Annotated in this window: 44 protein-coding genes (1 of these 44 running past the window's edge); 6 read left to right on the top strand and 38 right to left on the bottom strand. The window is 55.8% G+C overall.

Annotation, left to right across the window (positions count from 1 at the left end; genetic code table 11):
* From HNQ92_RS26420 to HNQ92_RS26325, 20 genes are all read right to left on the bottom strand, one after another.
* A protein-coding gene (locus HNQ92_RS26420) for a zinc-dependent alcohol dehydrogenase (protein ID WP_184179162.1) crosses the window boundary here: on the bottom strand, nucleotides 1-493 show its 5' portion. Its footprint begins 521 nt before the window's first position; the window shows 493 of its 1,014 coding nt (coding positions 1-493); the start codon lies at nucleotides 491-493; its stop codon lies beyond the left edge, outside the window.
* Between the two features lie 116 nt (nucleotides 494-609).
* Nucleotides 610-1,011 (bottom strand): VOC family protein, encoded by a 402-nt coding sequence (locus HNQ92_RS26415; protein ID WP_184179266.1) that lies wholly within the window; start codon nucleotides 1,009-1,011, stop codon nucleotides 610-612.
* A complete protein-coding gene (locus HNQ92_RS26410) occupies nucleotides 1,008-1,802 on the bottom strand; it encodes a sialate O-acetylesterase (protein WP_184179160.1) in 795 nt (264 codons plus the stop codon). Before HNQ92_RS26410 ends, HNQ92_RS26415 begins: the two co-directional genes overlap by 4 nt.
* The gene (locus HNQ92_RS26405) at nucleotides 1,789-3,930 is read right to left on the bottom strand and encodes a heparinase II/III domain-containing protein (protein WP_221307550.1); all 2,142 of its coding nucleotides are present in this window, start codon (nucleotides 3,928-3,930) and stop codon (nucleotides 1,789-1,791) included. Before HNQ92_RS26405 ends, HNQ92_RS26410 begins: the two co-directional genes overlap by 14 nt.
* Nucleotides 3,927-4,616 (bottom strand): RraA family protein, encoded by a 690-nt coding sequence (locus HNQ92_RS26400; protein ID WP_184179158.1) that lies wholly within the window; start codon nucleotides 4,614-4,616, stop codon nucleotides 3,927-3,929. The genes HNQ92_RS26405 and HNQ92_RS26400 overlap by 4 nt, the downstream gene beginning before the upstream one ends.
* Before the next feature lie 50 nt (nucleotides 4,617-4,666).
* On the bottom strand, nucleotides 4,667-5,368 hold the full coding sequence (locus HNQ92_RS26395; protein WP_184179156.1) for an SDR family oxidoreductase: 702 nt from the start codon (nucleotides 5,366-5,368) through the stop codon (nucleotides 4,667-4,669).
* A gap of 8 nt (nucleotides 5,369-5,376) precedes the next feature.
* On the bottom strand, nucleotides 5,377-7,107 hold the full coding sequence (locus tag HNQ92_RS26390) for a sodium:solute symporter family transporter (RefSeq protein ID WP_184179154.1): 1,731 nt from the start codon (nucleotides 7,105-7,107) through the stop codon (nucleotides 5,377-5,379).
* A gap of 30 nt (nucleotides 7,108-7,137) precedes the next feature.
* Nucleotides 7,138-7,869 carry an SGNH/GDSL hydrolase family protein gene (locus tag HNQ92_RS26385; RefSeq protein ID WP_221307549.1) on the bottom strand — a complete coding sequence of 244 codons (732 nt, stop codon included), beginning with the start codon at nucleotides 7,867-7,869 and terminating at the stop codon, nucleotides 7,138-7,140.
* A 131-nt stretch (nucleotides 7,870-8,000) separates the two neighbouring features.
* Nucleotides 8,001-9,665, bottom strand: coding sequence for a glycoside hydrolase family 28 protein (locus HNQ92_RS26380; RefSeq protein WP_184179150.1), 1,665 nt, complete (start codon nucleotides 9,663-9,665; stop codon nucleotides 8,001-8,003).
* A 22-nt stretch (nucleotides 9,666-9,687) separates the two neighbouring features.
* On the bottom strand, nucleotides 9,688-11,304 hold the full coding sequence (locus tag HNQ92_RS26375; RefSeq protein WP_184179148.1) for a glycoside hydrolase family 28 protein: 1,617 nt from the start codon (nucleotides 11,302-11,304) through the stop codon (nucleotides 9,688-9,690).
* 80 nt (nucleotides 11,305-11,384) lie between these two features.
* Nucleotides 11,385-12,881, bottom strand: a complete 1,497-nt coding sequence (locus tag HNQ92_RS26370; protein WP_184179146.1) for a GH39 family glycosyl hydrolase — start codon at nucleotides 12,879-12,881, stop codon at nucleotides 11,385-11,387.
* Between the two features lie 24 nt (nucleotides 12,882-12,905).
* Nucleotides 12,906-14,057 carry a hypothetical protein gene (locus tag HNQ92_RS26365; RefSeq protein ID WP_184179144.1) on the bottom strand — a complete coding sequence of 384 codons (1,152 nt, stop codon included), beginning with the start codon at nucleotides 14,055-14,057 and terminating at the stop codon, nucleotides 12,906-12,908.
* Nucleotides 14,058-14,065: 8 nt separating this feature from the next.
* Nucleotides 14,066-15,520 carry a GH39 family glycosyl hydrolase gene (locus HNQ92_RS26360; protein ID WP_184179142.1) on the bottom strand — a complete coding sequence of 485 codons (1,455 nt, stop codon included), beginning with the start codon at nucleotides 15,518-15,520 and terminating at the stop codon, nucleotides 14,066-14,068.
* A 27-nt stretch (nucleotides 15,521-15,547) separates the two neighbouring features.
* Entirely contained in the window at nucleotides 15,548-17,686 is a 2,139-nt protein-coding gene (locus HNQ92_RS26355; protein ID WP_184179140.1) for a glycosyl hydrolase 115 family protein, read from the bottom strand.
* A 13-nt stretch (nucleotides 17,687-17,699) separates the two neighbouring features.
* Entirely contained in the window at nucleotides 17,700-19,247 is a 1,548-nt protein-coding gene (locus HNQ92_RS26350; protein WP_184179138.1) for a glycoside hydrolase family 28 protein, read from the bottom strand.
* Nucleotides 19,244-20,767 carry a glycoside hydrolase family 88 protein gene (locus tag HNQ92_RS26345; RefSeq protein WP_184179136.1) on the bottom strand — a complete coding sequence of 508 codons (1,524 nt, stop codon included), beginning with the start codon at nucleotides 20,765-20,767 and terminating at the stop codon, nucleotides 19,244-19,246. The genes HNQ92_RS26350 and HNQ92_RS26345 overlap by 4 nt, the downstream gene beginning before the upstream one ends.
* A gap of 54 nt (nucleotides 20,768-20,821) precedes the next feature.
* Nucleotides 20,822-21,484: a hypothetical protein gene (locus HNQ92_RS26340; RefSeq protein WP_184179134.1), complete on the bottom strand. Its 663-nt coding sequence runs from the start codon at nucleotides 21,482-21,484 to the stop codon at nucleotides 20,822-20,824.
* A gap of 37 nt (nucleotides 21,485-21,521) precedes the next feature.
* Nucleotides 21,522-23,093 (bottom strand): glycoside hydrolase family 28 protein, encoded by a 1,572-nt coding sequence (locus tag HNQ92_RS26335; protein WP_184179132.1) that lies wholly within the window; start codon nucleotides 23,091-23,093, stop codon nucleotides 21,522-21,524.
* 24 nt (nucleotides 23,094-23,117) lie between these two features.
* Nucleotides 23,118-24,551 (bottom strand): RagB/SusD family nutrient uptake outer membrane protein, encoded by a 1,434-nt coding sequence (locus tag HNQ92_RS26330; RefSeq protein ID WP_184179130.1) that lies wholly within the window; start codon nucleotides 24,549-24,551, stop codon nucleotides 23,118-23,120.
* A 13-nt stretch (nucleotides 24,552-24,564) separates the two neighbouring features.
* Entirely contained in the window at nucleotides 24,565-27,696 is a 3,132-nt protein-coding gene (locus HNQ92_RS26325) for a SusC/RagA family TonB-linked outer membrane protein (protein ID WP_184179128.1), read from the bottom strand.
* A gap of 294 nt (nucleotides 27,697-27,990) precedes the next feature.
* Between HNQ92_RS26325 and HNQ92_RS26320 the strand changes: the two genes are divergently transcribed.
* On the top strand, nucleotides 27,991-28,755 hold the full coding sequence (locus tag HNQ92_RS26320; RefSeq protein ID WP_184179262.1) for an SDR family oxidoreductase: 765 nt from the start codon (nucleotides 27,991-27,993) through the stop codon (nucleotides 28,753-28,755).
* Between the two features lie 153 nt (nucleotides 28,756-28,908).
* A complete protein-coding gene (locus HNQ92_RS26315; RefSeq protein ID WP_184179126.1) occupies nucleotides 28,909-29,652 on the top strand; it encodes an IclR family transcriptional regulator in 744 nt (247 codons plus the stop codon).
* Between the two features lie 73 nt (nucleotides 29,653-29,725).
* On the opposite strand, the gene HNQ92_RS26310 is transcribed toward HNQ92_RS26315, so the two are convergent.
* The 14 genes from HNQ92_RS26310 to HNQ92_RS26245 all read right to left on the bottom strand — a co-directional run bounded on the left by HNQ92_RS26310 (nucleotide 29,726) and on the right by HNQ92_RS26245 (nucleotide 46,100).
* Nucleotides 29,726-31,048, bottom strand: coding sequence for an enolase C-terminal domain-like protein (locus tag HNQ92_RS26310; protein ID WP_184179124.1), 1,323 nt, complete (start codon nucleotides 31,046-31,048; stop codon nucleotides 29,726-29,728).
* 56 nt (nucleotides 31,049-31,104) lie between these two features.
* Nucleotides 31,105-32,217, bottom strand: a complete 1,113-nt coding sequence (locus HNQ92_RS26305; RefSeq protein WP_184179122.1) for a mannonate dehydratase — start codon at nucleotides 32,215-32,217, stop codon at nucleotides 31,105-31,107.
* Nucleotides 32,218-32,239: 22 nt separating this feature from the next.
* Entirely contained in the window at nucleotides 32,240-33,124 is an 885-nt protein-coding gene (locus HNQ92_RS26300) for a 2-hydroxy-3-oxopropionate reductase (RefSeq protein WP_343063050.1), read from the bottom strand.
* Between the two features lie 13 nt (nucleotides 33,125-33,137).
* On the bottom strand, nucleotides 33,138-34,598 hold the full coding sequence (locus tag HNQ92_RS26295) for a GntP family permease (protein ID WP_184179118.1): 1,461 nt from the start codon (nucleotides 34,596-34,598) through the stop codon (nucleotides 33,138-33,140).
* Nucleotides 34,595-35,380 (bottom strand): HpcH/HpaI aldolase family protein, encoded by a 786-nt coding sequence (locus tag HNQ92_RS26290; RefSeq protein WP_184179116.1) that lies wholly within the window; start codon nucleotides 35,378-35,380, stop codon nucleotides 34,595-34,597. The genes HNQ92_RS26295 and HNQ92_RS26290 overlap by 4 nt, the downstream gene beginning before the upstream one ends.
* Before the next feature lie 3 nt (nucleotides 35,381-35,383).
* Nucleotides 35,384-36,916 carry a SusD/RagB family nutrient-binding outer membrane lipoprotein gene (locus tag HNQ92_RS26285; protein WP_184179114.1) on the bottom strand — a complete coding sequence of 511 codons (1,533 nt, stop codon included), beginning with the start codon at nucleotides 36,914-36,916 and terminating at the stop codon, nucleotides 35,384-35,386.
* Nucleotides 36,917-36,934: 18 nt separating this feature from the next.
* Nucleotides 36,935-40,393, bottom strand: a complete 3,459-nt coding sequence (locus HNQ92_RS26280; protein ID WP_246440890.1) for a SusC/RagA family TonB-linked outer membrane protein — start codon at nucleotides 40,391-40,393, stop codon at nucleotides 36,935-36,937.
* A gap of 228 nt (nucleotides 40,394-40,621) precedes the next feature.
* Nucleotides 40,622-41,692 carry a FecR family protein gene (locus HNQ92_RS26275; protein WP_184179110.1) on the bottom strand — a complete coding sequence of 357 codons (1,071 nt, stop codon included), beginning with the start codon at nucleotides 41,690-41,692 and terminating at the stop codon, nucleotides 40,622-40,624.
* 5 nt (nucleotides 41,693-41,697) lie between these two features.
* Nucleotides 41,698-42,285, bottom strand: a complete 588-nt coding sequence (locus tag HNQ92_RS26270; RefSeq protein ID WP_184179108.1) for a sigma-70 family RNA polymerase sigma factor — start codon at nucleotides 42,283-42,285, stop codon at nucleotides 41,698-41,700.
* Between the two features lie 320 nt (nucleotides 42,286-42,605).
* Nucleotides 42,606-43,070, bottom strand: a complete 465-nt coding sequence (locus tag HNQ92_RS26265; RefSeq protein ID WP_184179106.1) for an RES family NAD+ phosphorylase — start codon at nucleotides 43,068-43,070, stop codon at nucleotides 42,606-42,608.
* A gap of 6 nt (nucleotides 43,071-43,076) precedes the next feature.
* Nucleotides 43,077-43,478 (bottom strand): type II RES/Xre toxin-antitoxin system antitoxin, encoded by a 402-nt coding sequence (gene parS, locus HNQ92_RS26260; protein ID WP_184179104.1) that lies wholly within the window; start codon nucleotides 43,476-43,478, stop codon nucleotides 43,077-43,079.
* Nucleotides 43,479-43,562: 84 nt separating this feature from the next.
* Nucleotides 43,563-44,339 carry a 23S rRNA pseudouridine(2604) synthase RluF gene (rluF, locus tag HNQ92_RS26255; protein WP_184179102.1) on the bottom strand — a complete coding sequence of 259 codons (777 nt, stop codon included), beginning with the start codon at nucleotides 44,337-44,339 and terminating at the stop codon, nucleotides 43,563-43,565.
* A 106-nt stretch (nucleotides 44,340-44,445) separates the two neighbouring features.
* Nucleotides 44,446-45,249, bottom strand: a complete 804-nt coding sequence (locus tag HNQ92_RS26250) for a glycoside hydrolase family 25 protein (RefSeq protein WP_184179100.1) — start codon at nucleotides 45,247-45,249, stop codon at nucleotides 44,446-44,448.
* Between the two features lie 215 nt (nucleotides 45,250-45,464).
* On the bottom strand, nucleotides 45,465-46,100 hold the full coding sequence (locus HNQ92_RS26245; protein ID WP_184179098.1) for a peroxiredoxin: 636 nt from the start codon (nucleotides 46,098-46,100) through the stop codon (nucleotides 45,465-45,467).
* 423 nt (nucleotides 46,101-46,523) lie between these two features.
* Between HNQ92_RS26245 and HNQ92_RS26240 the strand changes: the two genes are divergently transcribed.
* The 4 genes from HNQ92_RS26240 (at nucleotide 46,524) to HNQ92_RS26225 (ending at nucleotide 53,910) form a co-directional block, all read left to right on the top strand.
* Nucleotides 46,524-47,111: an RNA polymerase sigma factor gene (locus HNQ92_RS26240; protein WP_184179096.1), complete on the top strand. Its 588-nt coding sequence runs from the start codon at nucleotides 46,524-46,526 to the stop codon at nucleotides 47,109-47,111.
* 83 nt (nucleotides 47,112-47,194) lie between these two features.
* Entirely contained in the window at nucleotides 47,195-48,289 is a 1,095-nt protein-coding gene (locus HNQ92_RS26235; RefSeq protein WP_184179094.1) for a FecR family protein, read from the top strand.
* A 266-nt stretch (nucleotides 48,290-48,555) separates the two neighbouring features.
* Nucleotides 48,556-51,897, top strand: a complete 3,342-nt coding sequence (locus tag HNQ92_RS26230) for a TonB-dependent receptor (RefSeq protein WP_221307547.1) — start codon at nucleotides 48,556-48,558, stop codon at nucleotides 51,895-51,897.
* A gap of 39 nt (nucleotides 51,898-51,936) precedes the next feature.
* The gene (locus tag HNQ92_RS26225; protein WP_184179092.1) at nucleotides 51,937-53,910 is read left to right on the top strand and encodes a RagB/SusD family nutrient uptake outer membrane protein; all 1,974 of its coding nucleotides are present in this window, start codon (nucleotides 51,937-51,939) and stop codon (nucleotides 53,908-53,910) included.
* Between the two features lie 179 nt (nucleotides 53,911-54,089).
* On the opposite strand, the gene HNQ92_RS26220 is transcribed toward HNQ92_RS26225, so the two are convergent.
* The 4 genes from HNQ92_RS26220 to HNQ92_RS26205 all read right to left on the bottom strand — a co-directional run bounded on the left by HNQ92_RS26220 (nucleotide 54,090) and on the right by HNQ92_RS26205 (nucleotide 57,398).
* On the bottom strand, nucleotides 54,090-54,242 hold the full coding sequence (locus tag HNQ92_RS26220) for a hypothetical protein (protein WP_184179090.1): 153 nt from the start codon (nucleotides 54,240-54,242) through the stop codon (nucleotides 54,090-54,092).
* 25 nt (nucleotides 54,243-54,267) lie between these two features.
* On the bottom strand, nucleotides 54,268-56,091 hold the full coding sequence (locus HNQ92_RS26215; RefSeq protein WP_184179088.1) for a T9SS type A sorting domain-containing protein: 1,824 nt from the start codon (nucleotides 56,089-56,091) through the stop codon (nucleotides 54,268-54,270).
* 104 nt (nucleotides 56,092-56,195) lie between these two features.
* Nucleotides 56,196-56,333 carry a hypothetical protein gene (locus HNQ92_RS26210; RefSeq protein WP_184179086.1) on the bottom strand — a complete coding sequence of 46 codons (138 nt, stop codon included), beginning with the start codon at nucleotides 56,331-56,333 and terminating at the stop codon, nucleotides 56,196-56,198.
* An 18-nt stretch (nucleotides 56,334-56,351) separates the two neighbouring features.
* Nucleotides 56,352-57,398, bottom strand: coding sequence for a T9SS type A sorting domain-containing protein (locus HNQ92_RS26205; RefSeq protein WP_184179084.1), 1,047 nt, complete (start codon nucleotides 57,396-57,398; stop codon nucleotides 56,352-56,354).
* Between the last annotated feature and the right edge of the window lie 273 nt (nucleotides 57,399-57,671).

Raw genomic sequence — 57,671 nt, 5'->3', positions numbered from 1 at the left:
CCACCTGCTCGTCCTTCCGCAACTCGGCCAGGCGTATATCATGACAGGCCACGGCCAACGGCTCGATCAACGCGCCCAGCTTCAGGGATAAATTTTCGGGTAAGCGGTGGAGCGTATAGGCGGGTACGTTCCAGAACTGCTGCATGCCACCGGAGGTATCGATACCAATGAACTTCAGGTTTTTGCCAATGTGGTTTTGTCCAAAATCCGAAGGGTGCTCGGCACCGGGCTGGAGGGGACGCACGGCCACGCGGTCACCAACCTGCCAGCCCGTCACGCCCTCGCCGAGTTCGGCAATTTCGGCCGATACCTCGTGGCCGATCACCTGCGGAATCTGCACGCGCTTGTCCATGTTGCCGTGGTAAATGTGGACGTCGGTACCACACACACCACAGTAGGCTACCTTCAGCCGTACTTCGCCCGGTTGTAGGGGCGCAGGGGTACTTTCCTGGATTTCAAACGTTTTATTGCCGGTATAAAACAGCGCTTTCATTCTTGACCTAATTAAGGGTTACTTGACTCATTGATTGGGAGGCACTCAGGTACCTTTACGCAAAGTACCTCTGGCACGGCCTTCGGATCTATCGTTGCCTCGGGATGACAAAGTACCTAGTTCAGGCCCGCTCGTTCCAGGATCTGGATCATGTTGCCGTCCGGGTCGAGGGCGTTGCGTACCTTGCCGCCACCGATGGCGTTGATGATTTCGCTGGTCCAGTTGATACCGTGGGTGTCGAGGTACCTGATGGCGGCGTCCATATCAGCCACCCGAAAAGCCACGTGCGACCAACCCGGCGTCCAGGTGGTGCGCTCGGGGCGCGGCGTGGCGTCTTTGGGCATGATTTCCAGCAAAGTACCATCGGGCGCTTTGAGCATCCAGACGGGCTTGCCCTGGGGACTGCCCGTGGGGTGGTGAAACCATTTTTCGTAGCCAAGTACCTCACAGTACCAGGTGGCGAGCTGCTCTACGTCGTTGGCCGCCAGGGCGGGATGATCTACGCCTAAGAATCTCATTTTTTCAGAATGCTCCATAGTTTTTCGGCGTACCGTTTCCCGAGCTCACGCGCCGAAGCGGCATCGAAGTGCGTGGTATCGCCCTTGTCGGTCAGGCCGGCGGCTGATACCACGTACACGTTGGGATTTTTCTCGGGAAATTCGGTGAGTATTTTATTGATCAATAAAGCGTTGGGATTTTTTTGGGTATAAAAATCGCCCAAAGTACCCATAATAAAGGGTACCTTGGGAGCATTTATATCTTTCCGTAGGCGCTGGATAAAGGCCTCCAGCTTTTGCTCGTACACCTGCGCTTTCTCGGGGTTACTGTCGTTCTCGCCCTGGTGCCACAAAATGGCCTTGATCCGTCCCCGTTTCTGGGCTTCTTTGACCCGGCTCAGCATGGCGTCGTAGGCGAAGATACCCGTTTGCTCGTGCTTTTGGCCGGGTTGCCAGTCGTCGATCCCGCTCCCTCCTACCGCACAGGGAATTAAACCAATCGGTCGTTTAGATTTTTGACGCTGCATCTCCTGGGCAAAGGCCAGCCCTGGTCCCACGCCTACCACCGACGGCTTGTCGTAATGCAGCGGGTCGGCGGCTTCTACCCACTGGTTCTGGGCGTTGATGACCCAGATTTTGGGATTCGTGGCCTGAGTACCTTTCTCCACCTCACCCCTACCGGCCATGTTGGACTGCCCGATGAGTAGGTACAAATCCAGCCGCTTGGGTGGCTTGGAAGCAGAAAGGCCAAGGACCGCCGTGAGGATCAGAACAAAGTACCTAAGCCGGGAAACTACCTTACGAGGGGTCATGGGGAGCAATGCGTTGGAGCGTGTACGTATCGTTTCCTTTGATGACGTCCCAACGCCGCCTGTGCCCCGACACCAGCGACAAATGTTCCGCCTGGCCGTCGTGCAGCGTCAGCGTCCAGGTGCGTTGGCCGTTGGTGAGCGTGTGGCTATTTTCGTCCGAGTGCAGCGCCCAGGTACCCAGGTACGCAGCCTCATCCAGCGCAATGGCGTGTACCACCGTGCGGCTCAGGGTACTTTGTTTTTCGGTAAATCGGTAGAGCAAGCCGCTGCCGGGCTGGCCCTCGCCGCGCTGGTTGGGCTCGACGTGGTAGGCATCGTGTACGTAGCCGTAGACGGGATGGCTCAGGGTACTTTCGCCCGCGTGAAAGAGCTTCATGCCCGCACGGTTTCTTCTCACTTCTAATGCATTATCGTTTGAAAGTACCTCCGCCTTGCCGTCGCGGTTGTTGACGAGCCAGTTCCAAATAGTGGTAACGGGCCGCTCGGCCACGATGGTATCCACCACAAACAGTATATGGCTCCCGGCCAATAGCCACAGGCGCGTAAACTCCCGGATGGGCGTTCCGTAGGTACTTCCGGCCTCCGCTCCCACGACGGAGACACAGTCGTCGCGCTCGGCAATGAGGCGACGATTGCCCCGGCGGATCGGCGCGCTGAGGCCGTCGGGCGTGATTTGGCGGCGGGCCAGTACGCTTTTTTGTTCCAGCAAGGCCATTTTGGCCAGGTCTTCCTGCAAACCCAGCTCGTCTTTATCGACTAAAAAAGTACAGGTATTGTGCGTTTGTGAGGCGCTTTCCAGGCCGTGAATAAGGTTGCGGTAGCAACTATGGCCCGGATCGACCAGCAAGCGCTCTTTTTTATGCACCAGAATAAAACTATTCAAATCGCCGTGCAAATGACCCGGACCGCAGAGGTCATCGCCACCGCCGTTGATGGCCAGGATGGTTTGGCCGTCCCAGGCGTCGCGCACGAAAGCGTGGCCGTTGCTGAAGGTATTGACCAGCGGCAGGGGTACTTCGGCGGGGCTTAGCCCAGGTACCTCGTGGGTGAGCAACGGGAGCGTCAGGAAGCCCCAGTCGTTCACCATGCCAAACGTAGCCAGGTCGTGCGGGCCCTGGTAAGGTACGGGTTCGTAGTAGGTTTGGAACAACCCGCGCGCCAGGCCCGCCTGCGAAGTACCTTGCTGCCGCGTCGCTACGTGCAGCAGCAGATCGCCCGAGGAGCGGAACAGCGCGGCGCTGTCGTTGAAGTTGGCGGCGCGGGCGCGCGGCTCGTCGCCCCAGCTCGCCATCGGCTTGGCGTAAAACAGGCTGCTGGCGATCCAATCGAGGCCTTTCGCGTAGGTACTTACATCCAGTTGGCGGGCGCGCTGGGGGTACTTGCGCGCCAGCGCCTCGTAGGCCAGCATGAGCGCAAAGGCCAGGTAGTTTCCGTACTGCAGCGACTCGCCGTAGGAGCCGTCGGGCTGGAAAGCCTGGGTGCAGCGCTGCCACTCGGGCAGGTACTTGTCCAGAAGTACTTCGTCGCCCAGGGCCGCCGCCGCGACCAGCAGACCGGAGGTCATGATGCCGCGCCAGTTGGCCAGGTGGGTATTTTTTTCGAGCCAGCGCTGGCAAAGTACCAGGCCCTTTTCGCGGAGCGCGGTTTTTACTTCCGTTAATTCTTCTTTTGGAAAAACCTCCGGAGCCAGATCCAGCACCGCCGCCATGGCCCAGCACAGGTGGGCGGTTTCGAGGTGGCCGGTATAGGGCTCGGCGTGGCTCCGAAAAGCCGGGCCTACCCAGTCGTAGGTGGCGCTGCGGGCTACGTCCAGCGTGACGGAGCGCAGCCAGGTACCCAGCACCGGCTCCGGTTGGAGTGCGTACAACATGGCGGCGTCAGAAAGGTACTCGGCCGCCGGGTAGTACCAGGCGGTGGCGTCGCCCAGTTCGTGCAGGCTCTTGCGCTGCACGCGGCGGTATACCCGCTGCCGCAGGGCGTCGAAGAAAGTACCTATCAGCGGATCACGGACTTGGATTTTTGCCAAAATCCGCTCCCGCTCGGCGTCGGTCAGGAAAAGGTACCGGGAGGTACTTTGGGGTACCCCGTCTGCCGTTTTCTCGGATCGTATGGTGGAAAAATGGCTCAAAAGTACCCCCCGTTTTTAACGACTTCGGTGGGCGTCATGCCGCTTTCTACCATGTCCTTAATGCCCGATTCCTTGTGCAGGATGGCCTCCGCCGCCAAAAGTACCTCGTAGGCGATGTCGCGCGGGATGGCAATGACGCCGTCGATGTCGCCAAAAATCCAGTCGCCGGGGTTGACGATCACCTCCCCCATCAGGATGGGTTTTTGGTAGTAGTACATTTTAAAGCGGCCCAGCATACCCGTGTTGGATTTGTACTTATGAAATACCGGAAAACGCTGCTCCAGAATGGACTGCGTATCCCGAATGCCGTTGACGATAGCTCCGCGGCAGCCCGCCCGGATGGCGGCCATAGTCATTACTTCGCCCCACTGGGAGGTCACGGTGTCGCCGGTGCAGTCCCACACCACCACGGAGTCGTGGGTGAGGTCTTCGAGCATCTGAGCCCGAAGCTCCATTTCGCCGTCGGTGGTGATGTCGGGCGCACCCTTGATGGTGAAGGCCTGTCCGGCCATCTTCATTTCTTCCCGCAGCGGCGCAAAGGCCGACGGCAGGCTGGTGGCGTGCATGTTGTACGTGAAGCGAAGTACGTCGTTGACCGCCCCGGTGTAGAGCCGCAGGTACCTTTCCCGCATTTCCGAAGTCGGAATCGGGAAGGATAGTTCTTTTATTGTTCCGTTTGCTTTCATAAGTCCCATTGTATTGCGTGGTTGATCCAGCGGCTCCTGGTAGCCTGGGGCTAGCCCGCTAAAAATTTCATGTTGTCAAAATTGATTTCCCGAATAAGTACCTCGGCGGGCTGGTTGAGCACAAACACAATGACCCGCGCCACATCGTCTACTTTCAGGAATTTTTGGCGGGGAACGGGGCGGTCGCCCCAGTAGTCGCTGTCGGTGGGGCCGGGGTTTACGTCCGTCACCTTAATACCCAGCTTGATGGCCTGGTCGGCCAGGCCGCTGCTGAGCCCGCGCGCGCCAAATTTGGACGCGCAGTACACGGGGGCGTTGGCGTTGGTGCGTTGCCCGCCCATCGAGATCACCGTCACGATGTGGCCCTCTTGCCTGGGTTTCATGATCTTAAGCGCTTCGCGGTTGCACAGAAACACGCCGCGCATGTTCACGTTCACCATTTGCTCGTAGGTATCCAAATCCGTTTCGGAAAGATCGGTGGTCAGGAAGCCCAGCCCGGCGTTGTTGAGCAGTACATCCACCGTTCCGAAGGCCTCCACGCAGGCCGCAAAGCCCGCGGCTACGTCGGCCTCCACGCTCACGTCGCCCCGAAACGAGCGAAGGTTTTCGTGAGGTACTTCCTCGGCGAGTTGGTTGGTACGGCTAAAGTCGAACACCTTGGCGCCTAGCTCGAGCAGTTGCAGGGCCGTCGCTTTTCCGATTCCTTTGGAGGCACCGGTGATGAATACAGTTTTGTTGTTGAGGTTATTCATGTTGGAATTTACATTTTAATATTTGTCTCGTCAGGTACCTTCACGGGGCGCGATTCTCCTTCTTTGGGCAGCATAGTGTCCGGCGGAGGCATAACGGTGTTCTTCATGGCCCACCAAACTACCAGGCCGATAAATAAACAAACCATACCCGAGGCAATGGACAGGCCGCCACTGAGCTGATTGCGGTAGGGCAAGCCCATGCCGATGAATAGTACCGAAGAGAATAAAAGTGAGATGGCATAGAGGTACTTCAAGGCTTTCTCGAAGTTCCGGTCTACCGAGGGTTTGTCCACGATGGGCGTATCCAGCTTTTTGAAAAATTCGCGTACCCGTTCGAGGTAGGCCGCATGGCCCGGCCGCTGCAAGCCCGAAGCGTAGAAAATGACCAGACAAACAATGACTTCGAGGGTCGTGGCCATTTCCCAGGAAAAATACTGGGGTAACGCATTGAGTACGACGCCCGTAATCGAACCGACTACTACTGTAAGCATGGCTCCGCGCGGCGTCGCTTTCCGGTTCACGATACCCAGCACCAGCGGAATCCCGATCGGGATGGCCAATATGCCCGTAAACAGCTTGTTGGCTTCAAAAGCGCCGCCAAAGTCCTGAATAAACAAGGCCCCCAGCATGACCAACAGACCCACCAGCACGGAAGCGATTTTGGCGACGAGAAATAACTGCTTGTCGGTTGCTTTCTTGTTGATCAGCCGCTGGTAGACATCCTTTGACAGTACGCTGGCGATGACGTTATATTCCGAGTTGAGGGACGACATGGTGGCCGCAAACATGGAGGCGATCATCACGCCCATGAGTCCGGGCGGGAGCAGCAGGCTCGAGATGGCGACGTACGCCATTTCTTTGTCGGGTAGTTCGGGCATCAGAATCCGGCTGACGATCGGGGGCACCAGGAAAATAATGGGAGTGACCAGGAACAGAGCGGCGCTGAGGTACCCTACTTTTTGCGCTTCTTTTTCGTCCCGCACCGAGTAGAAGCGCTGGATGAAAGTCCAATTCTCGTTGTACTTGATGATGACCATCAGGTAGTATACGCCCAGCCAGAAAAACTGCCCCTTGGGTCCGTTGAACCAGCGCAGGTGGTCGGGTATTTTCTCAGCAATAGCCGAAAAACCGCCAACCTGGTCGAGGGAAAGCCAAAATAGGATGATGGAGGTAAAAAGCAGAATGATGAACTGCACGGTACCCATGATCGACACGGCCCACAAGCCGCCGTAGAGCGTGAATGCAATCACGATGATGGAGGAAAGTATCATTGACATCGGGAGCGATAGGGGCGTAACGGCCGTTAGGAAAATGCCGATCGCGTACAGCCGTACCGTATTGTCCAAAATACGCATCAGGATACCTACCCACCCGACGGTTTGGCGCAAGGACGAATTGAAACGCGTTTCGAGGTACTCCACGGGCGTCGAGACGTTGGACCGCCGCCACTTCTTGGCAAAAACCGCCGCCGCAATCACACAAGCCGGCACGGTGCTGGTGAGGACCGTTACCGATACCAGGCCGTATTCGTAGGAAATACCCGCGTAAGCCACAAAGATGAAGGTACTAAACAGTGCCATAAAATTGCTAATACCCGCCGCCACCCACGGCAGGGCTCCGGAGCCTTTGGTGTACGCGTTAATATCCTTCACGTACCATTTAAAAAACAAGCCGATCCCCGCCATCAGTACCAGGTACAGCACAATGGACACATAATCGAGCGTTACGAGCGAAGTCATACATTTATTTTTTTAGCTCCTGAAAGTCAATTACTTACTAACAACTCTTTTTTTGTGCACATGAGCTTGCAAGTACCCCGCCAGGTAAGCAGCCTGCAAAGCCCGCGCGGGCTCTTTGTAGTGCACATGGTCCGTAAACTGCTCGATACCCAGCTGCTGGGTGAACTGGTAGAGGTCGATGCTCGCTACCTGCTGGGCCGCCATGACCTGGTCGGCGATCTGGTTGTACTTCTGCAAGTCAGCGTCGTAGCGTTTGAAGGCTTTCGAGCGCGGATTATGAATGGTGTCCACCACGGGGGTAGTTCGCACCCAGATGAGCTCGATGTTGCGCTGGCGCAGCAGCTGTGCTATGGCCGTGAGGTTCTCGCGGTACTCCTTTTCACTCACCTGAATGGTCCCTTCGGGCTGGTTGTGCTTGATGTCGTGCAGGCCGCAGTTGAGCAGCAAGTAGTCGGGCCGGAAAGCCTGGTCTTTGAGCTTGGTGCGTAGGTAAGAAAGTACCATGCGCGAGTCGCCGCCGTTGGCCCCCACGGGTACGTCCAGGTTTTTCTCGGCCTGGCCGTCGTCCTGTTTGCGGCTGAAGGTCACGATGCCTTCCAGGTACTTTTCCAGGTACGGCCCGTACTGGATGGAGATGCTGTCGCCAATCAAAAATAAGCTCGGTACGGGTTTTTGCCAGGCCACCAACCCAATCGCTAGCACCAATCCAACCCCCAGATGGGCTTTCACTCTCGACAAGTACCTTCGGTTACTACCACGCATCTTATTTATTTTAATTTATTATAGATAAATAATAATTTCATTATGCAATAATATAAAATATCTGTTGGAAGAAAAACTCCTGCGTTGATTTTTATTTGAGGTATTTAAATGACGCAGAGTAGTCTTGTCATTTATAGCTCCACCACAACCGATTTCTGAGCACCTTTCTCAGCCACAACCTTTTGCTTCGCGTTTTTCAAAACATTATTCTGCAAAACAATCCCCTTCGATTCCTTTCCCTGCACCGACAGGAAAAGAGGCACTTCGAAGATCGGGCGGCTGCCGGAAATCACCGCATTCTGCACATTTACGAGGCGCAGCAGGGCGGGCGTGGCGGAGGTACCTTGCGCTTGGAGACCACTTAGCTCCAGACCTTCGACATCGTCACAGATTAGCGCCGGTCGGTGATCGTCTTGGGCAAAGCGTAGCTGTACCTGATCTAACGTGATGTTTTTGACATGCCGGATGTAGAAGCCGTAGGCCGGCAAGCGACCAAACATTTCGCCGCGCGGGTAGGCCTTGACGTTCTCGGGTACTTCGCGGTTTATTTCTTGCAAAATAGCCGCCTGGGTCAGCGGTGCTGAGGTACTTGCTACGGTACTTTTGTCGACATCAAGTGGGAAGTTTCCGCCGGTAAATTCCAGATTGATCCGACTAAGTACCACGTTTTCTACCTTCATGCCCGGCAGGCCCGTAACGGAGCAGCCAAAGCCCCCGATCCGGGTACCTTGCACGTTGTCCACGCGTACATCTCGGAGGATCGGAGCATTGATTTTTGCGTCTTTCCGGTAGGGCCGGTTGCGGGCGCCCAACCGAATAAAAATAGCTGCCCCTTTGATATTCCGGACCGTAATATTCGACACGTTGATGCGCTCCACCCGCGCGCCATCCACGGTCATGATGCTGATGGCATCCACGCGGGTGTCGTACACGACGCAGTTTTGAATGGTAATATCCTCAAAAGCGCCGCTCGTCTCGGTACCTATCTTGATGCCCGACGCGTTGGAACTCACGATGCAATTGGTAATGGTAATGTCCCGGCAGGCTTCCCCGGGCGAAAAACTTTTGAGGCAAATGGCGTCGTCGCCGCTGTTGATGAAGCAATTGGAGATCCGGACGCGCTCGCAATCCACCAGATCCAGGCCGTCAGTATTGCGGCCACGAACCGTGGCGTAACGGGGTTTTTCGATGTCCTTGTTTTCCCGACTGTCGACCGTAATCCCGTCGATGAGCATGTTTTTGCAGGATTGGTAGGACTGTACCCACGAGCCCGAGTTGTACAGCGTCACGTCACGTACCTGTACGTTTTCGCAGTTTCGGAAATGAATAATCCGCGGCCGCCCGCTGAACGACGGCGAGAGGTAGGGCCCGTCGAAATCGTCGCCCCGGCCGTCGATGGTACCTCGGCCCTGGATGGAAATGGCGCGGGCGTCTTCGGCGTAGATCAGCATCTTGTTGGTAACCAGCTCACCGGTATACGAGGGGTACTTGGAGGGAATGATCGGGTAATCGTCCACGTTGGCGCTTCCCAGCAGCGTAGCGCCCGCCTCCACGTAGAGCGTCACGTTGCTTTTCAGGTAAATAGTACCCGACAGAAACGTGCCGTTGTGCAGGTACACCTTGCCGCCTCCGGCCTGGTGGCACTGGTCTATAGCCGACTGGATGGCTTGGGTGTCCATCGTTTTTCCGTCGCCCTTGGCGCCTAGTTGGTATACGTCCCAGACGCCGGTAGTATGTTGCGCCCTGGCGACTACTCCGGACAACATCAGAAAAAAAAGGAATAGGTACTTGTACATCGTCATTGGCTTCGGTTGGTACTTATTGCTCTAGGATCAGCTTTGTGTGCGCAGGACTTTCCAGCAGGTACTTTTGGGCAGTTTCATTGAGCCGGGTATGGCGCAATAGTACCTCTCCGGCCTGCGCCCCCGATAGCGCTAGAAATGGGATTCCCGCGTGCCTGACACCGGAGATGGTAGTTTGATGGCAGTCGGCCAAGCGGATTAGTGAAGTTCCACCGGAGGCACTTTGTGCTTTGAAACCGCTAATTTCCAGCTCGGTCACGTCGTCACACACCAGGGCGGGTCGGTGGTCGTCCTTCACAAAGCGCAGCTGTACCTGATCCAGCGTGAGGTTTTTGACGTGCCGAACAAAAAAGCCGTAGGCGGGCAGGTACTTTCCAAACATCCCCCCTACCGGATAGGCGTCGGGTTTGTCGGGTACTTCCTGGCTCGGGTCCAGGTCCGTTACGCCTCCTTCAAACTCAAGATCCAGATTACGCAACACGATGTTTTCCAGGGGGTAATCCGCCAGGCTGGTGATGGAGCAGCCCAACGGCGACAGCCGGTACCCCTTGATATTTTGAATGGTGATGTCTTTTAAAACCGGTGAATTGGTGGTGGTATGCGTACCAAACTTTTTATTCCTCCGGCTCAACCGGATGAAAATAGCCTGGCGCTTAATATTGCGCAAAGAGATGTTGGAAATATGTACCCTCTGGATGCTGGCACCATCGGCCGTCATGATAGCAATCCCCTCTCCCCAGGTATCGTATACCACACAATTCTGCACGGTGATGTCCTCAAAACGACCGGCTGTTTCGGTTCCGATTTTTATAGCGTTGGCCGCTGAGCTCACCACACAGTTGGTAATGGTAATATCCCGGCAAGCCTTATCGGGTGAAAAACTTTTGAGGCAAATACCGTCGTCGCCGGAGTTGATGTAGCAATTGGAAATCCGAACCAGCTCACAATCCACAATATCCAGCCCATCCGTATTGCGATGCTTTACCGCATGTTCTCGATTGGTTTGCTCTACGTCCTTGTTCTCCCGACTGTCCACCGTGATGCCGTCGATCACCATGTTTTTGCATTGCTGGTAGGTTTGTACCCAGGACGCCGAATTGGTGAGCGTAATGTTTTTGATATGAACATTTTCGCACCCTCTCAAATGAATGATCCGGGGCCGGTACTGGAAGGAAGGGTACTGATACGCATCCGTAAGCTTTCGGTTGTCAATGACCTGCCCATTTCCGTTAATAGTACCGCGGCCGTCGATGGTAACGTTCTTTGCATCCTCGGCGTAGATAAGCGCTTTACTGGTATAGTCGCCGTCGTAGGTGGGGTAGGTAGAGGCCGTGTTGGGGTAGTGGTCGGCATTTCCGCTTCCCAGCAGCGTAGCGCCCGCTTCTACGTAGAGCGTCACGTTGCTTTTCAGGTAAATAGTACCCGACAAAAACGTGCCGTTGTGCAGGTACACCTTGCCGCCTCCCGCCTGATGGCACTGGTCAACAGCTGACTGGATGGCTTTGGTGTCCATCGTTTTTCCGTCGCCTTTGGCACCCGTGGCAAATACATCCCAGACGCCGCTGGCGGGCTGAGCCAAGATACCTGCCGTTAGGCATAGGCTGGCAATAAGTACGCTGATCCAATTTTTCATCGTTTCAAGTTCATTCAGCGCTCAGGGCGTCTGATGTTGGAATATTCATTTTTTCAATGGGGTCATACGTACCCCTACTCTCAAAGTACCTGGCTTTTCTCCATGATCAGCAAGGGATAATCTTGCAGGGGTACCTGCCGAAATAGCTGCGCCTCCTGGCTGATGCGGTACTTGTCGTTGTCGTAGAAGCGCTCGTGATCGGGCAGTTCAAGGATGCTTCCCGTCAGCGGATCAACCAGCACCGGCTCCCGAAAACCGCTTCCCTCCCAGTCCCACAGGAAGAGATGTACCCGCCGGTTCAGAGGCGCGTCGGCAGCCTTTTCCGTTGACCAGTACGCCAGTACCGGGCCGCTGGCGGTGGAGAGGGTGGTCGTTTGCACATTGGTCAGGCTTGGCTTGAGTCCGTTCCCCAACTCGTTATACTGTGCCTCACCCACCGGCTGGGTACCTTCCAACGCATGTACCAGGGTATTGGTGGTACGTACCTCGCCGTGCACCAGGCTACCCAGATTTTGCAACGCCTTGAAAGCTACCTTGGGCGCTATTTCGGGCTTGGTGCGTAGAATCCCCTTGTAGTTGACCTTGCCGGAGCCTTTGGGGTAGTCGTGCAGGTCCACGATCAGGAACCAGAGTGTCATGGGTAGATCCAGGGAGCAGTCGATCAGCAGGCGACGCAGCATGATCTTGGCCTGGATGTTTTCGGTCCAGGGGCCTTCGCCCGGAAAGCCGGTAGAGTTAGGCTCGGAAGCAAAGCCGTTTTCCCCCTGCCAGATCTGGATCGCGGGGTTGTACTGATGCACCAGTCGCCGCAGGGCCACGATGCGCTCGGTATAGCTTTCGGGGATGGTGGTGTAGGGATGGAAGGAAAAAATGTCAATTTCTTTACCCAGGCCTTCCTCAAAAAGCGCTTTGATAAACGTGAAAGGCAGGCGCGAAACTACCCCACCGACGATCACGGCGTCCGGGCAATGCTGGCGGATGAGCGGGGCCGTTTCGCGAACCAGCTGCACGTACTTCTTCGGGTCGATTTTACCCGGTTTCCAGAAGCCTCCCAGGTTGGGTTCGTTCCAGATTTCGAAGTACTTGATTTTGCCCCGGTAGCGGGTTGCCAGGGCTACCACAAATTTTTTCCAGGCCTGCATGGCCTCCTCGCTCACCAGCGGGTGGTAGCCCATGTCGCCTTCGGTGTAGTGGGTGTTGCCGTAGCCCACGTTAAAAAACGGCTGAAAACCCCGCTCGATCAGCCCGTCGACGCTTTCGTCCAGCCACTGCCAGTCGTAGGTACCTTTCTGGCTTTCGACGCGCGTCCAGCCGGTTTGCAGCCGGGCCCATTTCACCGGCAGGTTATCCATCCAGGGGTACACTTCCTTGGGGTCCCAGAGGGCACGGTCCAGCGTTTCGCAGCCAATCCCGAACGGCGATTGCTTGATTTCGGTCGGCTTTTTCAAGCGTACCTGCCCAATGACTTTCAGCGAAGTACCTCCGGCAGGGTTAGCCCGCGGGAGCTGTTCTTTGGGAAGCGAAGCCGTCAGCGGAAGTACCGTCAGGGCCTTGAGAAATGTTCTTCGATTTTCCATTTTCCAAAAATTAACGCAGGTACCTTACACGGCTTCGTTGAAGACGTTACAGACGTGCAACGAGTGGGAATTGAAATGATACGGCCCTTCATAGCCCGTATCGCCCAGAAAATGGCTGATCAGGGCGATGGAGAGCGGGTAAAACCACGAGCCCAGCATGATGTGCGTGCGGTTGGGATCTTCGTCGCGGAGCTCGGCAATGGCGGTGGTAGCACCTTCCTGCCAGATCCAGTGCGGACGGGGTACCCAGTCGGCGGGTACGCTGTCGCGGCGGTGGAGGAGCCAACCATTGCCGGTGGGATCTTCGTGCATCAGGGCGTGCTCCAGGTATCGGCGGCTGGCGGCCACCAGGTCGTCGCGGCGGTAGTCGGTCAGGGCGGCCAGGTTGGCCATCATGTAGGCACCGTCGAAGTCGGGGCAGTCGGAGCCGCCGGGCCAAAAGGAGCCGTCGGGTAGCTGGCAGGCCAGCGTCGAGTCCACGTTGCGCTCCAGACCGCGCAGCTCCCAGCCCTGCGCAAAGTAGATGGGCGTAATGTGGATGGTACCAAAGAGGCCATTGGGCAGATCGGCGCCGTACTGGGTACCCCAGAAGCCCGTTTTTTCGTCCATCAGTTCTTCCAGCGCGGGGTACATGCCTTCCTCAAGTACCTTATCTACCTCCGAGACACCGTACCAGTCGCGCAGGGCAAAAAGTACCGTCGCCGCCGCCAGTACCTGGTTTCCGGCAGCCCACGCATTGCTCCAGTCGTAGTGTTTCACCCATTGGTACAATTTGCGGGCGTCGAGCAGCGGCTCCACAAAGGCCAGCTCGCGCTCCGGCTTACAGCCCAGTACCCGCAGCGCCCAGATATTGCCGCGGGTGTAGTGCCAGACGGGCTCGAGCTCCTCGATGGTCCGGATGCGCTTCTGGTCGGAGACGTGCTTGGAAAAGTACCCCTGCTCGGTCTGGCGCTGCCGGAATTGCTCGGCCCACTCCTCGCGGTAGGTTTGCGGGTAGGTACTTAGTTCGCCAAATAAATCCAGCACGTGTGCCGCGTGGTAGGAGCCGTAAAAGCTTTCTCCTTCACCCGCTTCTTTTTGGTAAATGCCCGGCTTATCGCCCATCTTCATGGCGTTGACAAAGTTCAGGGACGTTTGTTTGATACGTTGGTAGCCGGGGGTAGGTAGGTAGTTCATGCGAAAATTTATTTTTGAGTAAGATAAACCAAAGACTCATCGGCCAGCAGCACGGGGTAGTCGGCTACGGGAATGTTGGTAAAGGTGTAGCTGTTGCCGGATTTCTTCCAATTGGCTTTGGGTACTTCGTAGACTTTCCCCGAAATAAGATCCACGTAGACGGGCTTTTTAAACGACCCCTGCACCGTCACCTGGGTAGGTTGGGGCGTGAAGGTTTCGGCGGGGCGCGCTTCGTGGTTCCAGAGCGTGACGGCCGTCTGTCCGGATTTCTTGTGCTTGTAGGCAAAGGCCGACTGCTTCTCCTGGTTGGTGGTAGGTACCTGATCCAGCTGCGCTTCCAGGTCAGCATCGAAGATCGTGAATACGTGCTGCGCGGCTTTGTAGGCCAATTTGGGCCGCTCGATGGTTTTATCCGGGTTGGTTTTCAGGATTCCCTTGGTATTGACGCCCACCATGTGATCACCGGCGGCGTAGTGAATATCACTGATCGTGAATAAGTTCGTAGCAATGCCACGTCCGTGGTCGCCGAGCATCCGGCGCAGGTCCCACTTGGCCTGGCTCAGCTCCGACCAGTCGAATTGACGCAGCGCCCCGATCGTGACCGCGCTGGGCGTGGAGGGAGCGCCGTTCTCGCCCTGCATGAATTCAACTTTGGGATTGTACTTCCAAACAAACTGGCGCATTTCCTCAATTTTGGGGTAAGACGTATCCGGGTTGGGCGCGTAGCCGTGGTAGGTCAGGACATCGATGAAATCCAGCGCATTTTGTTCTTTGAGCCGCTCCAGGAAAGGCTCCAGGAATTCTAAACGAGGTACACCCGCTATTCCTAAGGCCAGCAACCGCGCTTTGGGCTGCACCGAGCGAATGATTTTGGCCGTACGGATGTAAAAATCCGCAAACTCCTGGCCCGTATTCTTGGGATTAAGATCCGGCTCGTTCCAGATTTCCCATTCGGTCACCTGACCCTGGTAACGCTCCACCATGGCGCGCACCCAATTGTCCCAGGCCGTAAGGGCTTCGGGCGAGGTGGGAATACGTCCCGCCAGCTTAGGCTCGCCGCCGCCTTCGTAGATTGGATTACCGTACGAAAGCTCCACCCAGGGCGCTACACCCCGTGCGTAGGCATCGGGAATCACGGCGTCTAGCCAGGCAAAGTCGTACTGGTCGGGGCGGCCCTCCGCTTTCACCTTCTCACACTTGGCCCAGCCGCCCTGCAACCGGATTCGCTTCGCACCCAGCGGCTCCAGGTAGTGTTTGTACGACTGGTAGTCGGTGTAGTCGCGGTCCATGGTTTCGCCGCCAATGGACCAGCTCGACGCTTTGATTTCTTTCGTGCTACGAGGCTTGACGGAGCCCAGTTCCCGGAGGCCTTCGGGCGCAGCGGGTAGTTGGGCCAAGGCGGAAGTACCCACCAGACCAAGTATCCCCCAAAGGGTACTTTTCAATCCTATTTTTGTACGCATGTTTTTCTTCATTAAGGATACATTTTGTTACTGTTGACTAATGAGTTGGTAGGTACTTTGGGTGAGTTGCTCGGCATTTTTCAGGTTCATTTTTTTCTCACCCCGGTACCAGTGCTGCCACTTCCCGTCCGTTACGTTGAGCGCCTGGCCGGTTTTCATCCGGGTAAAGGCGTCGGTGGCTTCTTTGAGGTACTTTTGGGCTTGCGCTTTGTGGCCTTCGTCCAGTCCCTTTTTGGCCCTCAGGATCGCCACGAGCCATTCTTCCAGCCCGAGCATGATCTGTATTTGCGAAATCAGATTGGTTTTTAGAAACGCCTGCTGCTTAGCCTCCAGCTTGGGCAGCAGCGCCTCGGCCTGCCGCAAGGCTTGCGTGTGTCCCTGATGCTGGCGAAGTACCTTTTCGAGCAGCTCCTGGTCATTAGCGGGTTTGGGGTGCGCGTCGCCCAGGGAGGTTTGGCCCCAGGTACTTTCGGTCGTGGCTTGCCGGGCTTTGGTTTCCGCTTCCTGGTACTTCACGGGATCGGTGAGTTGGAGGTCGATTTTCTTCAATAAACCCAGGGCAAAGCTGCGCGTCTGGCCGTCGAGGAGCATGGGAACCTGCTGGCGGTCGTGCAGCACGAAGCCCGCAAAGTACGTTTGGTAGGCCTGCCGGGCAGCAGCCGTCTGTGAGCCGTAGCGCTCCTGCATCCAGGTTTGGGTAAAGGTACCTGGTTCAAACTTTTCAAAGTCATAGAGCATCTCCCCGGAAGCTGCCAGCCCCAGCTGAAACTCCCGCACGTTGGAGACGTTCAGGATGGCGTAGTGGGTACTTTGCTTCTGGTGCGCCTGGCGAAAAACGGCGTAGGTATGCTGCGGCGGAATGCCCTGCGCCAGGTGCGGCCCCGCGCCCCACAGCTGGTGGTGGTAGTACACGCCGTAGGTGTGCTCAGGACGGCGGGGCGTTTCGTGGAAATCCTTTTGCCACTTCCAGCCGGGCGAATTGTCTGAAAAAACGACGGTGACATTTTTAGGTATGTCTAGGTACCCCGCCTGGTTGAGGGTGGAGCCTTCGGCCCAAAGCGTGGTAGTAATGGGTGGGTTGGGGCGCTGGTCTACTTCCTGGATCATGGCCCGCTGTACCCGCATGGCTTCCGAGATGAGCTTCCCCCGGTCGGCATCCGACTGCGATATGCCCGGATCAGCCATCCACATGGGGCGGTCGGCAATGCCGCGCAGGCCAATCTGCCAAATCACGTTGGGGTACTTGGCCCACTCCTGCGCGTAGACACGCCATACTTCCTCCAGCTTCTGGCGGCTGCTGTAAAAGGAGAAGAGCGGCTTTTCACCGGTTTTTTCCTGCCAATAGTTAAAAAACGTAAAGGCGCTCACACCCATGGGCTCCACATGGTGCATCGACAGGAATACCCCGCGCCGGGCAGCCTCCTGCACCAGAGCGGCCTCCGCCGGATTACGGATGTCGATGAAGCTGGCCGGGATGATCAGGTTCATGCGCAGCCGCACCAGGGCTTCTACCACCTGCTTCATGATGGCCGGATTCACCACCTGTCCGTAGTAGGGGTAGTCGAGGCGGCGCACGCCACCGCTTTCGTACCATTCGGTGAGCAAGTCTTCGTCGTTGATGAACCAACCCCGGTACCGGAAGCTGGGGGTACTTTGGGAAATGGCGACGTCGTCCCACTGAAGTATCTGGCGTGGTTCCGGCGCGCGGTCCGACCAAAAGTACAGCGGGTCCACGCCTAGGTACTTTTCCAGGAAATGATAAATCCCAAACATCGTGGCCCGCTCGTCGCTGCCCGCGATCAGTAGATTTTTATCCGACGAACGTACCTGGTAGGCCTCCCACTGGCCGCGCAGGGCGGCCGTTTCTTTTCCGTGTTTTTGAAGTACCGCATCCGACCGCCCCCAGGTACCTACCGTCAGCGTCGGCTGGCCCGACAGGTTTTTCTCATCCGGCACCACGCGTAGCGTCTTGCCCGTGATTTTGGCCACGTCGCTCACCAGGCCCTGCACCGCCAGGCGCACGCACGCGGGCTCGGTGGCCGGAAGTACCACCACGGCCTGCTGGGCAGTACCCACCAGCGTGAACGGACTTTTTGCCGCCGATTGAGCCCAAACAGGTACTTGTAGGGTAGTTAGGAAACCAATAAGTAGGTAAAGCGTACGCATCGTAATCCGTATTTTATTCAAGAGAAATAAATGTAACTACCTGCTTTTTGACCAACTCCTGATCCAGCACCACGGCGGGGCGCGGCCCCTGGTGCTGCACCACAATACCCCCCGTAGAAGTACCTCCCAGACTAAGGAAATTTTCGAGCTTTGATACCTTTTCTTTAAACTGTACCTCCTGGCAATCTTGCAGTCTAAACACCGGCCCCGTCAGTGGCTCGATGGTACTTTGCGCAAAGGAAATCTTGCTGGCCTGGGAAGCGACAACGCCTGTCGCAGCCTTGATCGTAAGGTACTTAAACGTTAAATCGGTAAGGTTCCTGCCGCCCGGAAGTCCCCGCAGGCTGACGACGGTCTGGGCGCTTTGGCACCGAATGTTTTCGATATGAATGTTCCGAAAAACCGGCGCGTGGGCCAGGTCTGCCGCCTGTTCGCTGTACTGAATGGACCGCTCGATGGGCTCGCTGTCGTAGAGCAGATCGAAGACCACGGCCTCGTGCTGGATGGTGTCCATGCTGATGTTTCGCACCCAGACGTTCTCCACCACGCCGCCCCTACCTACCCGCGACTTGAACCGCAGTCCGCGGTCGGTACCGGCGAAGTGGCAGTCTTCTACCAGCACATTTCGGACGCCCGCCGACATTTCGCTGCCGATCACGAAGCCGCCGTGCCCGGCCAGGGTACTGCAGCGCCGCACCACCACGTTTTCGCAGGGCCGTCCCAGCCGCCAGGCTTCTTCGTCGCGGCCCGACTTGAGGCAAATGTTGTCGTCTCCCACGTCGATAAGGCAATCTTCGATGAGTACATTTTTGCAGCCGTCGGGGTCGATGCCGTCGTTGTTGGGGCCGTGGGCCGTGATTTTGATGTTTCGAATAATCAGGTTTTCACAAAAAACCGGATGCACATTCCAGGACGGGCCATCGAGCAGCGTGACGCCTTCCAGCAGTACATTTTTGCATTCCAAAAACTGCACAAAAGGAGGCCGAACGCCCGCCGCCTCGGTACCAAACACGCGCTGCTCGACGGGTACCCCGCTTTTGCCCATGCGGAAAAGCGCTTCCATACCCGGTTGCCGCTTTTTCCAGGGCCACCACGCCTGTCCTTGTCCATTCAAAGTACCTGCGCCCGTAACGGCGATGTTCTCGCAATCTTTAGCATAGATCATCGGCGAATAGTTGTAGCAAAAGTACCCTCCGCGCTGGATCAGCACCACGGGTAGGTAGTCGGCAAAGCGTTGGCTGAAGCGCAGCTCCGCGCCTTGCTCCAGGTGCAGGTTCACGTGGCTTTTCAGGTGGACCGGCCCGGTGAGCCAGGTACCTTTGGGCACCAGTACCTTCCCGCCGCCCGCCCGGTGACACGCCTCAATGGCCTGCCGGATGGCCTCGGTTGCAGGTACTTCTGGCTGGGCTCCGTAGGCACGAATGTCGAAAGTACGGGCGGGAAAGGCAGGTACCTGCCAAACCGGAAAAGCAAAGGGCACGTCAAGTACCTGCGCCGACAGCCCTCCGCCCATACCGGACAGGAAGCAAAACCAAAGCAAGTAAGAAAGGTACTTTTTCATGCGGTAGCGGTGTAAAGATGCGCCATGAGGCCCATCACGTACTGAGAAATAACCCGGTAGTGGCTCTGCTGCAGGGCTTCACCCCCGCGGTTGATCTGGCAACTACCCGTCAGGAAGCCGTCGGGCGTGAGGCTTTTTTCCAGGCGTGAACGGATGTCGGTCAGGCGCTTTTCGGGGAAATCGGGCAGCCAGCCCGCGCGCTTTCCGTACAGCAGCGCCGCACCCAGGCCCGCCGTAGCGGAGGCGTCGTACGGGGTTTCGGGGCGGTCGAGGTACCCTCGCCAGCTGTGGTCGGGCTGCTGGTGCCGGAGCGCCAATTGCGCGTAGTAGACGTAGGCTTCCTGTATTTTTTTCAGGCGGGCATCCTGCGCAAAAGCCTTGTCTTCCCGAATGACCGTGGCCGTCCGGACCAACCCGAGCAAAAACCAGACGTAGCCTCTTCCCCAGTTTCGGAAACCCCGGGTACTTCCGTCTTTAGACGCCCGCTGGTACACGGCTTCGGCGTCGGTGAGGTACTTGATGCGCTCTTGCAGCTCAATCAAAGCGTATTCATACAAAGTCGGCTGCCCCGTGGCTCGGGCTACCACCGCCAGCGGATAGGCCAACGTATAGCATCCCTCGGTGGTAAGCGACTCGCCCTTGACCTTTCCGTTCTCGATTCGGTTTTTACAAAAATCCGTAAACAGCCGGATAGACGGATGCTGGGGGTACTTTTCGGCAATGACTACAAAAGGCAGTCCGGCTTCGACGTTATTGAACTGGTTGTCGGAAGGCTGCGTATTCGGGTTTTCGTAAATAAGATTTTCGCCATCGGGTACAAAAAGCTTCAGCTGCGCGTCCAGCGCCGCCGTAGCCGCCGGAAAACGCCCCGACCGGCTCAACGCCAGCAAACCGTCCAGCGTACAGCCGCCCATCCAGCCAAAAGGATGCAGCGAGCGCAGCGAACAAAAGGTACTTTGGAAGGCTTCCGAAGGCGAACCCTTCACCGACGCTCCCAACGTACCCTGCCCCACCCACAGGTGCGAGCCCGTTTGCGGGGTACTTTCGATGAAATAAATCGGCTCCTGCCCCTGCACCAGGCGCAGGCGTACACCTTGCTTTTGCAGCTCAGCCAAACTTGTCTTCAATGCACATTCAAATACTTGCAAAGCGCTGGCGTACCAAATAGAAAGTACCCCTATTTTCTTGCCCGAGGTGGCCAGCGTCACTTCCACCTCCCGTTCGTCGCGGGTATCGAGCGCTACCATGAGCCGCAGGCGCGGGGTACCTGCGACCGTTGCGCCCTCCTTCCCCACTTTAAGTACCAGGCCCTCCTCCCCCGTCGGCAGCGTAAAGTACCCCCAGCCAAAGGGTACCCGCCGGCCGGTGGGTACGGGTAGGGTATCTCCGGAAATCCGTAAAGGCAGGTAGTCGGGCGAGGTAATAGGACGATCACCTTCCGGAAAATGCCAGGAGGAAAGTAGCGAGAGGGTTAGTCCGCTACCAGCCATCTGAAAAAGAAAATGTCTTCGGTTGGGCATTCTACTGATGCGTTGGGCGTTTTAAAAAAATGGAACCGGGGCGCGAAGCAACGATTACTCGGCTACCAAGAAGATGTTTAGATCAGGCCTTCGGTTTGCGTTGGAAATCAAAGTAAGGGGCTGACTGACGGCCAGGCTACTGAATCCCAGGTAGGCAGTTTCTGCCAGTTGAAAAATAATTGCTTGATCCTTCGCTTGCGTTGGATAAAGGTGCAGGGCGTACTGTTTTCCTTTTTCCAGAGGCAGAGATTCTTTAAAAAGAAAGGAAAGGTACTTTCCTTTTTGAACCGCTTCCGGAGGAATAGTAACAGGAAAGGAAGCCACCGTACGGACCACTTTCAGGTCAGTGGTGCCGTGCAATTCATACAGCAGGAGTCGAAAATCCTGCCCTGAGCGGTAATTCGTTTGGCCAAAGCCTACCAGAAACCCCGCCTCCTTAAGCCTAACGGTACTGGTCCAGGGAAATACCTGAATCAGCCCGGTGGTACCCGTAGCATTGGCGTTTTTTACCTCTAACCCGCCTTCTGGAGCCAAGTACTGCCGGTTGACGGTATGATTATCCATGAGAATCTGAGAGGTATTGAAGCTCACCGTTCCGTTGCCTTTGGCACCCGGCTTAGAAATAGAAGGCTCAGCCAAACGCACCGATACCTGCGCCCAGGTAGCCTGGGAAATCAGTAGTAAAAGCAGCAAGCCGGACCGTTGTAAAAGCTTCATACGCTAAGCAAATTATATTTTAAAGTCAGCTAATGAGTCACCTAACCTTAGGTTGAAGTACCTCTTTTTCTACTTGGTAATACTGTTTGGCCTTGGCGGGGTAGTTGCTGTCCAAATAGGTATCGGCGGAGGCGGCTCCCTCAATCCCAATAAAGGTTGCGACCGGCCCGGAGCTCGTGCTGTGACGAATCGTTGCTTCTTGGGTATTGATCAGGCGGATCACGGGAGCGCCTTGCAGGTGGCCCATGAAGGACGAAGAGGCCACGGAGAGTCCGGTTACTTTTTCACAGTGAAGCGCCGGGCGGTAGTCGGGCTCCTGTACCGACAGATGCAGGTTGCTGATGGAAATATCCTGGGCGTGCCTTATAAAAAAGCCATAGGAAGGCAGCGTTCCGAACAACGTCCACTTGGGATAATCTTTAATTTTATCGTCGATGGCTGCGTAGGCATCCTCTTTTTTTCCACCCCCTTTGTAGCGGATGCGGATGTTATCGAGCACTACTTTTTCTACCGGATAGCCCGGAATACCACAAATGTAGTCGAAGCTCTGGGCTACGTTATCGGCCTGAATGTTTGTAATGATGATGTTTTCCATTTTCCCCGGAACGGTCGGCAATACATCGTTTTCCTCCGAGGCGTAAACCCGCATCCGCCCCCCCAGCCTTAGTTCTAATACCGCAAAGCAATCGTTCATGGTGATATTGGAGATAGTCACATTCCGAACCTGGGCCCCATCCATGGATTGAAGCGCAATGCCGTGAGACTCATAAATGACACAATTGGATACGCTCACATTCTCGACGTTACCCAACGTTTCGGTACCTATTTTGAAGGCGTAGCACCAGCTGGTCAAAATGCAATTGGCTACGACTATGTCCCTGACGGTATGGGCCCGGTAGGACTTCAGCACAATGGCGTCGTCTTCGGTGTCTATGGTGCAGCCCGTAATTTTCACTCGTTGGCATCCGTCAATATCAATACCGTCGTTATTACGATTGGATCGGCTTTGAATGGAGATATTTCGTATGGTGATGTCTTCGGAATCTCTCAGGTGCACCGTCCAGCGGGCGGGGCGGGTCAGATGAATATCCTCCATCGTTACAAACTGGCAATAATTAAAGCGGATCAAGCCGGGTCGGTAGTTTGCCGCCGGGAGGGGTGGGAAGTTCAAGCGGGTACCTTGCCCGTCGATCATTCCCTTTCCCTCAATTCCTACGTAGCGGGCGCGCTCCGCGTACACCAGTGGGGCGGAAAACGTGGTACCCGGCACCATGTCGATCATGACGATGTTCTCCGGATAATCTTTCATATCGGTACTTCCTAAAAGTACCGCTCCTGCTTCAATGCGAAGCAGGATATGATCTTTGAGGATAATCGTGCCGGATAAATACTTTCCCGGTGGCAAAACCACCGTACCTCCTCCCTGCCCTGCCGCCGCATCGATGGTGGCCTGAATGGCCTTCGTGTCCAGGCTGGTGCCGTCGCCCTTCGCCCCGTAGTCCTTCACCGAAAAAAGCTGTTTTTTCGGTGAAGCCAGGCCGTAAAAGGCGCTGGTAAACATAAAGACCAGCAACAAAGCAGAGAAGAGGCTTGTATTTTTTAGTGGCATGACATCAGGAATCATTGGATAAAATCAGTAGCCTGGGTTTTGCTGAAGCGACGCATTCAGGTCAATTTCTAGTTGCGGAATCAGGTACAGTACGTGATGATCCTGCACGTTGTAGCCTTTGGCGCGCATCACGGGTAAGTACCGGTCCGTCCGAATGAGATCAAACCAGCGGTGGTTTTCAAAAGCCAGCTCTACGCGCCGCTCCTGTTCAATGGCTAACCGAAAAGCGGCCTGGCTATTGGCGGTGGTTGGCTCTAAGCCTGCCCGAGCCCGGACCTGGTTCAGCCTGGTGACGGCCTCGGGACTGAAGCTGATTTCGTTAAGTGCTTCGGCGTACATCAGGAGTACATCCGCATAGCGAAGTACCGGAAAGTCTACATCTGAATCATTTGGCAGGGCCCCCATCTGCTTGTACTTGGTTACGAAGGGCTCCTGTACGATGGCCCCGGAAGCGGAGGTGTACGACTGTTGAATGGAAAAAGCCAAGCGCTTATCCCCTGTTTCGTAGGCATTGACCATATCACGGGTGGGCATGTTCAGCCCGCCACCCGTTCCGCCGTTGGGTCCAAGAATGAGCGATCCTACGCTCCAGGGGGTGAAGCTAGCCCAAAAACTACTTCCCTGCCCGGTGTTGCCGGAGCGGTATTGTACATTAAACAGGGTTTCATCGTTGGTAGGACTAGCAAAACTAAAAGCACTGGCATATTCTGGCAGGAGTCGGTATTGATTCAGGTCAATCACCTCTTTGAGTTTATTGGCCGCACTGGTCCATTCTTTCCGGGTTAAATATACTTTCCCCAGTAAAGCCTTGGCCGCTCCCCTCGTAGCCCGGCCTACGTTGGTGGCCGGGTACTGTGCCGGTAAGTTTTGTTCAGCTCCCTGAAGATCGGAAAGGATCAGTTGGTACACCTCCTCTACGGGCGTTCGGGTAAGATTGCTGGCTCCGTAAGGATTGGTAATTTCCTGCACCACCAGGGGTACCGCCCCGAACAATCGAACCAGATCAAAGTAGAACAGCGCCCTCAGAAACTGGGCTTCGCCCGTATATTGGGCCTTTTGGGCCGCCGGAATGTCGGCATTTTCGATGCGGGTCAGAATGGCGTTGGCGCGACTAATGCCGATGTAGTGGTCACGCCACACCCCGTAAATAATGCTATTGAGCGTCGTGTAGGTATGGTCGATAAACTGGAAATTATCCACATTGCCCGACTGCCGCGTGATGCCATACATGGTATTGTCCGTAGAAATTTCGCCAACCCAAATTAAGCCTGAACCGTACACGCCCGAAAGCTTCAGTGCGGCATAGTTACCTACAACGGCATTGTTAAAGTCAGCGGCCGTTCTATAAAAATTCTGGGTGTTTCGCTCCGTCTGGGGAGCCAGCCCCAGGAAATCTTCCTGACAACTGCTCAGCGTAAAAAGACTCAGTATCGTACAAAATATGGTTTTGATTTTCATGATCGTAGCAATTTCAGAAAGTAAGACTTACACCTATAGTGATGGTACGCGCCACGGGATAGCCCGCGTAGTCGACTCCGGCGCCCAGGACATTATCGCCCGAATTACTCAGTTCGGGATCGTAGCCGGGGTACTTTGTAAAAGTGAAGAGGTTACTGCCCGTTCCGTAGATACGCCCGGCGGTTAGCCCTAGCTTTTCGGCCACCGATTGTGGTAGGGTGTAGTTGAGCGTAACGTTCCGTACTCTTAAGAACGAACCGTCGAAATTGAAGAAGGAACTATACCGCAGGTTGTTGTTAAGTCCACCACGGATGGCCCGGGGCATCTGGCCGTTTCCTGGTTGCTCCGGCGAACGGTAGCGGTTCTCATGAATACTTGCCAGGCTATTTTGCACGCCATGGAAGCCATACGCAAACACCGCCCCGGCCCAAAATACGTCGTTACCCTGAGTACCGTTCAAAAGTACGTCCAGCGACCAATTCTTGTAGCTAAATGTATTGTTAAAACCGTAAAAGAATTTAGGCTGGGGGTTACCAATTAAGTCGCGGTCTATGTCATTGATAATCCCATTTCCATCGACGTCCCGGTATTTAATATCCCCTAGCTTAGCGCCATTTTGAGTGGCGTGGGCGTCAATCTCCGCCTGGCTCATAAATATCCCTTCGTACACGTGGCCGTAAAAACTACCAATGGGATGGCCTACGCGCGAAATACTTACGTTACCTCTACCACCAGCATTGGAAAAAATCTCATCGCTTTCACCCAGGCTAAGTACTTTATTTTTATTGAAGGTAATGTTGAAGCTACTCGTCCAGCGAAAATCCCGGGCAGCAATCACATTCCCGGTCAGGGCTAGTTCCACTCCTCTGTTTTCCAGCTCCCCCAGGTTTACCCAGGCGCTCGTATATCCAGTGACGGCCGGAATGGCAACATTCAAGAGCATATCCGTATTTCGACGGTTGTAGTAATCCCCGGTGAACTGTAAGCGGTTATTAAAGAGCGCAAAGTCCAAACCAATGTCGTACTGTTTGCTGGTTTCCCAGCCCAGGTTGTCGTTGGTAAAGGTACTTTGGGAGAGACCAGGTACCTGCTGGTTGCCCAGTACGTAGTTGGTTGCAGATAGTAAGCCTACCGAGCGGTAGTTGCCGATGGCATTGTTGCCCGACAAGCCGTAGCTGGCCCGAATTTTTAAGTCATCAAACAGGCGCAGATTTTTGACAAAATCCTCTTCTGACAAGCGCCAACCCAACGAGAACGACGGAAAAACACCCCAGCGATTCGCCGAACCAAAACGCGAGGAGCCGTCAGTTCGAATGGTACCGGTAACGAGGTACTTGTCTTTGAAAGAATAATTGACCCGAGCCAGGTACGACAACAGGCTCCACTCCCCGATCGCGTAGCTACCTCCCGTGATCTGCCCACCGTTGATGTTCTCTACCAGGTCATCCGGAAAGTTGGTGGCGTTCGTCTGATGAGCCACGGTAGATGATTTTTGCACGGTAAAACCGGCCACGGCATCCAGAAAATGGTCACCCATTGTTTTTTGGTAACTTAGGGTATTCTCATTCAGCCAATTAATATCCTCGGTAATACGCGCACTGGCAAAAGCCGGCGCAGTGGGCAAGGTAGCTGAAAGGGTTGAAGGGTTGAAAATGTTCGATTTAAAGTAGTTGAAATCTGCCCCGACGCTCACTTTTAATTTCAGCCCCGTCAGTAGTTCGTACTCGCCAAAGGCATTTCCGATCATTCGGAATTGGGAATCAAAATCCTGCCTTTCGTTGGCAATTTTCAAGGGATTTTGAACCGTCACGTGATCCCCTCCCAAATCAAACGTATTTCCGTAGGAGCCATCGGGGTTGTACAACGGGATCATGGGAGGCATGGTCCAGGAAGCGTTGATGATGTTCATGTCCGGATTGCCGTAGTGCCCGCTGGAAGGTACGTTGTCCGTAGCCGTGTAGGTCGGAGCCAGGTTCATACTTACTTTGAGCTTCTTGGTAAGTTGCCCGTCCAGGTTGAGCCGGGCCGAGTACCGTTCAAATCCCGAGCTAATAAGAATTCCCTGCTGGTTGAAGTACCCCCCCGATAGTGCGTAGCGTAGTTTCTCATTCCCGCCCGTAGCCGTAAGTTGGTAGTTTTGGATGGGGGCCGTCCGAAAGATTACATCTTGCCAGTCGGTGTCGTAAGGAGGCAGATTGTCCAGATCCTGCCAGGCGGGTGGAATTCGAAACGACGCCCCCCGTACACTATTGGGGTCATTGATGCTGGCGTTTGGCCCACCGTTATCCAACCATCCGTTGTTCCGGCCGTCGATGACATACTCGGCAAACTGCCGGGCATTCATGAGGTCAAGTCGCTTCGAAACTTGCTGGATGCCCGCGTAGGCGTCCAGCGTAATTCTTGACTGCCCGGATTTTCCGCGCTTGGTCGTAATCATGATCACTCCGTTGGAGCCCCGCGATCCGTAAATGGCCGTGGCGGAAGCATCTTTAAGTACTTCGATGGATTCAATGTCGCCCGGGTTAATGGTGTTCAACGGGTTTCCTACGCCCGAATTGTTGATCGGAAAGCCATCCACAATAAACAGGGGTTCAACGCCTCCCGACACCGATCCGATCCCGCGTATAAGGATGTTCGTGTTTCCGCCGGGAGCACCCGAAGTAGACGAAATCTGTAAGCCAGGTACCTGGCCTTGTAAGGCTCTATCCAGGCCCGAAACAGGGATACGCTCAATATCCCGGGAACTGACCGAAGCCACCGCCCCCGTCACATCGCGCTTCTGCTGGGTACCGTAACCCACCACCACCACTTCGGAAAGCTGCCGATTGTCCGGAGCCAGGGTGATGTCAATACGCTGCCGATTGCCTACCGGCTCTTCCTTGGGCGTGTAACCTACAAAGGAAAACGTCAGTACGGCGTTGGCCGAACCAACTTGGATCGTAAAATCACCCTCGGCGTTGGTGGTGGTACCCGTGGTAGTACCTTTCTCCACTACGTTTACTCCCGGTAGCGCTTGTCCGGTGTCGTCCACCACCTTGCCGGTCACGGTCTGCTGCGCCCTAGCTTCACCCCCCATTAGCCATCCGACGCCCAGCAGCACGGCAAACCACGCGAATCGGGCTTTCTTAATAAATGTATAGTTCATGTTTATTAAGGGTTAAATTTATTATTATTGAATTATAATTTCACATTACAATAATATAGTATAAGCACTTTGATACCAAATTTTTATACAATATTTTTCATAAAAAATTATAATTGTCTATTGTACAGTATTACTTTATTGCTAATAAATATTTTAGGAAGTAGCTATTGAAGAATCTTCATCTTCAAATAATACTATTTTCTATTTTCGATGGCTAATTTGGAAATTATTGCTTTTTATTTTACTATTGCTCGTATTAATTTAAGTCTAATTTATCATTGCTAAACTATGAGTATTTTACACGCATTTAATCTTACCGGAAAAACCGCCCTGGTGACCGGCTGCAAACGGGGAATTGGCAAAGCGATGGCGCTGGCACTGGCTGAGGCTGGCGCGGACATTGTGGGCGTTTCGGCTTCGCTGGAGCTGGAAGACAGCCAGGTAGCCCGGGAGATCAAAGCCTTAGGACGTACCTTCAGCGCCTACCAGTGTGACTTCAGTAATCGGAGCTCGCTATACGCCTTCATCGAGCAGGTGAAGCGCGACCAGCCCGTCATCGACATCCTGGTGAACAACGCCGGGACGATCCTGCGCAAACCGGCCGAGGAGCACCCCGATGAGTATTGGGACACGGTGATCGAAACCAACCTGAACGCGCAGTTTGTGCTGAGCCGGGAAATCGGCAAGGAAATGGTAGCCCGGGGTGCCGGAAAAATCATCTTTACGGCTTCATTACTCACTTTTCAGGGCGGAGTCACGGTGCCGGGCTACGCGGCCAGCAAGGGGGCCATAGGTAGTTTGGTAAAAGCCCTGGCCAACGAATGGGCCAGCCAGGGCGTGAATGTCAACGCCATTGCGCCAGGCTACATCAGTACCGACAACACCGAGGCCCTGCGCAACGACCCCGTGCGAAGTACCTCTATCCTCTCACGCATACCCGCTAACCGCTGGGGTACCCCGGAGGATTTTAAAGGAATCACGGTCTTTCTGGCGTCGGAGGCCTCTAGCTACGTACACGGAAGCATTATCACGGTAGATGGCGGCTGGATGGGTCGATAATTTAACATGCTGAGAGTATTTCTCGAAGTGAATGGTAAAAAGCGTATATTTGAAGGGTAGTTCCGGACGCAATGGAAGCAAAAAGTTTGGGCTAAGAAAATCAATTCAGCAGAGACAAATCCTGCCATTTTTTAAAGATCTGACACCTACTGCATGGTACTTGTTATTATAAAGGCGATCGATATTCTGGAGTACTTGGCTCAGGACCAGGAAAGAGCCTTTACCCTGACCGAAATTTCGGAGAGCCTGGAGCTGAATCAGGCTACCTGCGCCAACATCTTGAAAACGCTGGTGAGCAAGAATTTTGTGGAGCATCTGGGCCGCAAAAAAGGCTACCGCCTGGGGCCGATGGCTTTCAACCTCACCAACAACCTCTCGTACAACCAAAACCTGATCATGGCGGCCAAGGATGTGATGGAGGATTTGACTACCTTGCTCAACGAAACGTCGCTGCTAGGTACCCTGCGCAACCAGAAGCGCTACATTTTGCACTTGGTCAACAGCGACCAGGACCTGCAGGTACGCAGCCGCACCGAACGGAACGTGTACGAAACCGCCACGGGGCGCCTGTTGCTGGCGTATCTTTCCAAGAAAGAAAGGGACAGTTTTTTGATGAGCAACGGCCTACCTACCCCCGAGGTGTGGAAGGAAGCCACCAGCCCGGAAGGACTGGAGAAGGAACTCCAGAAAATTGTGCAGGATGAGCTCGTGATCACCTACTCCGTGAAGCACATCGTGGGCTTTGCGGTACCGATCCGGAAAAACGAAAAAGTGATTGCGGCGCTGGGTATTTTCCTGCCCGAGATCCGCTGCCCGGCCCCTAGGAAAAAACAACTGGTGCAGGCCCTTAAGCAAGCCGCCGACAAAATAAACAAGCGTTTGACAGAAGGTACTTAGGGTACTTTCTGCCAAACGCTTCAGGTACCCCTCCAAGGTACCTCGAAGGGTACTTAAGGGGTACTTTTTAAAACTACCAGCGTACCAGCTGAAACTCCCAGTCGGGCTGCTTCTTCCGCATTTCTACCAAATCATCCCGGCAGGTCAAGCCGCACTGGAGGTAGTTTTGGTGCAACCGCGCCAGCGCCACCCGGTCCAGCTCCACGCCTAGTCCGGGACCTTCAGGTACCCGCACGGCTCCTTCTTCAAACACAAACCGACCGCCCTGTACTACCTCGTCAGACTGCCAGGGGTAGTGCGTGTCCAGGGCGTAGGGCAGCGAGGGTAAGGCCGCGCCCAGGTGGACCATGGCGGCCAGCGAAATGCCCAGGTGGCTGTTGGAGTGCATGGACAAATGCCGCCCGGCGGTTTCGCAGATACCCGCCAGGGTGATCGACGCCCGCAATCCGCCCCAAAAGTGGTGGTCGCTCAGGATAATATCCTCCGAACCCAGCGTAATACTACTCAGAATATCCTCGAAGCAGGTCGTACACATGTTGGTAGCCAGGGGTACTTTGAGCGCCTTGCGCGCGGCGGCCATGTCGTGCTGCCCGCGCACGGGGTCTTCCAGGTACTCCAGAATGGGCTCCAGCTGCTTGCCGTACTTGATGGCCGTGTCCAGCTGCCAGACGGCATTAGGGTCCAGGCGCAAAGGTACCTCCGGGCCAAAGGCTTCGCGCAGCGCAAACATGGCATCTACCTCGGCCTGGGGCTCTAACACGCCCCCTTTGAGCTTGATCGACTGAAAACCAAACTCCTGGCACATGGCCCGCGCCTGCGCCACGATTTCGTCGGGCGTGAGGGCCTGCGCCTGCCGGGCGGCGTCCCAGCCCTGCGCTGCGGAGTCGGTACCAAAGCCTAGTTGGCCGCCCGCGCCTTCGTACTTGTAGAAAAGATAGGCAGCAAAAGGTACCCGATCCCGCATTTTTCCGCCCAGGAAATCGACCACCGGACGACCCGTCATTTTGCCAATAATATCCAGGCACGCCACCTCGATGGCACTGAACACGTGGACGAGCTTCCGCTGGTCCCAGGGCGTATGGCCGCGCTGGGCGGCGGTTTCGATCCCGAAATAGGCCGTAAGTACCTGCCGGATCTCGTTGAGATGAAAGGGATCTTTGCCAATGATCAACTGGCTGGCCGCGGCCAGGGCCGCATCAATGGCACTATTGCCCGGAATTTCACTGATTCCCGAAATATTATCGTCCGTAACGACCTCCAGCACGGTACGGAGGGCGTAGGGCGCGTGCAAACCCGCCGCGTTCAACAGCGGCGGGTCTATAATAGCAATGGGCGTAATGATAATGTCCCGGATTTTGGGTCCGGCCCGATAGCCGGCATTGATCTTCGGATTCATAACTGAAAAATAATTCGCATTGAAACTAATTCGGACAGCACCCCAAGGGGTACTGATCAGGCTACCTCGTCGGATACGGCCTGGAGGAGCCCTTTGATGTAGCCGTAGCTAAAAGAAAAAGCCTGCCCGCTACTACTGGTATCGGCGTGGGTAGGTACGTGGTCGGGCATAACCATGCCCGAAAAACCCACGTCGCGCAGGGCCCGCATCACCTGCAGGAAGTTCATGTCGCCGTTGTCGGGGTAGACCTCCTGGAAGTTGTTCCAGCCGCCTTTGATGTTGCGCAGGTGAATGTTAAAAATCTGCTTCCGCTCCCCTACCCACTTAATGATGGGGAAGATCTCTGTCTTGGGATCTTTCAGTCCTTCGGCAATGGACCCAATGCAAAAATTAAAGCCGTGGTACTCGTTGTCGTACAGCTGAGCAAACCGCTTGATGCCCGCAAATACATCGGGGCTGTTCCAGCGGGTAATGCCCCGGTACCCTACCGGCGCCGGTGGATCGGCGATGTGGTTGGCCAGTTTCACCTTATACTCCTTGGCCACGGGAAGTACCCGGTCGAGCAGGTAGGTAATGCGCTCAAACATCTGCTCGATGGAAACGTCTCCGGCCACGGTCTTGGGCGCGTTTTGTTTGAGGGCCTCCTCGTAGTTCCAGGTACTGTACGACGCGTTGCCGCGCTTAGGGTCGATGGTGCGGCCCGTGCGTAGTACCGGCAGGATGGTGGTGTTGTAGTTGAGCAGGTGAACGCCCGTTTTGGCCGCCACCTGAATCATCTGTTGCAGGATTTCGATCTCGCGGTCGCGCTCCGGACTTTTGCCGAGCATAATGTTGGGGTACTCCACCTTGTCGATCCCCGCCGAGGTGAGCGGCCAGTGGTAGGCGTCGAGGCTGATGCCGTACTTTTCGCAGGCTTCACGCTTCCGCAGGGAATCTTCCAGGTCCCAGCCCTTGCCGGGGATGATACGGGGGGCGCCGCCGTCCAGGTTATAAACGCCGTGCCGGGCCTTGAACTCCAAGTTTTCGACCGAAGTACCGCCCGACTGGCAACCCACCTTCATCAGTACTTTGCGGGGGGCTTGGGGTTCGGCCCGGCTAAACGTAGGCCCCAGAGCGGCGGCTCCTACCGAGCCCGCCACGATGACTTTAATAAATTTTTCCCGTTTCATCGTAGAAAAATGGTTTAGGTGATCAATTACTCAATTGCTGCATCAGCAAGGCCAGCGCGCTGTGGTCCAGCTCGCCCTTGCCCTGCGCCAGGAGCGCGTCCATCTGGGCCGCTACCTGAGCCGATCCGTACAGCGGTACCGACAGCTCCCGGCCCGTTTGTAAGGCAATGTTCATATCCTTTCGGTGAAGCTTCACCTTGAAGCCCGGCTTAAAGTTCTGGTCGATGATGCGCTGGCCGTGCAGGTCCAGGATCCGGCTTTGGGCAAAACCACCCAGCAGCGCTTCCCGCATTTTGGCCAGGTCCACGCCCGACTTCCGCGCCAGCGCAAAAGCCTCCGCCACCGCCTGGATCGTCATGCCCACGATCATCTGGTTGCAGGCTTTGGTGGTTTGCCCGGCTCCCGCCGGACCGATGTGGACGATGTTTTTTCCCATGACCTCCAACAGCGGCCGCGCCCGCTCAAACGCCGACTCGCTTCCCCCCACCATGATGGACAGCGTGGCCGCTTCGGCCCCTACCTGGCCACCCGACACCGGCGCGTCCAGCGCCTCAATGCCCTTTTCCCGCAGGAGCTCGTCCAGCTTTCGGGCCGTCGCCGGGGCTACCGTCGACATGTCGATGAAAAGCGATCCGGCCCGCAGGCCCGCCATGGCACCCTCCTCCCCTAGCACTACCTCTTCTACCTCGGGCGAGTCCGGCAGCATCGTGATCAGGACGTCGCTCTGCTCAGCGATCTCTTTATTGGTAGCAAAAGCCTGCGCTCCCGCTTCGACCAGCTCCTGGGCCGCTTTGTTTTTTTCCAATACCGAGAGCGAATACCCCGCTTTTAGCAGATGAAGGGCCATCGCTTTGCCCATGATTCCTAAGCCAATAAATCCTACTTTTTCCATTACAAATCGTTTGATAGGTACTTGTATTTTATACGAGTGGCCAAATCTTGGCCGCTATAAGGATGACGAAAAGGCCCACGAATCCCATGACGGTAAGCATGGGCGAAAAAGTTTTAAGCGCTTCCTTTTCGGTCAGGTTGCTCATCTTGCACACGATCCAGAAGCCGCTGTCGTTCATCCAGGGAATGAGCTTGGAACCGCAGGCAATGGACAGCCCCAGGTACAGCTGGTGGTACTCCAGCTGCATGGTGTTGGCCATGCCGGCCAGAATACCCGAGGCCGTGATCATGGCTACTGTGGCCGACCCTTGCGTCGTGCGTACTACCGCCGTAATGAAGAAGGCCAGCGGAATGAGCGCCATCTGGTAGTCTTTGGTCAGGCCGCCGATCCGGGCGCTGATGCCGGTTTGCTGGAGCATGCCGCCGAAGGCTCCGCCAGCGGCCGTGATCAGGATAATGACCCCGGCGCTCATCAGGGCCGCCTGCACCGAGGCCCGCATCAGTTCCTTGTCGCCCTTCTTTTGCACCACCAGCAGTAGCAGCGCCGCCAGACCACCCATCACCAGCGCGGTATTTTTTTCTCCCAAGAACCGCAGAGCGTCCGTTACGGTCTGGACCAACGCCGAGGTACCTGCCGTAGCTTCGGTAGTAAACGAATCCAGGCTGGCCTGGGCGCTGATGAACACCAACGGAATGAGAATGGGAAGCAGCGAAAACCACAGCGGCGGCAGGTGGGCGTCGCCCTGGGTCGAGAGCGACGCGATGTCTTGTAGGGGAGCGTCCAGCGAATCGCGCAGCGGAATGGGCCATTTGCGGTTGGCCCAGAGCGCAAACAGGTACCCCGCCGCAATGGTCACCAGCCCCACCAGAAAGCCCCCGATCATCATCATACCGATGGGGATGTGCATTTCACTGACCAGAAACAACGGCCCCGGCGTGGGAGGTACCAGGGAGTTGGCCATGGCCGCGCCCGCCGTAACGGCCAGGACCAGCAGCAGGTAGTTTTTGCCAATGCGCATCGCCATGGCCTTGGCCAGGGGAATCATGAGATAGAAAACGGTGTCAAAGAACACGGGAATGCCCAGAAAAAAACTACCTCCCAGAAAACTCAGCGGCGCTTTGGACTCGCCCGTCAGCCGCAGCATGGACCGCACGATCCGCTCGGCGGCCCCGCTTTCGAGCATGCATTTACCGATGATCGAAGCCATGGCGATGAGGATACCGATCTGGCGGCAGGTATTGCCAAACTCCAGCGCAATGCGCTCGCCGATGCTGCGGGTAGCCATTTGCCGGGCGGCATCCAGCGCCATTCCTTTGCCTAGCGCGTACTGCTCGATGGCCGCCGCGGGCGTGAGGGCCGCTACCACGAAAGCCCCCAGCAGCAAGGCCAGGAATGGATTCAGCCGCAACGCAATGATACCACCCACCACAATAAGTACCCCAACAACCAGTAGCAAAAGGGGATCGCCCCAGAAAGCGGGTGTACTCATACGTCTTTTGGATTGAAGGTGGCTTTGGATTGATTTAAAATACCCGCTACGCGCCGGGCCCCGTCGGCCACGAAGGTGGCGTCCGCCCCGCAGGCAATCATCCGAATACCCAGGTCGTAGTAAGTTGTGAAGTCGTCGGTATTGAACAGCAAAATCCCCGTGGCTTTACCGGCCTTTTCGGCCGCGGCCACCGTGGCTTTCACGGCTTCCACAAAGCGAGGGTGGTCCAGCTGCCCGAAAATCCCCAGCGCCATGGTGAGATCGGCGGGGCCGATGAAAAGTACATCGACCCCGTCGAGCGCCGCGATTTCGTCCAGCTGATCCAGTGCCTTCACCGTTTCGATCTGCACGACGCCCAGGATGTTATCCTTGGCTTCCTGGTAGTAGGCGTCAAAATTTTTTCCAAAATCCGTGGCCCGCACCATCTTGGCCACCCCCCGGGTACCTTCGGGCGGGTACCTGAGGCTGCTAGCCACGGCCCGGGCTTCTTCGGCGCTGTAGATCCGGGGGCACATCACGCCCTCGGCGCCCATGTCCAATACGCGGTGGATACGCTGCCGGTCGGCGCTTTCCACCCGTACGATGGCGGCGGTGGGGCTGTTGGACAAAGCCTGAAGCTGGGCTAAAACGTCTTTCTCGGACCCGGCCCCGTGCTCGAGGTCAATAAGTACCCAGTCGAATCCGGCTTGGCCCACGATCTCGGCCGTCAGCGAACTACCCAGATTCAACCAGCAACCGGTGACGGCTTCGCCGTTTTTAAGCCGTTTTTTCAGATTTTTCATGTTTTATTTTTTATCCCACCACACGCGCGTATCCAGCAGGTCGGGCCCCTGGCGGCTGATGGCGCTCTGTACATTGGCCGAATTGACGTTCAGTTCGGCATCGGTATACGTAAGACGACGAATGAAAGGCTCTGACCTTAAATCACTTCCCGGATAGGGGTTGGGGCTAAGTACCGGGTACCCACTGCGGCGGAAGTTGGCCCAGGCTTCGGGGCCAATCAGGAAAGACGCCACCCAGTACTGGGTGTTGATTTGCTCCAGCTCCTTGCCTGCTTCCAGCGGGTGGGCCTGGAGGTAGTTGGTGATTGCGCTCTCGGCAATGGCCGTGCTGGTACCGTAGCGCACAAACTGCTGCATGTGGGCGCGGATGCCGTTGGCGTAGAGCGTGGCGGCGTTGCCGGTAGTCCAGCCCCGATGGGCCGCCTCGGCCAGCAGAAGCTGGGTTTGGGCGTAGGTCACCAGGAAGCTCGGGGCCTGCGGGTGCGCCATCCGGGTGCGGTCCAGCTGGCTGTAGTCCCACAGACTGGCCAGCCCGGAAGCCGTCACGGCCGAACCAATCGTAGTATTGTCAAAGCCCAGCGGCATGCCGATCTGGCTGTCGGCGGTGCGGTTGGCGCGGGCTTCGGCCTGCTGCGCTCCGCTGGTAGCGCCCACGTACCGTACTGCAATGGCCGTCAGGCGGGGATCGCTGGTACTTTTCAGAAAGTCGACAAAGTCTTTGGCCAGGTAAAAGAAAGCCGACTGCCCTCCGTTGAGCTGGCTGCCTACGTCGTTGGTGAAGCTGGCCGTGTGCCGGATAATCGCGTTGTCGTCGTTGGACTGCATCAAGCCCCCCGCTACGGCCTTCGCCACCGTCTGGGCCGCCTTGGTGGGGTTTACTTTGGAAAGACGCATGGCGGCTCGCAGCAAGAGCGAGTTCCCCAGGCGCTTCCACTTGGCAATATCCCCTCCGTACAGTACATCGCTGGCCACGATGGTCTTGCTTGCATCCAGCGCGGCGGTGGCCGTTTCGAGTTCGTTGAGGATGTCGTTATAAATGGCCTCCTGCGTGTCGTAGACGGGCGTCACGATGCGTTCGAGGTAGCTTTTCCCGGCTTCGTTGTAAGGTACATCGCCGTAGGTATCGGTCAGGATCATGAACGAATACGCTTTCCAGATCCGGGTCATGTGGTACAGATTGGTGCGCGTGGGGTCATCCTTGGTCCGATAAACCACGTCGGTCAGCTCTTTGATGATGGTTCGGTAGTAGCGGGTCCAGTTGCCCGCGGCCACGCCCCGGTTGTCCTGGTTGAAATTCGCCGCCGACCCCTGCCCGCTGAAGGGCGTGATCATTTGCTTCACGATGGTGGTCTCGTAGCTGAGGTTGCCGTACACTGGCGCGCTGGCCACGATGGCCGTATTGAGTTGAAAGGAAGGCTCGACCGTAACCAGCGCGATCGGGTTGATATTCAGTTCGTCGAAACCACGGTCGCAGCCCGATAGCAGGATCAGGGCCACTACCCAGCCGAGGGTATATTTTTTGGTATACGTTTTCATCGTTTTGGATTTTATGGCCTAAAACTTAACATTCAAATTGAAACCCACGCTGCGCGTCACGGGTAGCCCGGTGGCCTCCAGCCCCATCAGGTTGTCCGAAGGAAACCCGAACTGATCGGGATGGATGTTAGGTACCCATTTTTTCAGGACGAACACATTATTAGCCACCGCATTGAGCCGGACGCCTTTGATAAAACGCGTTGCGCCGGACAGATGGCGCGTAAAGTCATAACCCAGCGTCACCTGGCGTAGTTGCCACAGCCCGGCGTTGTACACAAACTCCTCGGCGATGTTCTGGGAACGTACCGTCTCGTAGTAGGCTTGTACGCCCGACTTGGTGCTGTTTACTTCGCCGTTTTGGTTCACGCCATTCCCTATCACAAATCCTTCTTCCCGGCCCACCAGGGTCGCTTTGTGCAGGCCGTGCCGCCAGGCGTTGTGGTTGGTACCCGAAATCATCTTGTGGCCCAGCTTGAAGTCGATCAGGAACGATATGGCCAACCCTTTGTAGTTGAAGCCGTTGGTGATTCCTCCTACCCACAGCGGAATGGCGCTGCCAAAAGCGATCTGGGTGGGTGTACGCAAGGGCCGTCCGTTACCCGCATCGAAAATCTGCCTCCCCTGGGCGTCGCGCAGGTACCCAAAACCAAACAGCTGGCCCATGGGCTGGTCCACCACCTGCCGGAGCTCGCCGGTAAAATCACCCACGCCCACGGTGATCATGTTGTCGCTGACGTCGTCGCCCAGGTCAAGTACCCGGGTGATGTTGTAGGCCGCGTTGAAGCTGGCGTCCCAGCTGAAATCCCCCCGCACGGGCGAAACCGTCAGGAGCATTTCCAACCCTTTATTGCGGCTCTTGCCCACGTTGATCAGTTGGCTCAGGTACCCCGACGCATCGGAGGTTTGGGCTTGCAGGATCTGGTCGGAAGAGAGTTTGTCGTAGTAGGTCATGTCCAGCCCCAGCCGGTTGTTGAACAGCTTCAGTTCCAGACCTACCTCCTTCTCCGACACCCGCATGGGGCGCAGGTTGGGGTTGGGTACGGAGGAGCCGCTGATGCTGGCCAAGGGCTGCGCTGCCCCGCTGGGATTGGGGAACTGCTGGGCGTTGATGCCGTAGAACAGGTTGTTGGCGTAGGGTGATACGTCGGTGTCGCTACCTACCTCGGCGTAGGCCGCCCGGATTTTCCCGAAGGTGATCCAGTTGGGCAGGGAAGCCGAAAAGGCCTGCGAAAAAACGAAACTACCCGTCACGGAAGGGTACATGATACTCCGGTTTTCGGGCGAGAGCGTTGAGAACCAGTCGTTACGAATGGTACCACTCAGAAACAAAAATTCTTTATAGGACACCTCCGCCGAGCCGTAAAGGGAGTTGACCTGCCGCTCGGTAATTTCGTAGATGGGGTCGCGCTGCCGGCTGTTGCCAATGGTGTACAGGCCTCGGGTAAAGAAATCCTGGACAAAAACGTTGTGGCGGCTGAGTTTCCGGTACATCTGGTTCCCGCCCACGTTGACGTTCATTCCAAAATTTCCGAAAGTACGGTTGGCGTTCAGCAAGAAATCGGTGTTCAACTCCCGGAAGCTGCGGGAATCCTGTACGTACTGGCCGTTGACAAAGCCGGGAGGCGCGGGTGGCTGGCGCTGACTCCCCGTAGGCAGGTTGTAGTCCTGCTCGCGGTAGTAAAAATCCTGCCCGATGCGTCCCTGGAAAAAGAGCCAGTCGGTGAAGTTGTAGCGGGCGGTGAGGTTGCCAAAAACGCGATCCGTGTCAATGTTGTCAAAGCGGGTGAGGGCAAAGTAGGGATTGGTACGATTCGTAAACCGCGACCACACGTACTCGTTGCCGTTGGCGTCAGTGGCGTATTGCTTCAGCAAATCCATCGGCATGGAGTTGGCCATGCTGAAAAGTACCACCGGGCTGTAATCCTGCTCGGCGATGTTGGGCGGATTTTTACGAAACTCATTGGAATAGTTGACGTTTCCCGACACCGTGAGTTTCTTGGCCATGGTTTGGGTAAAGCCCAGGTTCACGGTCTTGCGGTTATAGCTCGAGCCGGGCAGAATGGTGCGGTTGTCGAGGTTGGAGAGCGAAAGGTTGAATCCGCCAAACTCCCCGCCCGACGACAGCGTGACGGTGTTGGTCCAGGTGTGACCCCGCTGGTAGTACTGGCCTATTTGGTTGCGTTGGGGCACGTAAGGTACCTCTACGCCGTCGAAGAGAATCTGCGTCATACCGGGCTGAAATTTCTCCCCGAAACTCCACTGGCCGGAGGTCGGGTTGGGCGTGGTGGGCCGCTGGCCGTTTTCGCCCTGTCCGTATTCGTACTGGTAGTCGGTGTAGTCCAGGGGGGTGTCAGAGGTAAAATTGGAGTTGTACTCAATCTGAATGCCCGTGCCCGTGCCGCGCGTTTTGGTGGTGATCATGATCACGCCGTCCTTGGCCCGCGAGCCGTACAGGGCCGAAGCCGCCGCGCCTTTGAGTACCGTCATGGACTCGATGTTGTCGGGATTGATGCTGCTGAGGCCGTCGCCGCCGTCGGAAGTACGGTTGCTGCCGCGCTCGGAGACGTCGCCCTTGGCCCCGAAGTTGGTGTTGTCAATCGGTACCCCGTTCACCACGATCAGCGGCGAATTATTACCCCCAAACGACGACTGCCCCCGGATCCGAATCTTGCTGGTACCCGCCGGACCCGACCCCAGCGACGTGATGTTCACGCCCGCCATTTTACCTTGCAGCGCATTCATGAAGTTGGCGGTGCGGTTGACCGTCATTTCCTCGGGAGCCACCGTGGCCGTGGCGTAGCCCAGGCTTTTGGCTTCTTTCTTGATGCCCAGGGCCGTTACCACGACTTCCTCCAGCGCCTTGTTTTCGGGCACCATCGAGATCGTCAGGGTACTGCGGTTGTTTACGGCTACCTCCTGGCTCGTGTAGCCCACAAAGCTGAACACCAGCACGGCCCGGCCGTCGGGTACTGTAAGCTGGAAAGTTCCTTCGGCATTGGTAGCAGTGCCGCGCTGGGTACCTTTCAGGATCACACTCACACCGGGCAGGCCCGCGCCCGTTTCGTCCGTTACGCGGCCCGACACGGTTTGGTCGGTAGGTACCAGTACCTCCCGGGTTATACTCCCCGTCTGCGGGGCTGCCGGGGTCGCCGAACTGGGCTCGGCACTCAGGATTATCTGCTGGCCTACTACCTCGTAGCGCAACCGGAGTGGCTTGGTTACCTTCTCAAGTACCTCAGCCAGCGACTCGTTGGCAGCTACCAGCGTAATGCGCTGGTCGGTAGGAAGTACCTTGGGCCGGTACGCAAATTTCACGTTGGTTTGCCGCTCAATGGCCCCCAGTACCTTGCGGATTTCCTGGTTCTCCAATTTCAACGAAACCCGCTGGTTGAGCAGCTCCTGGGCGTTGGCATCAGACGCCAGCGACACCCCCGTAAAAATCACCCCTAAAAGGCACTGAATCAGTGAGATTCTCATTAGGTGATAGCACAATGATTTGAAACGTACTGGTTTTTTCATTAGGTTTAGGCGTTTTTGTGAGTGATTAAGCAAAAGCAACCTCCGGACCCGCTTGCCAGCAAGCGGGTCACGTTCACGCGGTGCAAACCGGAGGAAAACCGGCATCAGTAGTGTTGCGACCACTGCTGATGCTTTTTTTCGCCTCCGCTCAGGGGTAGTTTATTCGGTGGATAAAAAGGATTTTCTCTACGTATCGCAGCCGTGGCTGTACAGGATGATCTGCCCGTCGATGAGCTTGTACTTGGCCTCAAGTACCTTACAAATTACCTCCAGTTTTTGATACAGGTCTTCGTCAGACAGGTTGAGCGTCAGGCGGCAGTTTTTCATCACTTCTTCGTCAAACACGACCCGAATCCCGTAGGCTTTTTCCAGGGCTTCAAACACCTGCGCCGCCGTGGCGTCTTCAAATACAAAAAGGCGTAGCGGACGGCTGGGAATTAGCAGCGACGGCTTTTCGACCAACGACTTACTGATGGTAGCCTGCTCCCGCTGAAAAACGGCCTTTTGGTTGGGCGTAAGTACCAGTCCGTGGGCTTCGGGGTCTTGGGTGGGGCTGGGCTTATCGGCGTACACCGACACCCGCCCCGACTTCACCACCACCGTTACGTCGGGGTCCTGGCTGCGGGCCTGAATCCGGAAGGAAGTACCCAGCACCTTGGTCACGAGGCCGTTGGCATACACCAAAAAAGGCTTCTGAGGATTTTTCTGTACGTCAAAAAACGCTTCGCCCGTGAGGTACACCGTGCGGCAAGTACCCGCAAACGCGCGGGGGTACCTGAGGCGGCTGTTCTTTTCCAAAAGTACCCGGCTGCCGTCCGTGAGCTGTACTTCCAGGGGTTGGCCCGCGTTATTGACCGCCTCGGTCCAATCGGCGGAGCTGGGGGTACTTTCAGCGGCCAGCGGCGGGACCGAAGGTACCTGCCACCACCAGCCCAGGCCCAGCAGCAGCACGAGCGACGCCGCGGCCAGCCAGGCCCGGCCCGGCCACCGCCCCAAACGGGGTACTTTCGCCCGCTCCAGCGAGCCCTCGATCCGCTCCCAGAGCTGATGTACCTGCTCGTCCGACACCGCCACGCGGGGTACTTCCTGCAGGCCTACCACCAGCCGCCGGGCCTCTTCTACCTGGTAGTAGCGCTCGGGGTAGTCGGTCAGGAAGTCCTGCCAAAACCGCTCCGTGGCGGGCGTAGGTGCACACACCCACTCTTTGAAGTAGTCGTCGGCGGCCAGGTCTTCGGCATTGTATTGGTAGTAATGCATATCCCTTAGCACGTGATGGTTAAGTACGCAAGTCCCCAGCAAAATATCCGCACGGCCTCCCGAAGTACCTTCAGGCCAGAGTAAATAAACTTGCAGGCCGACTGGTAGTTGATGCCCATGATCTGGGCGATTTCCTCGTTGCTGAAATGCTGGGCAAAGCGCAGGTCGAGGGCCTGCTGCTGGCGCGGGCTCAGGAGCTGAAAACTTTTCTTGAGTTGCCGGAGCAGCTGCTCCTGGCCTTCGTGCTCGATGAGCTGTTTTTCGAACGAAAACTCGTCCAGGCTTTCGATGAAGTGAGCTACGTCCGAGGCCCGGTAAAGGACGTCACGGCGGTGACGGTGGCTGATTTTATTCCGCAATGAACGAAATAAATAAAACTTGATGCTGTCGGTTTCGCTGAGGTTGGTTCGGCTTTGCCAGAGCTCGATGAACAGGTCATGGATGCTGTCTTCAATGAGCTGCACGTCGCTCGTAATCTTGTGCCCATAGCTTAGCAACTCTTTGACGTAGAGCTGGTATATACGCTGGAACGAATCCCGATCGCCGCCGCGAAAGGCATTCCAAAGGCTGCTATTTTGTGTTTTCGTGATCACAGAACCAGGCTTACGTATTGAGAAAGGTACCTCCCGCGCAGACAGTTGGGGCGTTTATATACTAATGAGAAAGTTAATCAATTTTAATCCTATTTTTTCTCAAAAAATTTTCAAATAGCGTTTTTTCGGCCCTGAGGCTACGCCAGGTACCTTTGGAGGTAGTTTTAAGAGGATCATCGTAAAAAGGTACTTGGGAAAGCGAAAGGGTACCTCAGGGATCGAATCCTTTTTGATTTAGGAAGAATAAAAACAAACAAGAGGTACTTACTAAGGAAGTTGCCAAAGGGAGAGGAATTGTAGCTGTTTCTTGAAAATAGAAGCTAAGGCCACAAACGAGGGGCGATTACCAGTGGTTTCTCGTCGATGATCCGAAGAGAGAGGTACCCAGGATGCGCGGGATGAAGCAAGTAGTTGGTGCCATCGGGCATTACGGAGGAAGGTACCCCTAGGGCCAACACATCGGGCCGTTGTAGCCACTCTGCAAGAATCGTCTGACTGCGTGCATAGCTGTTGTCGTTCCAGTAAGAAGGTAGCTGGTCTGCCGGTAGTACCTTGAGGCTGTCGTCGTGTATTTCTACACTAAAAAGCTGATACCGAGGTAGGCTGGTATAAGGTACCTGTGGAAGATGGACCAAAATCTCCACCAAGGCCAGGGCCGGATGCTCTGCCGTGTAAAGGATTCCAACGCCCGGCGGATTCCAGCGTCCACCGTACAGTCTAGTACCTGTGGTATCCAGAGGTCGGTCGGCGTACTTTTGACGTACTACCCGGTACACGATCGCCATGCTGCTTTAACCGAAAATACCGTGGTCGATACGGCCCAACACCCGATCTACCAGCGTGTAGCCAGTCACGGTATCAAGCGTTTGCAAGGGCGTTTGGTATTCTAATTCGCGCAGTGAAGTACGCAGCCAGCCACGTACGACCTCCGCATTTCCTTCAAAAGTATCCAGGGCGTGCCGGAGCAAATTTTCCAGCAAGAGCAGACGCTCGGAGGCATCCTGGCTAAGCCGCTGCTCGTTCTTTAAACGGTGTAGGTAGGATGCCGAAATACCCAGAGCAGCCGCCATTTCCTTGTCGGTAATTCCCACGAGCCCGGCTACCCGATCTACTTCGGATCGCAGCATACCTTGTCGACTATGGGTAATGATTTCCTGCTCAGAAAAGGAGCGATACGCTAAGGCCGGATTCATAGTAGTGAACTTTTTCACTAAGATAACTACCTAAATTCACTTTATCAAATCAACGATGTAGGTACCTCCGGCCAGGTACCTACCCTACTCCAGGTCGTCCTCGCCCGCGCGGGACAGGTAGGAACCTTCTTCGGTCTTGGTCGACTGCGCCACCAGTTGGTTGATCTCCCGCATTTCGGCGGTGGTGAGGTTGCGCCATTGGCCCAGGGGTAGTTTGTCCAGGGTCACGTTCATGATCCGGACGCGCTTCAGGCGGGTGACGGTGTAGCCCAGGTACTCGCACATGCGGCGAATCTGGCGGTTGAGGCCCTGCGTGAGGATGATCGTAAACACGTACCGGCTTTCCTGCCGCACGAAACATTTTTGGGTAATCGTATCCAGGATGGGTACCCCGCCTTGCATTTTCCGCACAAACTCCGCCGTGATGGGCCGGTCTACCGTTACGACGTACTCCTTTTCGTGGTTGTTACCCGCCCGCAGGATCTTGTTCACGATGTCGCCGTCGCTGGTCAGGAAGATGAGCCCCTCGGAGGGTTTGTCGAGCCTACCGATGGGGAAAATCCGGTCCGGATGGTTGATGTAGTCGATGATGTTGCCCTTGACGTGGCGCTCGGTGGTGCAGGTAATGCCCACGGGCTTGTGAAAAGCCAGGTACACAAATTCCCTGGGCCGGGCTTTGAGGGGCTTGCCGTTTACGCGCACGTCGTCAAGCGGGCTGGCTTTGTCGCCCAGCACGGCGGGGCGGCCGTTGAGCGTCACGCGGCCCTGCTCAATGAGCTTGTCGGCTTCGCGGCGCGAGCAAAAGCCCGTTTCGCTGATGAATTTATTGAGGCGCGTCGAGGCGCTGCTGTCCTGATCCATAGTACCACAAAAGTACGGCCTTTCGCCCGACTGTAAAAAAACGCTTCAAATTTGTCGATGGGCACCAGGTACTTTACGGGGGTTCAAAGTACCTTCTAGGTACCTGCTATGGTTTGCCCGTCACGCGCCAGGCTTCCGGTTCTTGTAAAAATACGTTGAAATCGACAAAGCCCCGGATGCCGTCCACCCAGCCTTTTTCACTGTGCTGCCAGAAAAGGACCAGGGCGTTGTCGGCGAGGTCATCGAGGTGGCGGCGCGAGTAGCCCGCCAGCCAGAGCGGGTAGTCGTCGAAATGGCCCGCAATGTACTTTTTGTAATAATGCTCGTTGACGTAAATCACCGGCCGGACGCCGTAGTGGTTCTCTACGAGCGTGAGCCAGTTACGGACACCCCGGATGATGATGTCGTCGGGTTTCCCGGCGGCTACTTCCAGGTCGAGCACGGGCGGCAGGTCGCCGGGCTGCATCTGCACGCGCTTGATGAAATGCTCGGCTTGCAGGCCCGAAAGTACCCTTGGATTGTAAAAATGGTACGCGCCCCGCTTCAGGCCCACGCGCCGGGCTTCGCGCCAGTTGCGGGCAAACTCGCGGTCGAGGTGGGTGGCCCCTTCGGTGGCTTTGATGTACACAAAGTCGATCTTCACGCCCTCCGATTGCGTTTTCTTGAGCTTGTCCCAGTCGATGCGCGCGTTGTGGTGCGACACATCGATGCCGTGTACGGCGTAGCGCAGGGGTAGTTTGATCCCAAACTGCCGGATGAAGGTCCAGTCGTTTTCGTTGCGGTAGGCCAGCCACCAGGTCACAGCTCCTATCAAAGCCACTACGGCCACCAGGATCGCCCAGCCTTTGCGGGGCAGGGGCTTTTTGGGTACTTCCTTCTTACTGATTGGTCGTGCTGTTTTTCGCGCCATAGCGCACAAAAATAGCGAAGGTACCTTTACGGGAAGTACCTGGGGCCAATTTAGTTTCGGGTAAGGTAGTTGGTACTTTTTTGACCTCCTCCTCTTGGCTAGTCCTTAAGTATAGGAGAAGGAAGGTAGTAGCTACCCAAAAAAAGGGTAGCTCTTCGATAGAACTACCCTTTTTCAGCAAGTACCTCTCAACCAAACGGCGCGAGGTACCTGGCTTATTTGTTAGGCTGCGGCGTGTAGCGCAGGTACGGCTTCACGATGTTGAGGCCTTTGGGGAATTTCTTTTCGGCGTCTTCGGTGCTCACGGCCGGTACCACGATGACGTCCTCGCCATCCTGCCAGTCGGCGGGGGTAGCTACGGAGTGGTTGGCGGTGAGTTGCAGCGAGTCGATCACCCGCAGGATCTCGTTGAAGTTCCGGCCCGTGGAGGCGGGGTAGGTCAGCGTGAGCTTGATTTTTTTATCGGGGCCAATCACAAACACTGAGCGTACGGTGGCTTTTTCGCTGGCGTTGGGGTGAATCATGTCGTAGAGCTCGGCTACTTTGCGGCCTTCGTCGGCAATGATCGGAAAATCTACGTCCGAGCCCGTCACTTCGTTGATATCGGGAATCCAACGGTGGTGCGAATCCAGGTCGTCGACACTCACAGCCAGTACTTTCACGTTGCGCTTCTGGAACTCACCCTTCAGCAGGGCGGTTTTGCCCAGCTCGGTAGTACATACGGGCGTAAAATCGGCCGGGTGCGAAAAAAGTAGCCCCCAGCTGTCGCCGAGCCACTCGTGAAACTGAATGGGCCCCTGGGTGGTATTTGCCTCAAAATCCGGAGCAATGTCTCCTAATCGAAGTGACATAGTTAGTTTGGTTTTAGGTTCTACAAAAATTACTCTACAAAGTTAATAGACTTAAAACATAACCCAACTCAAGATAATTCACCAAAACGCATCTTTTATTGGGTGGTATTGGTAAAGAACGGAAAGACCCTCTTTTACCCATCAGCGGGCCTCTCCGCGCAAAAACCAGGGAAGGGCGGCGGTAGTTATTTCCGGTAGAACCAAGGCCAAAAAACAGGCATTGCCGCGGGGTAGTTGGCCAAGGCGAGGGTAGATTGAACGGCCTTGCTCCTTTTGATAAACCAGTGTAATGACTTAAAAAACAGAATTTTGCTCCTAAACGACCCGATGGGAGCCGCTTCGACGCTAAAGACACACCGTGGGTGCTGACTTGTTTTTAAGAAATTGAATGACTAAGTTGGCCCATTTTTGAATTCGCACACAATGACAGAGGAAGAGCAGTTATGGAGGCATTTTACCAACGGCCACGAAAAGGCGCTGGAAGAGCTTATCCGATTATTCGGGAAGCCGCTGGCACTCTACGGCCGGAAACTGGTCAAAGACGACCTGCTGATCCAGGATTGCATTCAGGAAGTGTACATTCAGCTGTGGCAGTACCGGGCCAATCTGCGGCAGGTGACCGAGATCCGTCCCTACCTATTTACCTGCCTGCGCAGAAAGCTCATCACGGCTCTCAAGCGCGAGCGGCTCTTCGTATCGTCAGAAAACGAGGAGGAATTACCTTTTCGGGCAGAATTTTCCATTGAAGAACGGCTGATCGAAAATGAAACGGAAGCGGCGCGGGTTCGGCTGATCAACGGCTACATCAACCAGCTCCCCAAGCGCCAGAAGGAAGCCATCTACCTGCGGTTTTTTGAAAACATGAGCAATGACGAAATTGCCACCGTCATGGGCATCAAGTACCAGACCGCCACCAACCTGATCCACGAAGCCCTGGCTTCGCTCCGCGAATCTTTCCCCAACAAATTCACTACTCTGCTGCTCGTTTGCCTCGATTTTTTTCTTTTTTGAATTTTTTCAAAAAAAAGTAAGACCAAACCAGTATAATTTCTTGAGAAGCTTTCTACTCCTTGTAAAAGCAATAGAACGTTTCCATGAAAATTTATTTTGATTACAAAGTTCAGGATTACCTGGCCGACGAAAGTTTCCGACGCTGGGTACTGGACGGGGGCTTCAGGAATCAGGACTCGGCATGGAGCCAGTGGCTTTTGCAGAACCCCGATTACGCCGGGGAGGCCATGAAGGCGCGGGATATTGTGTTAGCTACCCAGCTTACGGAGGAGCCCTTTGAGGAAGGGTACTTTGACACCATCCGTCGGGAAACGATGGGGGCGATCCAGGTGAAAAGGAGGTTCGTGCGGCCCCTCTGGTGGCAGGCTGCCGCCGCGGTGGTGCTGGTATCCGGCCTGCTGGGCTGGCTGGTGTTTTATCAGGCGCCAAGCCCGGAAACGGAGGTAGCGACCCAGGAGAATGTACCCGCCGAAAACGTTCCCTTTTTTCAAAAGAATACCTCCAGCGCCATTCTGCCGGTTGCGCTGCCGGACGGTAGCTCCGTGTTGCTGCACCCCCACAGCGAGCTAAGCTACCACTACGGCCCGGCCGGTACCCGGGAAGTCCAGCTGACGGGAAAGGCTTTCTTTGAGGTTTTGAAAGACCCCGCCAGCCCTTTTCTGGTGTACTCCGGCGAAATGGTGACGAAAGTACTCGGTACCAGTTTTACGGTGACGGCCTACGCCACCGATGCTGATTTCTCGGTCGTGGTCAAAACCGGCAAAGTGGCCGTTTCAGCACCGAAGGAAAAGAATGAAGCCACCCCTGGAAACGCGGATAACCAAACTACCATTCATCTGGTATCCAACGAGCAGCTGTTCTTCAACCGCGAAAAAGCACACTTCAAGCGCCGGGAAATCAATCAGCGGGACATGCTCCAGTACGTACCGGCCACCCACTATGCCTACGCTTTTGAGGATACGCCCGTGGCCGAGGTGTTTCGGCAAATCGGAAAAGCCTACGGCTTAGACATAGACATGGAGGAGTCGCTGTTCAGCGGCTGTGAGCTAACCACCAACCTGACCGATGAACCCCTGTTTGAAAAGCTGAGCATCGTGTGCAGTGCCGTAGGGCCCGGCACCAGCTTTGTAGTAGAAGAAGGCCGCATCAAGGTACTTTCCAAAGGCTGTAACCAATAACCTTTTCACTTACTTTTTTCCTAAAATCCATGCACGCAGATCTATTTTCTCCCACCTGACGGACGCTAAAAAAGCCGGGCATGTTTGCACCATGACCGGCTTTGAATCCCCCCAACTTGCGGTATCCAAGATGCTCCCTTGCCGGGGAGCGTGAGGAATTGTTTTTGCCTTTTCTAATCACAAAAACGTTTAAATCTATGCAAAAAAATCAACATGACGCTAATCTGTGGCTAAGGATTATGAAAATTACTACCATACAGATTTTCATGACGTTACTGCTCTCAGGAGTCTCCTGGGCCGGTGCCGCCCAGGAATTGCTTAACAAGCGCATTTTTATTCCGAAAGAGAATACCGAAATGCGTAGTGCGCTGGACCACATCAGCAAAGTGGCCAAAGTGAAGATTACCTATAACTCCCAACTCATACCCAAAGGCCAACCGGTGGTACTGTACGCCAACGACGAGCGGCTGGAGGAAGTCCTGAACCGGATCCTGAACCCGGCCGGGGTTTCGTTTGTGATCCTGAATAAACAAATTGTACTCAGGAAGTCCGAAGCTGCCCGGTCAGGTACCCTATCGCTGCCCGAAACCGAAGCGGAAGCGGTAGATCGGAAAGTAGCCGGTCGGGTGCTGGACGAGAACAAAGAACCGCTTCCGGGGGTGAGTATCGTGGTGAAAGGTACCAACCGGGGTACCACCACGGATACCGACGGCCGGTACGCGCTTGACGTACCCGAAGGCTCCACGGTGTTGATTTTTTCGTTTGTCGGGTACGCCTCGCAGGAGGTTGAGGTAGGCAACCAGTCCGAGCTCGACCTGACGCTGTCAGTAGACAGCCGATCCCTCGAAGAAGTAGTAGTGATTGGATACAACCGGGTAAAAAAGAGCGACTTGACCGGCTCGGTGGTGAGTGTTGGGGCTGACGAAATCAGGAAACGCCCGGTGGCTAACGTACTGCAGGCCATTCAGGGCCGGGCCGCCGGGGTGGATATCACCTCCAACGAAAGGCCCGGCGAGATGGGTAGCATCCGAATTCGCGGCAACCGCTCGTTGAGCGCCGGAAACTCACCCCTGTACGTAGTCGACGGCATTCCGCTGGCGGCGGGTGGAATCGAGTCCATCAACCCCAACGACATCGAATCGATCGACATTCTGAAAGACGCCTCCGCCACGGCGGTGTTTGGTTCCAGGGGCGCCAACGGCGTGGTGCTGGTGACGACCAAGCAGGGCAAAAGTGGCAAATTGTCGTTGAATTACATCGGCACCGCCACCATTGAAAACATGCAAGACCGAACGCAAATGATGAATTCGGGACAGTACATTGAATTTCGCCGGGATGCCTACCGGCGCGCTGGCAGCTATCCGACAGTACCCACACTACAAGATGATCAACGAATTTTTGGCGGCGATGCCAATGCCTGGGCCAACGTGGCCCAGGGCTGGCAAAACGGTACCTGGGACGGAAGCCTTGTTCCCACTACCGACTGGACCGGGATGGTCCTGAAAACCGGGGTAACCCAGGACCACACCGTGAACGTGAGCGGTGGCACCGATAAAATGAAGGCCTACGGCTCGATCGGGTACTTGTTTCAGGATGGTACCCAGCTGGGACAGGACTTCGAGCGCTTCAATTCCAAGTTTAGCGTGGAGCTGAGCCCGGTCAAGTGGCTGAGGTTTGGGGGGAGTATCAACGGTACCTACAGTGTCCAGAACTACGGCTACGCTACCAGCAACGCCACCGGCCCCGGCAACCTGTACTTTGCCGCGCAGGGGATGTTGCCCTACGCGGTACCTTTCGACGCAGCCGGTAACCGCATCAACCTGCCCGGCGGCGACATCAACATCCTGAATCCCATCGGTGAAGACCGCTACAACATCAACGAGCGGAAGGTACTTCGTACGCTGGGGGTACTTTTTGCCGAAGTCGACATTCTGAAGGGTCTGAAGTACCGCGTCAATTTTGGTCCTGACTTCTACCACCTCCGCAACGGCCGCTGGATGGACCAGAACTCCGTGAACCGGGGCGGGGGCGAGCCGGGCTCTACCAACTACGCCCAGCTGAACCAAACCTCCCGTTTTTCCTGGACGCTGGATAACCTGCTCTACTACGACCGTACCATTGCGGAGAAACATAATTTTGGGGTCACGCTGCTCCAGAGCGCTTCTTCTAACCTCACCGAAACCAGCACCATGATGGCCACGGCCCTACCCTGGAACAGCCAACGCTGGCACCAGCTCAACTCCGTCAGCAGCCTCGATGCTTTCGGTACCGGCCTGAGTGAGTCGCAGCTGGCTTCGTACATGGCCCGGGTCAACTACGGCTTTAACAACAAGTACCTCCTGACGGCCTCCCTCCGCTGGGACGGTGCCTCGCAGCTGGCCGATGGCAACAAATGGGATGTATTTCCGTCGGCAGCCTTCGCCTGGAACATCGACCAGGAAGACTTCCTGAAGCCGGTAACCTGGCTTACTTTACTGAAAACCCGGGTGGGGGTAGGTAGCACGGGCAACGCCGCCATTTCGCCCTACCAAACCAAAGGAGCCATCGAAACCCTATATTATACCTGGGGTAGCAAAGTAGAAGCGGGCTACGTGTCTTCGGACGCTTCCCTGGCCAACCCGGTGGCCATGGCCAACCTCAACCTGGGCTGGGAGCACACCACGCAGTGGAACTGGGGGCTGGATTTTGAGCTCTTCAACCGCAGGCTGAGTGGTACCCTGGACCTCTACAGCTCCCGTACGACCGACCTGCTGCTGCGCAGAAGCATCCCTTCCATTGTTGGGTATGTATCCACCTGGGATAACATCGGTGCCACCTCCAACAAAGGGGTAGATCTGACGCTGAATACCGTCAACCTGCGCACGCGGGATTTTGAATGGTCCTCCACGCTGAACTTTTCAGCCAATAAAGACCGGATCGAAAGGCTAGCCAATGGTACCAATGACGACTTGGCCAACCTTTGGTTTATCGGCCAGCGCCTGGCCGTATACTACGACTACGTCAAGGAGGGTATTTGGCAAAATACGGCCGAGGATCAGGCGGAGATCGAGCGGTTCAACGCCAACGGGCATTCCTTCCGCCCGGGCGACATCCGCATCGCTGACCTGAACGGCGACTATAGAATCGACGCCAACAACGACCGCCAAATCATTGGCCATTCTAGTCCGAAATGGACCTTCGGCCTCAACAATACCTTTTCCTACAAGAACTGGGATCTGGCCGTATTTATGTTTGGGCGCTTTGGCTTCACCATCGCGACGGGCTCCGAGGCCCTGCAAGGCCGTTTTTCACAGCGGGTCGTAGACTACTGGACGCCGGATAATCCCACCAACGATTACCCCTCGCCCAACTACAACAGTGCCGCCGGTGATCCGTTCCGGAGCTCGATGAACTACCAGGATGGCTCTTTCATCAAGGTTAGAAACATATCGCTGGGCTATAACCTGCCGGGTACCCTCACCAGCAAGCTCCGGATGGCCAACTGCCGCCTCTACGCGCAAATGCACAACCCCGGCTTGCTTTACTCCGGCGTATCCTGGATCGACCCTGACCTGGGCGGTTCTACGTTCAACCGGGGCGTTGTATTTGGACTAAACGTAGGATTCTAACCCAGCGCTGTTATTTATCACTCATTGAGACACGTACTTATGAAAAATATAAAACGTATTTTAACCCACTTGGGCCTGGCGTCGGTGCTACTAACGCTTCCGATGGCTTGTAGTGAAGATTTCCTGAATGAAGATCTCATCACGGCCCGCAGTACGCAGGATTTTGAAACGCCCAACGGCCTCGACGGGCTGGTGACGGGTATGTACCAGAGCCTTAAGTTTCATTTTAACTACGAATGGGCCTACACCACCACCAACTACGGGGTCGATGAATTTACCGTGGGCGGAGACCGGACCATGCAAATGTGGAATTCGTACGACGCCAACCTCAACTCCCTGACGGGCGACGTGTCCACGATCTGGAACAACATGTACGGCAACATCAACTCGGCCAACATCGTCATCAAGAATGTCCCCCTTTACTACGGCGACGGCCCCAACCGCAACACCCGTCTGGGCGAAGGGTACTTCATGCGCGGCTTTGATTACTTCAAGCTGGTGCGGCAGTACGGGGGGGTACCCCTCAAGCTGGAGCCTTCTACCTCCGTAGAGCTGGAGTTTGAACGAAACAGCGCCCAGGAGGTCTACAATCAGATCATTAAGGATCTGGAGCAAGCCTATGAGCTGCTGCCCGCCGCTCCGGCCGAAACGGGCCGGATTACCCGATGGGCCGCGGCGCATTTTTTAGCCAAGGTGTACCTGTTCCGGGCCAGCGAGCTCTACAGCGACTGGAACGGCAGCACCAAACAGTCCGACCTTGAAAGTGCCATCCGGTACGCCAACCTGGTGATCGACGGCGGACGCCATACCCTGGCCGCCAATTTTAGTGATTTATGGAATTACACCACCGTAGATGGCCCCAACGAAACGCTGCCCGAAATTATCCTGTCGGCGCAATTCTCCAACAACGTGTCTACCCAGGGTCGCTATGGCAATCAGATTCACCTCTACTATCCTTCGGTGTACCAAAACCTACCCGGCATGCAGCGGGACATTCCGGGCGGACGGGAGTTTCAGCGGCTGCGCTCTACCGACTATGCGCTGGATGTTTTCGATCGAGTAAACGATAGCCGTTTTTGGAAAAGCTTTAAAACCAGCTATCTATCTAACCGCCCCGCCTCTGCTCCCCTATGGACCGCCGAGAACGCACCCAGTCCCGACTTGGTAGGAAAACCTAAATTTACGGGCGGTCAGGAATCCATCCGCTACATCGTTAACAACGCCGGTGATACCCGCTACACCGCGGCCAACATTCTGCGGCGCGCCCCGCACATGTTTGTGAGGTACTTTAGCGGACAGGCCGAAAACATGCTGAGCAACCACGGCAACTACGATGCCAGCCGCTACGTGGCTCTCTCCAAGTTTGCGGACGGCAGCCGGATTTCCGTGGCATCCCAATTTGGACAAAGAGATGGTATTTTGGCTCGACTGGCCGAAACCTACCTCATAGCCGCCGAGGCCTACGGCCGCTTGCAGCAGTATGACAAAGCCCTGGAGTACATCAACAAGGTACGGGATCGGGCGGCCTACAAAGCTGGTGAGGATCGTTCCTTTTACGTGGATGGGGGCGTGGCGTACAAGAATAACACCGCGGCCAATACGGCCCAGTTTGTGGCTTATTCTGATAGAAACACCTACTATGAGTCCAATAACATCGAAGAAACAACGGCCAGTAGCCTCACTCAGCTGCACCTCAACAGCATCAACGAGATCTTCAACGCCACGACCGAGTTTTACGACAAAGTAGGTGCCAGCACTAACGAAAGCAAGTTCGTACATTTTATCCTGAACGAGCGCTCCCGCGAGCTCATGGGCGAGCTCATGCGCTGGGAAGACCTCGCCCGCACCCGGACGCTGGTACCTCGTGCCACGGCTTTCAACAACGAAGCCAAGCCCCTGCCCAACAAGCACCACCTGCGGCCCATTCCGCAAACGTTCCTGGATGCCATTCAGCGAAGCGGACGCCCCCTCACCAACGAGGAAAAACAAACCATGCAAAACCCCGGCTGGTAGCAGATTGGCTTCACTAAATAAAAAAGCGGAGGTGCCGGTAGCATCTCCGCTTTTTTGTGTTCCGTTGCTTCCGCAGGGCACAGGTACTTCGCTCGTTAAGTACCTGAAGCACTGCCCTTGTCCGGAGTAAAGAGACTACTTTGGGGTTATTGACTACTCCGGATCGGTCCTTCTATCCGCTACTGGGAGTAGGGCGAAAAAGCGTCCGACTGCGAGCCCGACTTCAGCGTCAGCCGCGCCAAGGTACCTTGCTTCTTCAACTGGGGACGGCGGTAGCGCTTGCGCGGGGGTACTTGACGCGGGGGTACTTGGGGGGTACTTGGTGCTTGCATGGTGGTAGAATGTATGAAGATGAAATTATTGTTTCACAATGCGGTAGGTGTACACGCTGCCGTTGGTGCGCGTGAGCTCCACCAGGTACAGGCCCGCCGGTAGCGGCTTCACGTCCAGGCCCGAGGCCAAGCCCTGGCTGCGCTCCTGGATGAGCTTGCCCGAAGGGCCGTACAGCCGCACCCGCTGCACCTGGCTCCAGTCGTCCAGCAGCAGGCGCTCCGTCACCGGGTTGGGATACAGCACCAGCTCCTGGCTACGCGCAAACGTTAGGCTCCGCAGGCGCGAGAAGGCGTAGCTGCCGTCCACGTCCACGATCCGCAGGCGGTAGAGGTTCTCGCCCTGGGCCGGGTCGGCATCGGTGAAGGCGTAGTGTTGCAAAGAGGTACTTTCGCCCTGGGCCTTTACCTGGCCCAGGCTCCGCCAGCTTTTGCCGTCTCGGCTGTGCTCCACCTGGAAGTAGTCGCTGTTACTTTCTTCGGCGGTCGTCCAGCTGAGCTGGGCCAAGGTACCTTCGGCGGTGGCCGTGAAGTGCACCAGCGAGACGGGCAGCACGCTGCAGGCAGCCTCCACTTCGCTCTGGCTGGCGCAGCCGGTGGCATTGCCCTCAATCGTGACCGAACCCGGCGGGTTGTTGAGGTAGGTGCAGATGGGCAGGATGGCGCAGGTACTCAGCTGAGAATTGCTAAAGATGAGTAGATTTCCCGCCAGGGTAGTCAGGTTGTCCAGACCACTTAGGCTAACCAAGGAACCATTGCCCGTAATAGTAAGGCCTCCCGAAATAGACGTCAAGCCCGACAAGGCATCCAGATTGGTCAGGGCTCCGTTATTAGATATAGCTAAACGGGTGCCCAGGGAGGTCAGGTTCTGCAGCCCGTTCAGGCTCGTCAAGGAGCCGCTGCCTTGAATAACAAGACCTCCCATGGTCGTCAAGCCCGACAACGCCTCTAAGCTCGTCAGAGCTTCGTTTCCGTTTAAGTATATTTCGCCTTCTAGGGAGGTCAGGTTCTGCAGCCCGCTCAGGCTCGTCAAGGAGCCATTGACTTGAATACTAATATTTCCCGGAATGGACGTCAAGCCCGACAAGGCATCCAAATTGGGCAAGATACCGTTACTAATTATACTTAAATTGCCACCCAGGGAGGTCAGGTTGTTCAACCCACTGAGGCTAGGCAACGAGCCATTGTTTTGAATAGTAAGATTTCCGGGAATGGACGTCAAGCCCGACAAAGCACCCAGAGTAGCCAAGGTACTGTTACTACTTATACTTAAATTGCCCCCCAGGGAGGTCAGGTTGTTCAACCCACTGAGGCTAGGCAACGAGCCATTGTTTTGAATACCAAGATTTCCGGGAATGGTCGTCAAGCCCGACAAGGCATCCAGCGTGGCCAAGGTACCGTTAGTAGATATAAATAAACCGCCGCCCAAGGAGGTTAGGTTGTTCAGCCCAGTCAGGCTAGGCAAGGAAGCATTAAAAGAAATACTACTATTTCCCGAGATGGTCGTTAAGCTCGATAAAGCATCCAGCGTGGCAAGGGCTCCGTTATTAAATATTGTTAAATTCCCCCCCAGGGAGGCCAGGTTGTTTAGCCCAGTCAAGCTCGTCAAGGAGCCACTGGCTTGTACATCAAGATTTCCCGAGATGGCCGTCAAGCCCAACAAGCCATTCAAATTGACAATGTCGCCGCCACTGATATAAAGGTTTCCCGAAATAGCGGTGCAGGTGGAATACGTGGTGCCAAAAGCATTGACCTGGGCCTGAGAGCCAAGCGTTACATCGCCCGGAGGGCACTGCGCGCGCGCCGTCAGCGTCAACACCAACAGGCCTAATAGAAGTAGTTGTTTTTTCATACTACGTTGTAACAGAGTTATGGTTGTTATTTTATTCGTGGACGGACATTCTAAAAGTACCTACTGTCCAGTGGCTGGTAGTAGGTACTTTTGGGACTGATTATTTACTGGGAGTAGGGCGAAAAAGCGTCGGACTGGGAGCCCGACTTCAACGTCAGCCGCGCCAAGGTACCTTGCTTCTTCAACTGGGGACGACGGTAGCGCTTGCGCGCAGGTACTTGGGAGGTACTTGGTGTTTGCATAATCAGGTTAGTAAGAGTTTATTGTTTCACAATCCGGTAGGTATACACGCTGCCGTTAGTGCGCGTGAGCTCCACCAGGTACAGGCCCGCCGGTAGCGGCTTCACGTCCAGGCCCGAGGCCAAGCCCTGGCTACGCTCCTGGATAAGTTTCCCCGAAGGGCCGTACAGCCGCACCCGCTGCACCTGGCTCCAGTCGTCCAGCAGCAGGCGCTCCGTCACCGGGTTGGGATACAGCACCAGCTCCTGGCTACGCGCAAACGTTAGGCTCCGCAGGCGCGAGAAGGCGTAGCTGCCGTCGGCGTCCACGATCCGCAGGCGGTAGAGGTTCTCGCCCTGGGCCGGGTCAGTATCGGTGAAGGCGTAGTGTTGCAAAGAGGTACTTTCGCCCTGGGCCTTTACCTGGCCCAGGCTCCGCCAGCTTTTGCCGTCTCGGCTGTGCTCCACCTGGAAGTAATCGCTATTACTTTCTTCGGCGGTGCTCCAGCTGAGCTGGGCCAGGGTACCTTCGGCACTGGCCGTGAAGTGCACCAGCGAGACGGGCAGCACGCTACAGGCGGCCTCCACTTCGCTCCGACTGGCGCAGCCGGTGGCATTACCCGAAATCGTGATCGCTCCCAATGGGCTGTTGAGGTAGGTACAAATAGACAGGACGGCGCAGGTACTCAGCTGGGGGTTGTTGTAAATAAATAAATTCCCGCCTATGGAGGTGTTATCCAGCCCGGCCAGGCTCGTCAGAGAACCATTCTGTTGAATTGTAAGCGTCCTGATGGACGTCAAGGCCGACAAATCGTCCAGCGTGGTCAAAGCTGAGTTATTATAGATCGTTAGTGCTTGTCCCAGGGAAGTCAAATTATTCAGACCTGCCAAGCTAACCAATGAACCGTTGAGTTGAATGGTCATATAGCCAGGGATGGTCGTCAAACCCGACAACGCCGCTAGGCTCGTCAAGGCTCCATTACCATCTATTGTTAAATTTCTCCCCAGGGAGGTCAGGTTGGCCAGCCCACTGAGACTCGTCAGGGAAGCATTGTTTTGAATAAACAGGTCTTCTGGGATGGAAGTCAAGCCCGATAAGCCATCCAGATTGGGAAGGACACCGTTATTAGATATAGTTAAAAATCCGCCCAGGGAGGTCAGACTGGATAGCCCGGTCAAACTCGTCAGGGAGCCATTGCCTCGAAGATATAGGTATTCTCCAATGGATGTCAAACTTGACAAACCATTCAGCGTGATCAGAGCTCCGTTGGTCTAACCCCCTATTTCTTGGAGTCGGATTCTACAAATTGGTACAAGTTAATATTCTTTGAATAATCTACTATCACAGTGCTTTCTTGGTAA

The sequence above is a fragment of the Rhabdobacter roseus genome (genome assembly GCF_014202275.1).
In the GTDB taxonomy this organism is placed as follows: domain Bacteria; phylum Bacteroidota; class Bacteroidia; order Cytophagales; family Spirosomataceae; genus Rhabdobacter; species Rhabdobacter roseus.
The sequence above is the reverse complement of the archived record's forward strand: the minus strand, read 5'-3'. Positions and strand labels throughout refer to the sequence as shown.

Excerpts from the sequence above, each read along its gene's own strand:
- HNQ92_RS26380 (WP_184179150.1), bottom strand. The coding sequence starts at position 9,665 with ATGTACAAGTACCTATTCCTTTTTTTTCTGATGTTGTCCGGAGTAGTC.
- HNQ92_RS26265 (WP_184179106.1), bottom strand. The coding sequence starts at position 43,070 with ATGGCGATCGTGTACCGGGTAGTACGTCAAAAGTACGCCGACCGACCT.
- HNQ92_RS26235 (WP_184179094.1), top strand. The coding sequence starts at position 47,195 with ATGAAAATTTATTTTGATTACAAAGTTCAGGATTACCTGGCCGACGAA.
- HNQ92_RS26315 (WP_184179126.1), top strand. The coding sequence starts at position 28,909 with ATGGTACTTGTTATTATAAAGGCGATCGATATTCTGGAGTACTTGGCT.
- HNQ92_RS26400 (WP_184179158.1), bottom strand. The coding sequence starts at position 4,616 with ATGAAAGCAAACGGAACAATAAAAGAACTATCCTTCCCGATTCCGACT.
- HNQ92_RS26355 (WP_184179140.1), bottom strand. The coding sequence starts at position 17,686 with ATGCGTACGCTTTACCTACTTATTGGTTTCCTAACTACCCTACAAGTA.
- HNQ92_RS26225 (WP_184179092.1), top strand. The coding sequence starts at position 51,937 with ATGAAAAATATAAAACGTATTTTAACCCACTTGGGCCTGGCGTCGGTG.
- HNQ92_RS26290 (WP_184179116.1), bottom strand. The coding sequence starts at position 35,380 with ATGAAAAATCTGAAAAAACGGCTTAAAAACGGCGAAGCCGTCACCGGT.
- HNQ92_RS26350 (WP_184179138.1), bottom strand. The coding sequence starts at position 19,247 with ATGAAAAAGTACCTTTCTTACTTGCTTTGGTTTTGCTTCCTGTCCGGT.
- HNQ92_RS26310 (WP_184179124.1), bottom strand. The coding sequence starts at position 31,048 with ATGAATCCGAAGATCAATGCCGGCTATCGGGCCGGACCCAAAATCCGG.
- HNQ92_RS26375 (WP_184179148.1), bottom strand. The coding sequence starts at position 11,304 with ATGAAAAATTGGATCAGCGTACTTATTGCCAGCCTATGCCTAACGGCA.
- HNQ92_RS26395 (WP_184179156.1), bottom strand. The coding sequence starts at position 5,368 with ATGAATAACCTCAACAACAAAACTGTATTCATCACCGGTGCCTCCAAA.
- HNQ92_RS26285 (WP_184179114.1), bottom strand. The coding sequence starts at position 36,916 with ATGAAAACGTATACCAAAAAATATACCCTCGGCTGGGTAGTGGCCCTG.
- HNQ92_RS26240 (WP_184179096.1), top strand. The coding sequence starts at position 46,524 with ATGACAGAGGAAGAGCAGTTATGGAGGCATTTTACCAACGGCCACGAA.
- HNQ92_RS26305 (WP_184179122.1), bottom strand. The coding sequence starts at position 32,217 with ATGAAACGGGAAAAATTTATTAAAGTCATCGTGGCGGGCTCGGTAGGA.
- HNQ92_RS26385 (WP_221307549.1), bottom strand. The coding sequence starts at position 7,869 with ATGCGTGGTAGTAACCGAAGGTACTTGTCGAGAGTGAAAGCCCATCTG.
- HNQ92_RS26275 (WP_184179110.1), bottom strand. The coding sequence starts at position 41,692 with ATGCATTACTACCAATACAATGCCGAAGACCTGGCCGCCGACGACTAC.
- HNQ92_RS26390 (WP_184179154.1), bottom strand. The coding sequence starts at position 7,107 with ATGACTTCGCTCGTAACGCTCGATTATGTGTCCATTGTGCTGTACCTG.
- HNQ92_RS26220 (WP_184179090.1), bottom strand. The coding sequence starts at position 54,242 with ATGCAAGCACCAAGTACCCCCCAAGTACCCCCGCGTCAAGTACCCCCG.
- HNQ92_RS26415 (WP_184179266.1), bottom strand. The coding sequence starts at position 1,011 with ATGAGATTCTTAGGCGTAGATCATCCCGCCCTGGCGGCCAACGACGTA.
- HNQ92_RS26370 (WP_184179146.1), bottom strand. The coding sequence starts at position 12,881 with ATGGAAAATCGAAGAACATTTCTCAAGGCCCTGACGGTACTTCCGCTG.
- HNQ92_RS26250 (WP_184179100.1), bottom strand. The coding sequence starts at position 45,249 with ATGGCGCGAAAAACAGCACGACCAATCAGTAAGAAGGAAGTACCCAAA.
- HNQ92_RS26280 (WP_246440890.1), bottom strand. The coding sequence starts at position 40,393 with ATGAGAATCTCACTGATTCAGTGCCTTTTAGGGGTGATTTTTACGGGG.
- HNQ92_RS26345 (WP_184179136.1), bottom strand. The coding sequence starts at position 20,767 with ATGCCCAACCGAAGACATTTTCTTTTTCAGATGGCTGGTAGCGGACTA.
- parS (WP_184179104.1), bottom strand. The coding sequence starts at position 43,478 with ATGAATCCGGCCTTAGCGTATCGCTCCTTTTCTGAGCAGGAAATCATT.
- HNQ92_RS26215 (WP_184179088.1), bottom strand. The coding sequence starts at position 56,091 with ATGAAAAAACAACTACTTCTATTAGGCCTGTTGGTGTTGACGCTGACG.
- HNQ92_RS26330 (WP_184179130.1), bottom strand. The coding sequence starts at position 24,551 with ATGAAAATCAAAACCATATTTTGTACGATACTGAGTCTTTTTACGCTG.
- HNQ92_RS26245 (WP_184179098.1), bottom strand. The coding sequence starts at position 46,100 with ATGTCACTTCGATTAGGAGACATTGCTCCGGATTTTGAGGCAAATACC.
- HNQ92_RS26325 (WP_184179128.1), bottom strand. The coding sequence starts at position 27,696 with ATGAACTATACATTTATTAAGAAAGCCCGATTCGCGTGGTTTGCCGTG.
- HNQ92_RS26295 (WP_184179118.1), bottom strand. The coding sequence starts at position 34,598 with ATGAGTACACCCGCTTTCTGGGGCGATCCCCTTTTGCTACTGGTTGTT.
- rluF (WP_184179102.1), bottom strand. The coding sequence starts at position 44,339 with ATGGATCAGGACAGCAGCGCCTCGACGCGCCTCAATAAATTCATCAGC.
- HNQ92_RS26340 (WP_184179134.1), bottom strand. The coding sequence starts at position 21,484 with ATGAAGCTTTTACAACGGTCCGGCTTGCTGCTTTTACTACTGATTTCC.
- HNQ92_RS26230 (WP_221307547.1), top strand. The coding sequence starts at position 48,556 with ATGACGTTACTGCTCTCAGGAGTCTCCTGGGCCGGTGCCGCCCAGGAA.
- HNQ92_RS26210 (WP_184179086.1), bottom strand. The coding sequence starts at position 56,333 with ATGCAAACACCAAGTACCTCCCAAGTACCTGCGCGCAAGCGCTACCGT.
- HNQ92_RS26335 (WP_184179132.1), bottom strand. The coding sequence starts at position 23,093 with ATGCCACTAAAAAATACAAGCCTCTTCTCTGCTTTGTTGCTGGTCTTT.
- HNQ92_RS26410 (WP_184179160.1), bottom strand. The coding sequence starts at position 1,802 with ATGACCCCTCGTAAGGTAGTTTCCCGGCTTAGGTACTTTGTTCTGATC.
- HNQ92_RS26360 (WP_184179142.1), bottom strand. The coding sequence starts at position 15,520 with ATGCGTACAAAAATAGGATTGAAAAGTACCCTTTGGGGGATACTTGGT.
- HNQ92_RS26365 (WP_184179144.1), bottom strand. The coding sequence starts at position 14,057 with ATGAACTACCTACCTACCCCCGGCTACCAACGTATCAAACAAACGTCC.